Genomic DNA, 57,671 nt, shown 5'->3' on the forward strand with positions numbered 1-57,671 from the left:
TAAGAAATGGAAGCGCCTGGCGCCAGACGGTGGCGCTTTTTTTAGAAGAGGGTTTCGTAAAAAAAAGCTTTTAGAAACCAATATCTTATATTTACACCAATTTGTATTAGAAACAAGGAGAGGTGAGCTTGCCCATTGGCTTTCCATTATTCCTGCTTGTTTGTTTTTTATGTGGAATAGCCCTTCAGCAGGGGTGATTATGTTTGCTTATGCCATTTTGTTTAATGTTCCTTTTATTCTGATTCAACGTTATAATCGTGTTCGTTTGATGAGAGTTGTGAACCGAAAAAATCTGAAAAATGAGATGGTACAATTAGTATCAATGAAATAGAAATATTGGTAAAAAATTCAAATAAATGCATTTTTATGAAAAAAATTAAATATTTTAAAATTATAAAATATTTTAAAATAAAAATTTTCAAAAGTAGTAAAAAATATAAAATTATCCTCTGATTTTTGAATTTTGCTCTAGGAGAAAATTCAAAAATTGCCCTGTTTATTTTACCTTTTACGTAATTGAATTATTGTCACCACTGGTAGATAATGCTATTGAGGAGGCAAAAATATGAAAATTTTGGAAGAAAACCAATTGAAAACACAAGCAGAAAATGAATGGGGGATACATATGGAAAGTATGGAAACTGCACGCGCAAAACATATTATTCGATTATTATTAGGAGGACTTGATCCGCATACAGGAAAAGTATTCAGCCCTCCAGAGCCTTATAAGCATCCCGATACGGTACGCGCTTTAATGCGAGCAGAAGAAGGATTAGACCGTTTAATCCGAAGCGAAAAACGAGCAATTGTTCGGCCGAACAACTCTGGGAAAGAATGGACAAAAGAAGAAGATGAAGAGATTATCACAAAATATAAATCTGGAAAAACAATTGAAGAAATAGCGAGACTCCACGAAAGATCCGTACGAGCAATAGAAATCCGTTTGAATCGATACGGAACATATGTATTTGAGTAATAACTGCTAATCTGTATATAATACAATTTATCCTAGTTATAATGTAGGATATTCCAAATCAGTCTTTATCTAAAAAAGGTCGTCCAGCTAGGATGACCTTTTAATCGTATTGTATATATAGTATGAGGCAAAATCTTGTGAATTTTTTAACAGCTTAAGATATTGATTTAAAAAGCTTTTCTTTATAAAAATCTAATAACAGCTGTGTAGTTGGGTCACTTGCTTTGAAATCCTTAAACGTTTCATTAAAGAGCTTGGCCAATAATTGCTTTTTTGCATTTAGAGAGGGTTGCTTTGCTTGTCCATCAATTGGGGAAATAAAATTCGCCAAAGCTCTCAAAAATAATGCTATAAAGCTCATTATAACTGGGTTAAGAAGAAGATCCGCCGCAGCATGTATAAAAGAAGTAAGCAATTGTGCATTGCTCCTAATGCTTGAGAAAAGCTTAAATAAGATATTTACCTTATCAACATTCTTATCACTATTAATAAAAGCTTCTGCCATATCTACAACCTTGTTAATTGATAGACATGAAGTGAAGAAGGCATTAAGAATTGTATCGTATCTCCCTGTTAGTTTTAGACTACCTATCACTTCTGATAAAATGCTCTCTGTATTCACTTCTTTTAGTGTAGTGGTAAACAGTTCTACCATTTTTGCAGGGGAAACCTTACTAAGAATTGCAGAGAATGGCATGTGCGCAATTTTAGCAATATCGATATCTGTTAGGAGAGAATTTAAAACTTCTGATACCTTGCTAGCTAGAGCTTCATCTTTAAGAGAAGTAGTTAAAAGTGCTGCAGCTTCCGACAGGTTCGTGTTATGCAAGATGTGGGAAATACTAGCATCATCTTGCAACAGAGTATTTAAGGATTCTGATATAGGTTGGAAATCTTCAAGATTAATTGTAAGCTCACGAACTTTATCAACATCTAAATAATCAGAAAAATCCTGTGCTGCTTGAAGGAATTTTTCATCTTGGAGTATATCAGCCAATAGCTTTTTTAAATCTACATTCATTCGTTGTTTGCTCCTTTCATTGTTTGTAGCAAAAAGGGACAACCTTTTCTAGTAGATATGGTATGTGCATAAAAGTAAATATGCTTAGACAAGAAAGACAATAAACAAAAATGTATATATACCTAGCTATATGAACTAATATTTGAAAGAATAAAGCAGGACGATGAGAATTTCCGTATATGCTGCTGCTTATGCAAACATATTAAATAAAAAGAGGCAATGTATATTTTAAAGAAGGAGGAAGGGAAAGCATTGGAGAAATTTCCTATTATTCATACAAATTTTTGGGATGCTGTTCTGATAACGTTACGTTGTACCCAATTAATAAAACGTATTTTTTCTATCAGTCGTTCTTATGTTCCTACCGTCATTGGATTAGCTATTTCAGTGTTTTACAGTCATCCTCATAATATATGGGCAGGTTTTTCTATGGGAGTGCTGCAATAGGAACATATGCTTCAATAAAAACGTCGACTCAAGCATACAGAAGGAGCTCACATTAATAAAAATACATGTACATAAAATTTTATGACTTATACACCCTAACTGTAGGAGGTGTATGTCCTATGGAAGGAAAGCAACCGGGAAATAAAAATATGCCAGATTTTAAAGAATTAAATGATCGTATTATTGCAGAACCGTCAACTTCGCCTTCGTTAGTGATTAAAACGAATGCTGATCCAGAAAGTGCCGTGGAAGATAATCCGTATGCACAAGGGGTAGACCAAGCAAATTTGGAAAAGCTGAAGGGGTTTTTTGAAGGAAGGGAACATCATTAAGAAAAAACGAGGTGAAATATCCTCGTTTTTTCTTTCGAGAAAAGAAAGTATATAAATTTAAAAAATTGATGTGAACGAAAGAAGGAAGATAAACGTACTATAGGTGATTTTGAAATGAAAGGGGCATCTAAAGGAGAATGGAGCTGGAAGAAGAAATAGAACTTATTGCACAAGCTCAGCGCGGCGATAGCGATGCCTTAGCTAAATTGTTTCATTATCATTATTCCTTTCTTTTTAAATACTGTATAAAAATAACGTTGAATAAAGAGCTGACGGAGGATTTAGTGCAAGATACTTTCCTGAAGGGTATTGTATATATACGAAACTACGATGGAACATCAAAATTTTCTTCATGGTTAATTACGATCGCTTCTCGCTTATATACGGATCAGCTTCGAAAGAAAAAAAGGGAGCGATTCTGGCTGAAAAATCAGCGCGAGCAGCATCGAAGAAAATTAAAGTGGGATGCAGTAAAAGAAGGTCTCGATTGGTCGGATGTGATGGAAGCATTTAGCGAGCTGGAAGAAGAAATAAGAATGCCGGTTTTACTAAAGCATTATTACGGATTCCGTTACGAAGAGATAGCGGAAATGTTAAGCTTGCGTGAAGGAACAGTCAAATCTCGGGTTCATAATGGATTGAAAAAACTAAGAAAGGAGTTAGCAGAAAATGAAAGAGCAAAATGACGCGATTGAAGAGAAACCCTTCCTAGAGATAAAACGGCTCAATCAAGAGTTGGAAAGTATGGAAAAAATTTACAGTAATCATCCCCCAGATATACTGCTTTTCAAACAGCAAATTGAACAGCAAAAACTGCAAATTCGAAAGAAATTTCGAAGGGAGTTGAGTTTATTTTTGCTGACAGCTCTTTTTATAATCTCTATTGTCCTTTCGACATTAGTATATAGTCCTGTACTATTCGCAGCTTTGCAAGCGGTAGGGGTAATTTTGATTCCTGCTTATTTACTGATAGAAAGACGAAAGAGCTTGACGGAAGATGAGGAAATAAAATGATGACACAGACAGAAATCATTATGTTGCTTGCTCCTATCATGATATTGCAAAGCACAGTATTATTTGTGTCTGCAAAAAAAAGAGGGAGAAATGCTTGGTTTTGGGGGATTTGGGGGTTGATTCAATGTCCTATGCCCGCTGTGCTATATTGGTTAATTGTACTCAAGCCATTTAAAAAGAAAAAAAGGGGAGAGAATTAATGGAGAATATTCATTGGCAATTGGTGGCACCTTTAGTAGTTTTGCAGGTTATTTTAACAATAGCAGCTTTAGTAAGCTGTGTAAGACAAGAGCATACAAGAGGTCCAAAATGGATGTGGATTTTAATTATCCTGTTCATGAATACAATTGGACCAATCATCTACTTCATTTTTGGGCGAAAAAGCGAATAGGGTGGAATGATAATGAGTCTTGTAAAAATAGAGAACTTAACGAAAACATATGGAAGCTATAACGCGGTAAATAATATCACATTTACCATATCAGAAGGCCGGTGCATGTCGCTGCTAGGCCCTAACGGAGCAGGAAAAACAACGACATTGCAAATGTTGGCGGGATTGATTCAGCCGAATACAGGGAATATTGTTTTTCCCGGTCTGGAAGGTCAGGATATAAGAAAATTTATCGGATATCTTCCACAATATCCTTCGTTCTATTCATGGATGACTGCCGAGGAATTTTTAACATATATCGGAAGGCTGTCAGGATTAAATAAAGCAACAATCAAACAACGTATTCCGGAGCTGTTAGAAATGGTTGGGCTGGGGAACGTCAATAAAAAAAGAATAGGGGGATTCTCAGGGGGGATGAAGCAGCGCCTTGGATTGGCGCAGGCGCTCATTCATAATCCAAAATTATTGATTTTAGATGAACCAGTATCTGCATTAGATCCAATTGGACGGCGTGATGTATTGGAAATGATGAAAACAATAAAAAAGGAAACAACGATTTTCTTTTCTACTCATGTATTGCATGATGCGGAAGAGATTAGTGATGATATTCTCATAATTCAATCCGGAGAAATTAAAGCAGCAGGGAGCATAGAGGAGATAAAAGCAACATACCAGAAACCAATGCTGTACATTCAAACGAAAGAGCCACTTGGAGATTGGCTTTCTTCTATTCCACATATATATCGCGTGCATCGTCAAAAGGAGAATGAAGCCACTCTAGCTGTTTCAAATATAGAAGAAGCCAAGCTTGCTATTTTAGAAACGATTTTATCTCGCAATCTCTCTTTGCAAAAATTTGAGGAGATGCAAGATTCACTCGAAGATTTATTTATGAAGGTGGTGGGAAAATGAAGCAATGGGGGATTCTGTACAGGAAAGAAATACTAGAACAATGGCGTTCCGCAAAATGGATGTGGCTTCCAATAGTCTTTATTCTTCTTAGTATTTCGCAGCCATTGACAATGTATTATATGCCTCAAATATTAAACATGGCAGGAGATTTGCCAAAGGGAACGATAATCGATATCCCTACTCCTTCAGGTAAAGAAGTAATGGCATCCGTCCTAGGGCAGTATGCAACAGTTGGAATAGCCATCATTGTATTATCTGGTATGAGTTCTATAGCAGGTGAACGGCAAAGCGGAGTTATACATCTTATTTTAGTAAAACCCGTTTCGGCTCTTCAATATATCATCAGTAAGTGGGCAGCTCAAGCTACTCTGATCATTCTATCTTTTTTTATCAGCTTTCTATCCGCATGGTATTATTCGAACGTATTATTCAGTGATGTTTCATTTATGCGCGTGTTTCAAAGCTTTTTAGTGTACAGTGTTTGGCTTATATTTATTATTACAGTAACCATTCTATTTAGCTCTTTTATAAAAAGCAGCGGGGGCATTGCCGCGGTTTCTATTATGTTCGTAGCGGCACTCAGTGTTACTACCAGCTTAGCTGTTAAGTATATGAAATGGAGTCCTGCTTATTTGCAGAATCAAGCAAAGATGCTGCTCACTGAGGGAAAAGGCTTAGATTTTTTTACAGAGAATATATTGCTTTCCATTGGTTTCATTCTTGTACTGCTCGCTATAAGCACTGTATTATTTCGAAAGCAGTAAAAAACTGTCCGCATCGCAAGGACAGTTTTTTATTGTGTATAAAAATTCACAATTTACTGATTTCGTTGATAGAATAGAAATACCGATAATTGGAAAAACATGAGGGCTTATAAAAGAAAGGAGGTAGAACCTTGTATATAGGGAGATGGGTTCAAACTCGATGAGTGCATGGGGATATGGGATTTTGGACATTTATTTGCTCGGACTCATTACGATGGGCGGTATCGCACTTTTATTTCTTATTTTTGGTGATATTTTGGATGCGATTGCTAATATTGGTTTGGGAACGAGCCTAAGCTTAACCATGTTGTTCAGCTTTTTTGCAATCTTATGTGGAACCGGTTATATATTAGAATATTTACTTTCTTGGGGCAGCCTTTCGATTTTTATCATTGCATTTTTATCTGCATTTATAAGCGTACTGCTAATGAAAATTTTTATTTTTGTACCAATTTCGCGCTCAGAGCAAAATACGGCATTTACCCTGCAGGATTTAATCGGACAAAAAGGTGAAGTATTAATTACAATCCCAGTGAACGGTATGGGGGAAGTATTCATACAATCAAAATTCGGGAGCAATGGAATGTCTGCTAAAAGTGTCAGGCATAGAGAGATTCGGCAAGGAGCGATGGTATCAATTACGGCAATAGAAGACGGTGTTCTCATTGTAGAACAGCTCGAACAAGAATCTGATTTTTGAGAGGTATATTATAAACTGTATTAGTCCTTAATCCTGCTATTAAAAACATATATTTTTAATTTCAATTACCGAAATCGAAATTGTAAAGGGGAGTACATTCTATATAATAAAAGAGAAAGAAGGGAGTGAGTTTTATGAAAAAATGGGAGCAGTCTGTATCAGAGTGGCTGCAACAATATTCTAGATTTACATTTATGACAGGAGCGGGAATGAGTACGACAAGCGGAATACCTGATTACCGATCCAAAAACGGGATGTACGAAAAATATGAAAATGTGGAGTATTTGCTTTCTCAAACTTACTATAATCGAAAACCGAAAGAGTTTTGGAAAACCTTTAAGGAGTTATTTTCTTTGGCGGGACTTTGTAATATTCAGCCAAACGAAGGTCATTACTTTATTTCTTATTTGGCAGCTAAAGGAAAAGAAACAGCAGTTATTACGCAAAATATTGATGGACTTCATCAAAAAGCAGGCAATCCGAATGTGTTCGATATGCACGGTTCATATGATGAAGCGTTTTGTCTGAAATGCAAAAAGGAATATGATTTACCGTATATTTTGAAAGAAGACGTACCGCGCTGTGAAGAGTGTGCCTTAATCTTAAAACCAAATGTTGTGTTATATGGGGATGCGATTCGTCATACGAATCAAATCATTCCTGTTTTAGAAGCGACTGATGTTGTTATGGTAATGGGCTCAAGCTTATCTGTACGTCCGGCAAATGAGTTTCCTTTATTCGCGAAACAACATGGCGCAAAGCTGATGCTGATTAATTTGGAACCAACACCAATGGACCCCTATTTTGACATAGTCTTGCACGAGGATATAGTAACAGTTACATCGAATATGGAAAAAATGCTACAGGAAATGTAAGAGTGGCTGCATGCAGAATGATACATATAAAAGACAAGGTTTAGCGCCTTGTCTTTTATTAATGAGCAATCCGAACAAGATTAGCTTCGGATATAGAGGCAAGATCTGAGCCAGCAAGAAAAATTTGCAGCCCTCTTTTTCCAGCACTAATACTAATTGGATCTAATATGTGTGCTGTTTCATGTAGAAAAAAAGGAAAACGTTTCTTTACACCAAGCGGTGATACACCGCCGCGGATATAACCTGTTAATCCTTGTATTTCTTTTACGGGCACCATTTCCACCTTTTTATTTTTACTGACAGCAGCTAATGCTTTTAAATCTAATTCTTTATCGGCAGGTATACAAGCCATGATAACGCCGGTTTTGTCGCCTCGGAGTACTAATGTTTTAAACACTTGCTGCGGAGGTAAGCCAACTTGCTTTGCTACATGTACTGCATCTAGGTTATTCTCATCTACTTCATACTCGTGTAAGGAATATGTAATTTTTTGTGTATCCAGTATACGACATGCGATTGTTTTTACTGCCATTATATTATATCTCCTTTTTATTTTATCTCCTTAAGTATAGCGTGTTCTTTCGGATGGAAAAAGGGGAATTAAAATGTAGAAGCGAAGTAGTAAGCAGAACGTTAAGAGAGGAATGAGAGAATGACCGTAAAAACAACGGACTTGTGCGATGCGTATGGAGAATACATACAAGTATGTGAACCGATTTTTCGATCATTTGGAAAACGAGCTTCTTTTTATGGACCAATTGCAACTTTGAAAGTTTTAGATGATAATGTACTCGTTCGTAATGCGCTGGAAACATTACCAGCAGGAACGGTCTTAGTTGTTGATGGGCAGGCATCTATGCGATGTGCATTATTGGGAGATAATTTGGCTTCGATTGCTGAAAAGCGCAGCCTTGCAGGGATTATCATTCATGGATGCGTGCGTGATAGTGCAGAGTTAAAGAAAATTGAAATTGGAGTTTGTGCATTAGCAACAGTTCCAAAGAAAAGTAATAAAAAAGGGCTGGGCGAAGAAAATATTACACTGCAATTTGCTGGTGTAAAATGGCACCCTAATCATTATGTATATGTCGATGAAGATGGGATAATTGTTGCTGATAGATTGCTTGGAGAAAGTGAACTAGCCGTAAAAGAATAGAGAAGCAGTGCGAGTTATGTAAATTGTTGCACTGTTGCCACCTAGCCTTGGATTAGTAGAAATTATGTATTTCTAGGAGTGATAAAATGAATTATGAAGATAAGACAGTTTTAGTGACTGGAGCAGCAAATGGTATCGGCTTAGCGATTGCAAGGGCCTATATTGAAAAGGGTGCAACGGTCGTGCTGGCAGATAAAGATCAAGAGGAGGGACAGAAGGCTGCTACGGAACTGGGAGAAAAAGCATTTTTTTATTTAATAGATCTTAAGAATGTTAATGAAATCGTCCAAATGTTTCATCATTTGCAATATCATCATGGTAACATTGATATTTTAATTAACAATGCGGGAGTAAGTAAATTTTGCCCGCTGGAAGACTTAACTGTAGAAGAGTGGGATGGAATCTTACACGTGAATTTACGGAGCTTCGTATTTACTTCAAAAGAGTTTTACAAGCTGAATAAAGGAACCTCATATGGGAGAATCATAAACATCGCTTCTACACGTGCGTTTATGTCAGAACCTCACTCGGAAGCTTACGGGGCATCAAAAGGAGGGATTGTTGCGCTTACTCACGCATTGGCCTTATCGTTAGGTGAGGAAAATATAACAGTGAATTGTATTAGCCCGGGTTGGATTCAAACTTCTGCCTACGATGAACTGCGTATCAAGGATCACGTACAGCACCCATCGCTTCGAGTGGGTAAACCTGAAGATATAGCAAGAGCATGTTTGTTTTTAACAGATGATTACAATGATTTTATCAATGGAGAGAACATTACGATTGATGGAGGTATGATGAAAAAGATGATATACGAGGAATAAATAGTGTAAGATTGCATATCGATATAGAGTAGGTCGCGTCTACATAGTGTCTACCTCCATCGCACTTCATTTTGAGGTGCTTTTTTTAAGTATTTGAAACAGCATACGAAAAGGCAAGTTCTTTTGAACTCGCCTTTTCGTATGCTGTTCTTTTCTGCCTTTCGGAATCACGAGAGAATTGTAAGAAGAATCTCTTACAACATAATGTAATAGATGAATGGTTTTCATAAATGTTGTTACACGCTATCCAAAATAACAGATATAGTTTGTTCTGCTTCTTATCTGTGATATAACAAAGAGTGACCAATCATAATGCACTATCGCAAGAACAAAATATTATTTTATTCTTGTGATAGTATTTGTGCAGTGCTGTCGCATTGATGTAAAGCAGTTTCCACAGCCTGCAAGGATTGCTGTATACGCTGTGCATTATCTGATTTTTCCACTGTTTGCAGAGCGCTTTCAAGGCAGCTTTTTGCTTCATTTAAAGCGCTGCAGGAATCTTGTACATGTCCTCTCGCATTCTTTTGCATACTATCGCCTCCTTTTTAGTTCAGTTATAGTATGGATAAGAATGGGAAAAATATACCGATATAAGAGAAAGGAATACATAACAGAGTATACTTTCACAGCTGTAACAATAGTTGAAATTTTATGAAAAAAACTATTAACCTATTTTTAATTCTAGCGGAAGTAAAGTAATTCGAATTGTTTCTGCACAATTAAAATATTTTTATAATACGAAACAGTACTCTTCTTTAAAGCGCTCGCTGTTCTAGGAATGGCTTTCCACCATAATTGAGATTTATTAGAGAACAAGATCTTATTGCATCCAGTTTCTTTAAAAAAGCAAATTTCAATATAAATGTTGTTTCATGATAAGTATCTGTAGAAAGAGTTCGAATGCAATCTGGCACAAATAACTTATAAATGGACAAACCATTTGTAAGGTGTCACAACATGGATAACTGTTCAACCCGGTGCTGCTATAAACATCGCTTCTCATTCCATAATCAGAGTAGCACTTATGAATATATCAAGTTGAGATACAAGTGTAGATTTCATTTGTCTAATAAACCAAATTGGTAAATTAACAGCGCTGTTAGAGGAAGTAACAAAAATACGAAGGAATTTCATTTATAAATGAAATTCCTTCGTATTTTTAATTCGGTCATAGAACGTGCGTAAAGATAATTAGCAATGTTTATTGGATAGTTTAGCAATAAACAAATTATATTATATTGCCAATTGTATGCTTACTATATGAATGTGAAAATATAGACAGGTTTAAAAATGTACAGATGTTAATTGTGATGGACATCAAGTGCTCTTTATCTTTAAACCTACAACAAAATCCTACAAACATGCTACATTCAATTTTTCAGAGAATAAGACTTATATCCAGAAATATATTTATGACATAACCTGCTTTTTGGAAAAGGGGAGAAATGCTCATGAAACTTATTGCTCTTGATTTGGATGGTACTACATTAAATTCAACAAAAGAAATTAGTGATGAAAACATTGGAGCGATTAAAAAAGCTCAACAGCAGGGGCATATTGTTATGATCCTTTCTGGACGATCGCAAACTTCTATAAATGAACAGTTGGCTAAATACGGATTGGACTGCCCTGTTGGTGGGAATAATGGAACGGCTATATATGTAAACGGAAAATTGGTAGAACTAAATTCTTTAAGTCCAACTCAAAATCAAAAAGTTGCTGTAGAGATTGAAAAGGAATATGTACCGTATAATATATCTACCAACAAAGGAATTTTTGCTCCTAGAAATTGGAGTGAACGATTAGAAAGTGTTCTGCTATCAGGTCGTGTGCCAGAGGAGTATTATGAAAATAAACACTATAAAATGTTTACGACACCTCCACACGTATACGGTCATTCGTTTTTTGACCAAGTTGAGGAGATAATCAATAATAAAGATTTTACAGTGCAAAAGTTCCTTATTTTAGGGCTTGATCCTGAACAGAAAAAACGAATGCAGCAGAATTTGCAATCTATTGAAGAGACGTATGTAGCCGGCTCTTCTCCCTTTAATCTTGAAGTTACACACTTTAATGGAAATAAGGGATACGGTTTAAAAGTAATGGCTCGCTATTTTAATATCCCATTAGAAGATACGGTTGCTATTGGAGATGAAAATAATGATATTCCGATGTTTAATGCAGCAGGGTTATCAATTGCAATGGGAAATGCGGAGGAAGAAGTGAAGAAACATAGTGATATTGTGACTTTGTCGAATGATGAACATGGAGTTGCATACGCAATTGAAAGATATATACTAAACTAATCGTGTGTAAATGTAAGAGATTTAAGTACTTGAGTTTTAAGCTAATTATTATCGTTAATCAAATTTACAATAATAATTATTATGTAAACCAATTCTGTTGGACATAATTTTTCATTATACAACAAAACAAGCTCTTATTTCATATAGGTTGGATTTGAATCAATTAAACTGAAAATTTTTGCTTAATCTATTACAATAAACATAGTATATGTGCAATACCCAACATTTAATGTAATCAGATACATTCTAGGAGCGAGAGAAATGAAAAAAACTTTGCCCATTATGATTCAAGGGACGCACTCGGATGCAGGAAAAAGTTTACTTGTTACAGGACTATGCCGCATTTTTTATCAAGATGGATATAAGACAACACCATTTAAAGCGCAAAATATGTCGCTCAATTCTTATGTTACACCGGATGGAAAAGAAATCGGCCGTTCTCAAGGGGTGCAGGCAGAAGCAGCCGGGATTGTGGCGACGGCTGATATGAATCCTATTTTAATAAAACCGTCAGGACATTTAACATCACAAGTTATTATAAATGGAAAGCCGTTAGGAAATTATGAAGCAACGATGTACCGTAAAGATTTTTTTGAACATGGTTTGGAGATCATTCAAACTGCATACGATCGGTTGGCAAGCAATTACGACATTATAGTGATTGAAGGAGCAGGGAGTCCTGCGGAAATCAATTTAAATGATCGGGAGCTTGCTAATATGAGAATTGCCAGGTTAACAAATGCACCTGTCATTCTTGTTGGCGATATTGATAAAGGGGGAGTATTTGCAAGCTTAGTTGGCACATTGCAGCTGCTGGAACCAGAAGACCGTGATCGTATCATTGGGGTAGTCATTAATAAGTTTCGAGGAGAGTTATCATTATTAGAGCCGGGGTTAAAGTGGTTTGAAGAATATACTGGAAAACCAGTATTAGGAGTGATCCCGTATCTTCAAGATGTGTATATGGATGCAGAAGATTCAGTTGTACTCGAAACCATGTCTTCAGTTCACGAGAAAAAAGAAATAGACATAGCGGTGATCAAGTATCCATACATTTCAAATTTTACAGATATTGACCCGTTCTTCGTTGAGCCTGATTGCAGTGTACGGTACGTTACAAATAGAAAAGAGTTAGGAAGTCCCGATATTATTATTTTGCCAGGTACGAAAAATACGATAGAGGATGTACAGTTTTTAAAGCAAACCGGCTTATATGCTGATATATTGGAAAAACATCAAAAAGGAGAGAGCTTTATTTTCGGGATTTGCGGAGGCTATCAAATGCTAGGCACGGATATTGCTGATCCATTTCAGGTGGAAAGTAACATCGGCTCTATACAAGGATTTGGACTGCTTCCCATAAAAACCGAGTTATTAAAGGATAAAACAACAGTTTTATCTAAGGGAGAGTTAGCATTCAATAACAGATTATTTTCTGTTACTGGATACGAAATACATATGGGTGTGACAAGCTATACAGAGCTGGTAGATTCCTTCATTCGATTAGAAGATAAAACGGACGGAGCTAAAGCAAAAAGTGAACGGGTGATAGGAACCTATTTTCATGGTATTTTTCATAACGATGCATTTCGTGCTGCATATTTGAATTTTGTACGTGTAAGTAAAGGTCTTACAGCAAAAGAAGATAGAGAAAGCTATAATAGAATAAGAGAAGATAGTTTTGACAAGATAGGGGATGCTTTACGTAAGAACCTTTCACTTGATGTTATTTATAAGAAGATGAATGACTATACTGAACAAGGAAATAAATGTAGAGGTTGAAAAGGCATAAAGAATGAATATTCAACAATTGAAAAAAGAGATGAAGAGCTGCATTCCACCCCATATTATTGAGCGTGGTCTTGATTATTATGAAGAAGGATATGTGAGTGAGATTACTTTACAGAACAACATAGTGTACTCTTTAGTAGAGGGGAATTATGGAGATTATGAAGTGAAAATAGATTTGAAACAATTTATTTACAGCGAATGTGAGTGTCCATATGAAAATCATTGTAAGCATATGGCGGCTGTTGTATTCGCTATAGATAAGAAAGGGCTGCTTTCTGTTCCAACAGCGGCTATCTCGGACGTGTTAAATAGATTAGAAAAAGCAGAATTAGTGAGCATACTAGAGCAATTGGTGCATCGAAAAAGCGAATATAAGGATATAATTGCAGTAATGTTGGAAAAAATGAAAAAGATGGAGTAAAATCGAGGGAAAAGTAGAAACTTTATGTGGAGAATAGTATAAAATGGCGCGGATTCAACATCTCAGTGTGGGTATCGATAGCTACGATCATAGCATTATATGCTAGACCGAAGCGATTGCAAACTATGTTTTTCCCTAAAAGTAAAACTGTCATCAGTGAGAATCTTCTTGCGTCTTTATCTGCTCCAAAATGTATAATATATAATTTGTAATTTCATTTACCGTAAAGATGACATAACAAAATGGAGAGAGTTCACTTGAAAATAGTAGGAATTATTTTGGCAGGAGGACAGTCCAGAAGGTTTGGAGAACCCAAAGCCTTTGCTACATATAAGGGTCAATATTTATATGAACATGCACTTCAAGCGCTGGAAAATCAAGTGCAACATATTGTGCTGGTAAGCTTGCCATCCTTAACGAAGCAGTTTGAATACAAGTCTTCTATTACTATAATAGAAGATATACAGATTTACCAAGGGAAGGGACCGCTTGCTGGAGTATATTCTGCAATGGAAGCATACGAAGCAGATTGGTATATTGTTTTACCTTGCGATGCACCGCTAATTACTTCGTCAATCTTAAAAGTGATTATCAATTGTATAAAGCCGAATATAGATGCAGTCGTTCCTATAATAAAGGGAAAGTATCAGCCGCTAATTGCTGCGTATAAAAGAAGTGCTTCTAGCTCTATCAAGCGATTATTAGAAGAAGACAATCTTCGCATGATGTCATTATTGAAGGTATTGAATGTGAAATATTTACAGGAACAGGATTTTCATATTTCAGGGAATAAATTTATAAATATTAACAATAAATCCATTTTGCATAGCCTCTTGGATGAAGATGAACAACATAATTAGAGTTTAGTTCATTTGTACAAAAAAAACTTATTTACTTTCTAAGTATGATACAATTTACTGTACGGCTTGTTACAAGTTGAAAAAGCCAGTCATCTTTTACGAGAGTTATAGGAAGAATTATTGAATTTGGTGCTGAGTGTCAGTCTGATTTATAAATACAAAGGAGGGCGTATATGAAGGACACTGTTATTCTTGATCAATTGAATCGGCCGCTGCAGGATTTACGTATTTCAGTCATTGATCGCTGCAACTTCCGTTGTACATACTGTATGCCCGCGGAAATTTTCGGTCCTGATTATGCGTTCATGAAAGAAGAGCAACTGCTTTCGTTTGAAGAAATACACCGTTTAGCAGCATTATTTGTACGTATGGGAGTCAGAAAAATTCGTTTAACGGGTGGCGAACCGCTGTTACGGAAGGATTTACATATGTTGATACATATGTTAACAACAATTGAAGGACTAGATGATGTAGCTCTTACGACAAATGGTGTTCATTTAGCTAAGCAAGCGAGACAGCTAAAAAAAGCAGGGTTAAAACGAGTGAATATTAGCCTTGATGCAATTGAGGATGAAGCATTTAAAAAAATCAACGGCAGGAACGTCAGCACTCATCCTGTACTAAAGGGGATTCAGGCTGCACAAGAAGCCGGGCTTGAAATTAAAGTTAATATGGTTGTAAAAAAGGGAATGAACGATGACCAAGTACTTCCAATGGCAAAGTACTTTAAAGAAAAGGGAATTACGCTTCGCTACATTGAATTTATGGATGTTGGTTCTACGAATGGCTGGGATTTAAAGCAAGTTATAACAAAAAAGCAAATAATAGAAAAAATCGGCTCTATTTACCCCATTGAACCTGCTGATCCTAATTACTTTGGTGAAGTAGCCAAACGCTATCGGTATGTTGGAACTACTACTGAAGTAGGGGTTATTTCATCTGTTTCAGAATCATTTTGTTCTAGCTGCACGCGAGCACGTATTTCAGCAGACGGAAAATTATATACCTGTTTATTCGCCAGTGAAGGAACGGATTTACGAGCGCTGCTGCGGCAAGATATGTCTGATGAAACACTGTATGAGCATATGCGATCAGTATGGAAGCAACGAAACGACCGCTATTCAGACGAACGGACAGAAGAGAACAGAAAACGCCGTACTAAAATAGAAATGTCGTATATCGGGGGATGAAGCTTGATGGGGAAGGAGAGAAGCTATGCAAGATCGTTATTCACGCCAAATCCTATTTCACCCTATAGGAGAAGCTGGACAAAAAAGGATGGCGAATAAACATGTATTAATACTTGGTGCCGGTGCATTAGGAACTGCGAGTGCAGAGGCGCTTGTACGGGCTGGAGTTGGAAAAGTAACTATTGTAGATCGTGATTACGTTGAATGGAGCAACTTACAGCGCCAGCAGCTGTATACAGAAGAAGACGCGAGGGATCGCATGCCGAAAGCACTGGCAGCAAAAAAGTATTTATCCAACATTAATTCTGAGGTAGACGTAGTTGCATTTATAAAAGATGTTACGGTGCAAGAGCTTGAGGAGCTTATCAAAGGTGTTCATTTAATTATGGATGCGACTGATAACTTTGATACGCGCATGATCATTAATGATATGTGTCAAAAATACAAAGTTCCATGGATTTATGGAGCCTGTGTAGGAAGTTACGGTATTACCTTTACCATCATTCCGGATCAAACGCCTTGTCTCCATTGTTTGCTGAAGCATGTTCCAATGGGAAATACAACATGTGATACTGCAGGAATTATCAGCCCTGCAGTGAATATGGTTGTGTCGTACCAAACAGCGGAGGCATTGAAACTTTTGGTGGAAGATTATGAAGCGTTACGCGGTACGCTTGTATCTTTTGACCTTTGGAAAAATCAGCATGCTTCGGTCAAGGTGACTAAAGTAAAGAAAGACAGCTGTCCTTCTTGCGGAGAGCATCGAACATATCCCTACCTATCGTTTGAGAATCAGACGAAAACCGAAGTACTATGCGGCAGAAATACTGTTCAGATTCGGCCTTCAAAGCCGATGGAGCTTACTTTAGAAGAACTTGCCCTGCAGCTTGGCAGGAAAGGAATGATGGAACAAAATCCATATTTACTGTCACTGAAGATGGATGAGTATAGAATGGTGATCTTTCAAGACGGAAGAGTGTTTGTTCATGGTACAAATGATATACAAGAAGCGAAACGGCTGTATTATCAGATAGTAGGATAGACCAAAGGAATATACCTTTGGTCTATCTGCTAGCGTTTAAAATCGCCATTTTTTCCACCTGTTTTTTCTTTTAAATACGTTTCACCAATAATCATGCCTTTATCGATAGCCTTGCACATATCATAAACGGTAAGGGCGCATGCACTTGCAGCTGTGAGCGCTTCCATTTCAACACCGGTACTTCCTTCGGTTTTCACCTTTGCTTCAATAAGGAGACGGTATTCTAGTTCTTTAATGCTCCATTGAAAAGATATATCGACTCCTTTTAGTAATAAAGGATGGCACATCGGAATGATATCAGAAGTACGTTTAGCAGCCATGATACCGGCAATTTGAGCAACGGATAAAACATCACCTTTGCCAATTTTATGTTCGATAATGCTCGTATATATTTGTTCGTTTACGATAATGCTCGAGCAAGCAATAGCGGTACGAACTGTGACGACCTTATCACTAATATCGACCATTTTTGCACGACCTTGTTCATTAAAATGTGTAAAAGACGACATAAGCTTCACCCTTAATATGTATTTACTCTATTCAAGAATATATTGTACCACTCTATATAAAAAAGTGTACTATACATTTCTGCGATAGGAGTCAAATTCTATAATATTTACATACAACATCATTACGAAAGGACGGTGCTGAATCTTTTATGGTTGAAAAGAGAACCCCTATTTTAGTAGAAGAAGCAGTACGAAGAGTAATGAAATATAGAAAGGCTGGCAATTGGGAAGAGGTTTCCATTGAAAATTGCTATAATCGTTTTTTAGCAGAAGATATTGTAGCAGACCATGATGTACCTCATTTTGATCGTTCTCCCTATGATGGGTTTGCTATACGCGCAAAAGATTCCAAAGGTGCAAGTAATGAATCTCCTGTTACATTTGAAGTGGTAGGAGAAATTGGTGCAGGGTTTGTATTTTCTGAAGAAGTACAAGCATTCCAAGCAGTTCGCATCATGACAGGTGCTCAAATGCCTGAAGGCTGTGATGCGGTAGTTATGCTGGAAGTGACAACAGAAAGTGAAAAAAACGGTATTAAATATATGACCTTAAAGCGTTCCTTTCACCCTGGAGATAATGTGTCTTTTCAGGGAGAAGACGTAAAAAATGGTACTATGCTTGTTGAGAAAGGAATCTGCATTAATCCTGGTATCACAGCATTGTTAGCTACATTTGGATACGATACAGTCAAAGTTGCCAAACAACCGGTTGTTGGTATCTTAACAACTGGAAGTGAGCTGCTGGAAGTTGGCGAATCACTCGTACCTGGAAAAATCCGTAACAGCAATTCGTATATGGTATCCTCACAAATTCTGCGGTGCGGGGGAATACCAAAGTATTTCGGAAAGCTGGCGGATGATTTTGAATCCTGCTACAGGGCTGTGGAAGAAGCGATGAGCCAAGTGGATATCTTGCTTACAACCGGCGGTGTGTCAGTTGGAGATTACGATTATTTACCTGCTATTTATGAAAAATTAGGAGCCAATGTGTTATTTAATAAAATTGCTATGCGCCCAGGAAGTGTGACAACGGTAGCTGAATATAACGGTAAGCTATTATTCGGATTATCTGGGAATCCCTCTGCTTGTTATGTTGGATTTGAATTGTATGTGCGTCCGATTATACGCACGCTATTATTTTCAAAGAAACCTCATTTGCAGCGTGCAGAAGCTGTGCTAGAAAAAGATTTTCGCAAGGCAAATCCGTTTACGAGATTTATCCGTGGCCAAGTAACATTTAAAAATGGAAGCCTGGTAGCATCTCCAGTTGGACTTGATAAATCCAATGTCGTTTCATCTTTGGCAGAATCTAATGCATTTATTGTCCTTCCTGGAGGGACCCGTGGCTATGAAGCAGGAATGCCAGTTACCGTGCTGCTTCTGGACGATCAGATAGGAAGTGAATGGCCATGGGGACAGCCGTTAAAATCTTACAAATAGTAGGATATCAAAACAGCGGGAAAACGACTTTGGCAGAAAAAGTGATTAGATCACTTACAACGGAAGGGTGTAAGGTAGGATCAATTAAGCATCATGGTCATGGAGGAGAACCTGAGAAAGTACAGCAAAAAGACAGCTCTCGCCATAAGAATGCAGGTGCTATAGCAAGTGCGGTAGAAGGAGGAGGGACGCTCCATCTTCATGCAACTAACAACAAGTGGAAGTTAGACGATATTATATCGTTATATACATTGCTCGACCTAGATATTGTCATTATTGAAGGGTACAAAGCAGCGCAATATCCAAAAGTGGTCTTATTAAAATCAGAGAAAGACTTTAGATTGTTAGAGTCTAGTAATCATATTATTGGGGTGATTTCTTGGATACCCTTGCCATCACATATCCAAAACACCTATCAAACATTTCATATTACAGAAGAATCAGCGTATTTACCGTGGCTGATGAATATAGTGAGGGAAAAATATGTGTAATTCCTATTTTCAAGTAATAGATATACCAATCAATGTACAGGAAGTCACAAACAAAGTAATTCGGAGAGAGTGTGGTGCTGTTACTACATTTATTGGCACTGTCCGAGAATTTACAAAGGGAAAACGAACACTTTATTTAGAATATCAAGCGTATAAGAGCATGGCAGAAAAGAAACTTGCTCAAATCGGGAAGGAAATTCAAGAGAAATGGCCAGGCTCACAAGTGGCGATTACACATCGCATTGGTACATTGCAAATTTCAGATATCGCAGTTGTGATAGCTGTTTCCACACCTCACCGTAAAGAGGCGTATGAGGCAAATGAATATGCAATTGAACGAATTAAAGAAATTGTTCCGATTTGGAAAAAGGAACATTGGGAAGACGGCGAATTATGGATAGGCGATCAATTAGAGAAAACGCCTTATCCATCCGGTCAGCCGGGAAAGGAGAATTTAGAATGATTACAGTTTTGCTATTTGCCCATTTACAAGAAGCATTCGGAAAAGAGAGGGTTGTCGTAGAACAAGAAAACATAACGATTTCCGATTTGAAAGCTCTTTTAGAAGAGACATATAATGTGACTATTTCTCCATCAAATATGATTGCAGTGAACGAAGAATATGCTGAGGATGAAGAGGTAGTTCAGAGCGGAGATACAGTCGCTTTCATTCCTCCTGTAAGCGGCGGGTAAGCTTAGCTATAAATGGAGTTCTGAAGAAGCGTAATTGAACAGACCTTTTAAAAAGTATTAAAAAAACAGGTCATATTGAGGCGGAATGGATTTACTTAATCATTTAATTTATTATAAAACAAATAGAGGATGATACTTAAACCATTATGAGCAAAAACAATTAGGGGGGAACTAACATGACAAAAAGCAATACAACCAGCGATAAAAAAGAGTTGTCACAAGAACAAAGTGAAGGATTACTAAGAGTATTGAAAGCTCGTTTTGAGAAAAACATGAACCGCCATAAAGATCTTGAATGGGCTAAAGTTCAAGCAAAGCTGGATGAAAATACTGGAAAGCTATGGTCGCTTAACGAAATGGAAAAAACCGGCGGTGAACCGGATGTTGTTGGTTATGATAAAGAGAAGGACGAATATATGTTTTGTGATTGTTCAGCAGAAAGTCCGAAAGGCCGCAGAAGTGTTTGTTACGACCGTGAAGCGCTAGAGTCAAGAAAAAAACATAAACCTGAAAATAACGCTATTGATATGGCAGCTTCCATGGGCATAGAACTTTTGACTGAAGAACAATATCGAGCGTTGCAGCAACTTGAAAATTTCGATATGAAGACGTCAAGCTGGGTGCAAACACCTGCTGATATTAGAGAACTCGGCGGTGCACTTTTTTGCGATCGACGTTTCGGTCATGTTTTCATGTATCACAATGGAGCAGAATCCTACTATGCTGCCAGAGGGTTTCGCGGCTCGCTAACGGTCTAAATTTTGCACAGACAGCTAAATTTGAGAATGGATTACCTAGGGAAAGGTTTTCATTTCATTCTTAAACTATCGAAGGCGATTATGGAATAAAAATAGGACATTCCAAGGATTTTGGAATGTCCTATTTTGTATTAATAGTCTATGAATTTACAACTAAATTGGCAAAGTCTAATACGTCGATAAGAGAAGTGGATTTATATTCTTCAAAACGATGCTACATAACATAGTTAAGCAACTTAGTACAGTTTAGAGAAGAAATATCTTTGTTGTTAACATAAGTTAGGATTATCGGTAGTTGTTATTAATTATTAAAGAAAGATCTTCTTCTGGAGCATATTTTGATTTATTTTTCATTTTCATTAATTATACTATAGAGTTAATTTTTTATAAAATATTTTGATATTAAAAATGAAAAGAAAGTATATAAGGTCATTATTAGTGTTCCGATAATGATTACAGACAAAAACATGTTACCCCATAGGAGAGTTGTATTATTTTCCCATGGGTCTGATAGAACTATTTTGATTGGTAAATCTTCTATTAAGGGTGTATATGATAACTCCTGTTCAATGATCGGAATCGGCCATCCTAAACGTACATATTTTAGTTGATCGATACTTGTAATTTTGATCGGATATATAAAAGGTGTTATCCATACAAATATAATACTTACAATGCAAACTAAGGTAATAAACCTTATATTCATTCAACCTACCCCTTTTCAATCTAATAGGGGTCCCATCAGCAAAACGAGGATTTACAACGCTAAACATTCTAGCACGCCTTTCAAAAAGCGTGCTTTCTGACAGAATTTATTTGTCCAGAAGGTAGTATTTCATAAAGTTCTAATATCATCCCTTCAGAGGACTTTGTGATATAGAGAAATAAGTGCTTATTGTGTTTGAAGTGGCCATTTTCTTGCACTAAAATTTTTAACGTTGTAAATCTGCGTTTTGTTGGCGACACCCCGGTGATAAATTCACGGTTTTTATACTATATGATAAATTTTGCATAGTAATGAATTAACTCCGAATAATATGTTGAATTTTCTGAATATATATCTTGATATTAATTAATCATCAAGATATTCTGATTGTATAATTAAAATATATTTTAGGAAGGAAGAGAAATACATTGAAGAAAAAACAGCTATTCTTAGTGCCATTATTAAGTTTATCTCTGTTATTACCATCAAGCACATTTGCAGCTGGGGTAACTCCGTTTGTGGTAGGGGGTGAAGATGATTTAACGTTTGTTGAAGTTAATTTAGAAAATTCTTCTTACACGTATAAGGATTTAGAGACAATTTCGACTGGTTTGTATTTAACTGAATTTCAGACCGTTATTCCCAATAGTGATGAAGTAATAACCATTGGTTATCAAAAAGAAATAGGAGAAACTACATATGATGCAATGACTGCATTTGAACAAAGTACTATGGATTATATTTATGACCCTGAAAGTAATCTTACCGAAGAACAAAGAGGTTTTTTGTGGAATCAGTTAATGAGTGGTGATTTAAAGATAAATCATCTAACATTTTATGATGAACTTTCGGATGTGCAAGCAAGAATTACAGATTCATATGCAAGTATAGCAGAATATACTACATTACCTCAAGGAACGCTTATTACAGAACCACAAACAAGAGCAACTCCTCCTTCTATTACAAAAACTAAAACCACACCTTATACTGGACGCTATTCAATGATAACTAATTCAACGGGTGCCTACATAACTCAAATTTTCAAGTTTTCAAATACAGGTATTTCTGGATACTTAGAAGACAGTAAAGAAAATTCTTTTGAACTAGACACTGTTTTTTATAACTATGACGGAGAGGCATGGGTTACGAAGTATGGCGGAACTACACAAGGAACATGGTGGAGTACAAATCTTCCAAGCCCATATTTAGATACGCAATTTGGAGATGACTGGGCTGTTTATGGTGGGCAAAAAAATGCTTTTGGAGAACCTTGTGAAGTAAATTTAGGAGTAGGTTCTGCTGATGCTGAGGCATTAAAAAGTGAAAAGGAATACTATTATAATATTAAAGTTAATAAAAACTATAGATATGATAACTGGTTGGTAAAGTTAAATTCACAGCCTGGAAAAGCATACTTAGGAAATCAATGGGGAGTATTCTCATACGCAACATACAAGATGTCTCCTACTACAGGTTGGAACAGCTTTTCAGAAGATATCACATATTACTGGAATCGTTGATAGGAAATAGAACTGAAGTGAATTTAACTACAAAAGTTATTATCTAGGAGAGTAAGATTGAAAAGAAAAAACGAACTCATTAAAGAAAAGGTCGTTTTTTCTTTTTTATCAGTGTATACCGTATACATGTCATGTTTACATAACGTCTAATTATCGGAAGTGATTCTTATATAGTATAATTAATTGACTGAAGATAAAACCAAAGGGGTGTACTAAATGGGTGCCTGGGGAACTGGAATATTTGACAATGATACAACTTGCGATGTAAGAGATGATTTTTACGAGTTATTAGAAGAGGGTTTATCAGTTGAAGATGCAACCAAAGAAGTATTGGATAGAAATTTAGAAGAAGATGATTTAGAAGTAGTATCTTGGATATATACTGGACTTGCAGCTGCTCAATTAGAGAAAGGGATACTCCAAGAAGAAATTCGAGTAAAAACTATCGAATTGATCGAAAAAGGTGCAGACCTAGAGCTTTGGGCAGAAGGTGGAGAAGACGGGGATTATGAAGAAAGAAAAATGGTTCTAAATGAACTCAAAGTAAAATTGATAGGTGCTAGTAAATAATAGATACAGCAAAAAAAGGAGAAGATTCTCCTTTTTTTGTTTACATAACCTCCGTTATCGGCAGTTTCGATAGCCGGTACAGCTTTAAAATGAATGCTGCTGCATTGCTTCCATACTCAATTGAGTATACACTTTCTTATCCAACGCGTCATAACATTATTTAAAAGGAAGGGTGTACATAGCAGTCTGTATAAATTTTGCATATTCATAAAGTATTCTATACAGACTTAATGTCAGAACATTTTAAAACTAAAACAATTAATTTTGGATGTATAGCCATATAGTTATAAAAATATAAATTAGAAGAACAGTGAGAGGGATTCGAATGCAACATTCATGTATAGTACGTAGTTAGGGTAATTGTCAGTGATTGCATTCTATTAGATTAAAGAAGATATTAGTTGAGCAGAGCATAGGAACGTCATTTCTTGTATGTTAGATTCTCAAATACATTTAAACTTGTTGTTAAAAGAAAAGTTACACTGCAATTTTCAACGCATTGGGGGAGGGAGAATGAAAGCTGACAACAAAAGCAAGATATGGAAAAACTGGGCGGGAAATGTGCAGTTTTCACCTTTAGCGGTTGTGTATCCAAGTAATATTGATGAGGTGGTAGAAGCGGTTCAGAGTGCAGTTCATGCAAAGAAACGTATTCGTGTTATCGGGTCTGGTCATTCATTTACAGCTGTAACAGCTACCGATGAATTGTTAGTATCACTCGATCGGCTATCAGGTGTCGAAGCAGTAGATCACGGTACAGGAACAGTGGAAGTATGGGCGGGGACAAAACTTGATGAATTAGGAAAATCGTTATATAAACAGGGATACGCGCAAGAAAATCTCGGAGATAGTAATGTCCAGTCAGTTGGTGGAGCGATCAGCACAGGCACTCATGGAACCGGCGCCCATTTTGGAAGCATTTCAACGCAAGTTGTGGAAATAACAGCAGTTACTGCAGTTGGAGAAATTATTAAGTGCTCAAATAAGAAGAAACAGGATATTTTTAAAGCAATGCAGGTTTCACTTGGCCTGCTTGGCATTATTGTAAAAGTAAAAATAAAGGTCATCCCAAAAATAAATTATATTTATGAAAGCAATAAACAATCTCTAACAGAAGTGATGGAGAATCTTGATGTTTTTGTGAACACAAATCGTCACTTTGCGTTCTCTATTTTTCCATATAGTAATGATATACAAGTTAAAACTATGAATATAACTGATGACCTTGCATCTTCCTTGTATGTGCATAGGTGGAAAACAGCAATAAGAGAACGGGTTATATTGTATCTGTTATCAGAATGCTGCCGAATGTTCCCGTTCCTAACGAAGTGGATAAGCCGGCTTTCTGCAAAAATGATTCCGAGTACGAGGATTACAGGACCGGCACATCGTATATTTACAACACCAAGAAAAGTGAAATTTACTGAAATGGAATATACCATACCTGCACAGTGTATGCAGGACGCAATATTGGAAATCAATAAAGCTATTCGTAAACATAAATTTGCTGTTCATTTCCCTATTGAGTGCCGGTACGTTAAAAAAGATGATATTTGGCTTAGCCCCGCATATCAGCGGAATTCTGGTTATATTGCTGTTCGTATGTATAAAGGGATGAAAAGCGAGGAGTATTTCAAAGAAGTGGAATTGATTGTAAAGAAGTATGAAGGGCGTCCGCATTGGGGGAAAATGCATAATATGACTTTTGAGGATCTTAAGCTCCTATATCCTAAGCTGGAAGAGTTTCTTGCACTACGAAAGCAGCTCGACCCCAATGGAATATTTGTGAACCCTTATTTGGCTGGTATTTTAAACATATAGAGTATGTATTAATTACCATAAAATACCATGAATATGTAAATTTCTCTATGCTCACCTTATGAGTAAGGAGGTGGCAGAACATGGCACAAAATAAAGCAAATCAATTAGCGGTATCTGCTGCAAAAATGGCAATGGATCAAATGAAATTCGAAATTGCTCAAGAATTTGGTGTTACTCTTGGAGCAGAAACATCTTCTCGTTTGAATGGCTCTGTTGGAGGAGAAATTACTAAGCGCCTTGTGCAAATGGCAGAGCAGAGCCTTGGCGGTAGTGCAAATCGTCGATTTTAAGTTAAAAGAAGTGAAACACACTGTTTCACTTCTTTTTTTTATGTATTCTTTCACTTTGTTAATATTTACAATATATTAAATTATCAGTAAAATAAAATAGAAATAAAAATGCTGAAGGTGTTTAAGTTGGAGGAATAGATGATTATTAGAAGAATATTGTCGGAATGTTATAGTTCTCTTATTAAGCTAGTATTAGCTACTATTGGGATTTTAGCTGTTAGTGTATTGCCGAGTGGTTTTTCAGGATTATCATTTGATATAAAAAAATATGTACTTAGTTTGTATCAGTTACTTTCTAAAATACAATTTCTCGATACGCTTACCTATGAGAATATGAATATTCAAAGGCCGATATTTCCACAAGTATTTGTAGTTTACAAAGAGTTTCTTTTTATTTTTTGTTTGGCGATGGCTCTAGCTAGCATATCAGCTTTTTTACTGACATACACCATGCTATTTTTTAAACCGTCTGTCAAACAAAGAGTAAAAAATCTACTGCTTATAATAGAATCATTACCGGATATTCTTATTATTATGTTATTTCAATTGCTCGTAATTTGGTTTTTTAAGAAAACAGGAATTATGGATTATGGTATTTAATATTGCATCCACAGCAGAGCATAAAAGTGTAATTCTTCCAGCTGTTTGTTTAAGTATTCCAGTCATACCGATGCTGGTAAAAATTTTGTTATTTCGCTTTGAAGGAGAAATGGAAAAGGATTATGTTACATACGCGAAAGCGAAAGGAATGCAGCCATTATATATTTTAAATGTCCATGTCCTTCGCAATGTTATGTTCAGTATTATGCAGTTTATGAAAACGAGCATTTGGTTTATGCTATCTAACTTGTTCATCAACGAAATACTGTTTAATATTCCAGGAATCTTTAATTTTATTAAACAATATACCACTGTGCAAACTCCCGAATTGTTTGCGATTGCTTTATTCCTTATATATTTCCCTATATTTTTAATATTCGAACTATACGATGCGGTAATTCCGAAGGTGATGAAAGGGAAGGAGTAAGATGTGGTATTTTTTAAAGCGAGAAAAAGGTTTTGTACTTGGAGTTTCCTATTTTCTTTTTCTTATCATAGCAAGTATAGGGAATACACTGTTTAATAACAGTTAAATCTGCAAAGTATCTATTTTATTTGATAATAATCATGAATTGGTAGGAATCGCTCCTTTTCCACCTTCTCTTCAATTTTTGCTTGGAACAGATGCAAAAGGGTTTGATTTGCTTCATGTGATTATTGAAGGAGCAAAATGGACGATAGGAGCGGCCATTTGTATTGCTGCGCTTCGTGTAATATGCGGTATTGTATTGGGGGTAGTTTTGAGCCTGTATACGAAAAAACTTATGAAAAAGGCAGAGGCATTATTCGACAGTTTTACAATTATTCCTCTGGCTGTTTTTGCATACTTTATATTACATACAGTTCTTGTGTTTGATAACGGATTACCATTATATCCATTGTACCAGCGTGCATTATTTCAAATTGCAGTACTTGCCTTGCTGGCGGTGCCGACAGTTACATTTTACATGGCCAAAGAAATTCAAAAGCTAGGAGCGGAAGAGTTTATTGACTTTGCGATTATTTTAGGAGGCTCTAAATTTCATATTTGGAAAACGCACCTATTTCCGCATTTGCTTCCTATTTTTTTGCTTGTATTTGTACAGCAATTTGTACAAGTGCTGATTTTGTTGATGCATTTAGGGGTTTTAGGTTTATTTTTTGGAGACGAATTTGATTCCGTTTCTCATGAATGGTCAGGAATGATAGGTATGAATTTTCGTTCCTTATTCGTACATCCATGGATACCTTTAGTACCGATAGCCTTCTTTACACTAAGTATTATCGCTGCTAGTGTCATAGTAAAGGGGAGTGAACGCTCGTACTATGCTGCGAAAACACAATCTTTTGCAGTGGTGAAAAGTTACACCCATAAAAAACATATTCAGGTGAAGGAAGAATCCTTCATCTAGGGGAGAGGAAAAGATGATTAAACCAGTTCGTTTGCAGCAAGGCAATACGGTTATGATACTTGCGCCAGCCAGTCCTCCAAAAGTCGAACAAGTAGAAAAAATGAAACGTAAATTAGAAGATATGGGATTGCATGTGAAAATGGGGAAATCTGTTTATGAAAAGCATGCTTACCTTTCAGGTAGTGATTCCATACGTCTCCATGATTTTCATGAAGCATTTGCAGATAAGAACGTACAAGGCATTTTTTGTGCACGCGGAGGGTACGGAAGCGGCCGACTATTAGATTCCATCGATTTTCAGCTAATAAAGGATAACCCGAAAATCTTCTGGGGCTACAGCGATATAACAGCCCTTCATATTGCGATGCAAAAGCATGCGAATTTAGTTACATTTCATGGACCGATGATGGAAGAATGCGGAGCGGATACAATCAAACAAGAAACAATCGCATCTATAGCCCAGCTATTTGAGCCAAGAGAGCAAATATTTCAGGCAGCAGATACCTGTTATCCATCATTTTCAAACAGAGTGAAGGGTGAAATGGTCGGCGGGAATCTTACTGTTTTAACAAGCACGCTTGGAACGCCTTATGAAATTGATGTAAAAGGGAAGATCCTATTTATTGAAGATATTGGAGAAGAGCCGTATCGCATTGACCGAATGCTTAATCAATTACGGTTAGCTGGAAAGTTTGAAGAATGCAAAGGTGTGATTCTTGGAGATTTCAATGATTGCGGACCAAAAAAACGTACGGATTCATTGACGATACAAGAGGTTGTGTATGATCATATTGTTCCATATCAAGTTCCGATTTTAAGCGGATTTTTAATAGGGCATTGCAAACCGAATTATGGTGTACCATTCGGAGTTCTCGTTATGATGAACGGTGCAGACCGTACATTAATTTTCGAAGCAGGAGTCAGATAGAGAGATAAGAACACTGCACAGCTAAAAAACAAGATGGAAGTATTCTTATTGTAATGAAATGACTTTGGTGACAGCCGCTTTAAACATAGAAAGAGTGCTTGCAGAGTAACCAAGAGAATAAAGTTGCTGCATTGCTCCATAATAAAACCGATTGTCTTAATTGTAAGATTGGAGGTTAATATATGGGGTATTCTTTTGTTCCAAGCAGCAATGTAAGGGCTAAAGCACTTCAAATGTTGAATGATCGCGGAGTATATATTGAAGATATTGCAAAGCTGACGTATTTTTTACAAGAACAGTACATTCCTGAATTAAAGCTGGAAGATTGCATTGAAAGTGTGGAGCAGGTGCTAGAAAAAAGAGAGGTACAAAACGCAATACTAACAGGAATTGAGTTAGATATGCTTGCAGAAAAAGAAATGCTATCGCAGCCATTGCAGCAAATGCTGCAAATGGATGAGAGCTTATATGGAATTGATGAGATTCTTGCGCTATCTATCCTCAATTTATATGGGAGTATCAGCTTTACTAGTTATGGTCATATTGATAAATTAAAAGAAGGTATTCTAGCTGAGCTAAATGAAAAGTCTGATGGAAAGGTGAATGCATTTTTAGATGATTTGGTTGGAGCCATTGCAGCTGCTGCAACAAGCCGTATGGCACATCGATATCGTGCTGAGCTGGAGGGGGAAGCTGAATAGAATGTAAAAAACTTGGTATAGCGCCAAGTTTTTTTATTTACATACATTATACAGGAAATTGCTTCTGTAAAAGCAAATATAAATAATGAACGCACGAAAAGGAGGAAACCAAATGAATCAGGTGTCGCTTAAGAGTGTAACATTGTCTAATGGAGAAACATTAGCATATCGTGAAGCAGGAGAAGGGACAAATATTTTATTGCTGGTGCACGGAAATATGACTTCATCAAAGCATTGGGATGTGTTGATTGATAAACTGGAGAAAGACTATAAAATTTATGCGGTTGACTTACGCGGCTTTGGTGAATCTACATATTACAATGAAATTACCTCATTAAAAGATTTTTCAGAGGATTTGTTACTGTTTGCGGATGCATTGGGATTATGTAAGTTTTCTATTGCCGGTTGGTCTACAGGCGGAGGAATTTCCATGCAGTTTGCAGCAGATTATCCTGACTATGTACAAAATTTGATTTTAATAGAGTCGGTCGGAGTAAAGGGCTATCCTATGTTTAAAAAAGATGAAATGGGGCAGCCGATTCCAGGTCAATTCCTTACCACGAAAGAAGAGATTGCGGCAGATCCTGTTCAAGTCTTTCCTGTTTTGCAGGCTCTGAAAAATCGAGACCGAAATTTTTATCGAGCCCTTTGGAACTTGGTTATTTATACACATAAACAACCAGAACATCAAAAATATGAAGAGTATATTGATGATATGCTAACACAGAGAAATTTGGTAGATGTTGATTATGCACTTGTCCATTTTAATATAACAGATGAATATAATGGCGTAACACAAGGAAACGGGAGTGTAACAAAAATCCAATCGCCGACTCTTATCCTGCAGGGTGATCGAGATTATGTTGTTCCTCAAAAGATGGGGGAAGAAATTGCAAACTATATCCCACATGCAAAGCTTGTGATACTAGAAAACACGGGGCATTCCCCATTAGTCGATTGCTTAGATGAATTGACGGATCAGATGCGGAACTTTATAGGGAAATAAAAAAGACGACTTGGCAAGTCGTCTTTTTTTAATCATATTTATGTTTACCTTCTGTAATTCGAATATATTCAATATCCATTAAATCCCTTAGTAAAGCTCCTCGACTTAATTCGATGTGATGCTTTTCTTTGAAGTGAGATCGTATGCAGTCGAGCATTTCAATCTCTTGTTCATTTAAATCTAAGCTTACTCGTTCTGTATGCATAGCTATCCCTCATTTCTGTTTGTTATTTTTAGGTTCTCTAAATTGCATGCTTTTATTCCAAGAGAACATTCTCTTTTGTATTAGTTTTTCTTCCCCTTTATAAAAATTTGTATTACAGTGGATAGGGAATGTATTTACAACTAGGAGTGAAGGCGCTCATGGATAAAAAATCATATAATTTTTGGATTATGATAAGTGTAGTTGCAATTTCTGGATTATCGCAAGGGATGCTATTGCCGGCAATTGCCATGATTTTCGAAAAAGAAGGGGTTAGCTCAAGTATCAACGGCCTGCATGCCACTGCCATGTATATAGGGATCCTCGTAATTTCTCCTTTTTTAGAAAAACCGATGCATCGATTTGGACTGAAGCCAATTATTGTGTGTGGAGGGTTAATGGTAGTAGCATCGTTAGTGTTATTTACGCAAACCTTTTCATTTTGGATTTGGTTTGTATTACGTTTTTTAATCGGCGTAGGGGATCATATGCTTCATGTTGGTACACAAACATGGATTACGAGTACTTCGGATAATGAGCGTCTCGGTCGCAATGTATCTATTTACGGGGCTTTTTTTGGCGCGGGCTTTGCATTAGGTCCATACCTAGCTAGTACAGTGCAATATGGGCAATCAATGCCATTTATCATATCTTCTTTTCTTTGCTTTGCGGGCTGGCTGTTATTGCTACCGACGAAAAATACGTTTCCGCAGCAGGCCACGAAAAAACAGGAAAAGGAAAATATGGTATCGAGATACAAAAAGGTGCTGCGAATCGGTTGGATAGCTTTGCTGGCTCCGTTTGTATACGGCTTGTTAGAAGCGATGCTTCACAGCAACTTTCCTGTATATGCAATGAGACAAGGGTTTACCATTCAACAAATATCTTTTATCGTCCCTGCTTTTGCAATTGGGGGGATTATTACTCAAGTTCCATTAGGGGCGCTTAGTGATCGATACGGCAGAGGGAAACTGCTGACAACGATATTTTTATGCAGCGCATGTGTATATATCGTTGGAGCATTCCTGGATGGATATTACTGGTCACTATTGGCTGTAATGTTAGTGTCTGGTATGGTTGTAGGTTCTTGTTTTTCCTTAGGATTAGGATATATGACGGATTTGGTTCCGAAATATTTATTACCTGCCGGAAATATATTATGCGGAATTGCCTTTAGTTTAGGAAGTATTGTTGGCCCAATCATTGGTGGTATTTTTATTCAAACTATAAAAGGCATTAGTTTTTTTGCTATTATAAGTATTCTGTTGTTTTTTGTATATGGCATTTACGTGGTGTATGCAAAGAAATATGAACAGGTGTTCACCGAAGCGAAAGCTGAAAATATGTAAAAGCCAGTCATGCGACTGGCTTTTACTATTCAATTGTAGCCCACATATCCTTTGGATTTAGCTCATAGTTGCCGTTCTCACGATACATAATTCTGTTCATAATAAATTCACGGCGAATCGTGGCAAAGTCTTCATGAAATTTTTTAATATGTTCATTCACTTCGTTTTCCGGATATTTGCGTCCGGTCTCAAACCCTTTAGCAATATGATATAACACAATCAATTTTTTCTTTCGCTGTGCTGGAATCGTCTTTAACCGACCATCTTTAGTCAGAAAGTTTTCTAAAATAGTCTGTTGGTCTATGGATTTCTTTGTCTTCATATCTGTGTTTTCCTTTCCAATAACGAGATTGACTAATGCTTCTGAATAATGTTCAAGTGTGGATTGATGTAAATGAAAATACACTGTATTTTTATCTCTTCGCTCTTTTACAATATTAATTTCTTTTAACTTTGTCAGGTGATGCGAAATAGTAGGAGGAGTTAAACCTAACATGCCAGCAAGGGCTTGCCCGTGTTTTGGACCGTTTGAAAGTAGCACAAGGATACGAATACGCGTCGGATCGCCCATTATTTTATGAAATTGAACGAGTTTATCTAGCTGCAAAATAGCACCTCCTTTCAGACATTAGACTATTATCTAATTAGATAATAGTCTAATGTCTGAAAATAAGCAATACAAAAAAACAAGTTGTTTAATTTCACATACCGAATTGAATGATATTTATAAAACAGATGAAACTAGACTAGAATGGAGGGCAAAGCATGAGTACTCAAAAAAAGAAAAAAAGGTTTGAAGTGCTGCACAATGAGAGCATTGAACAATGCTTAGAACGCATGAAAAAAGAAGGTTATATGCCTGTTAGAAGGACAGAAGAACCGATTTTTCATGAAGTTGAAAAAGAAGGAAAAACGATTATAGAACCATGCGGCAGAACTATTGTATTTGAAGGAAAGCTGTTCGATGCATGACAAAGCGGATAGGTGATAAGCCTATCCGCTTTGTTGAGAGTATTAGAATCGTCCATAGCCTAAGAAATGCTCAGTATTGTAGCTGCTGTATACACTGCTAATAGCAATTCCTTTACTAGAAGCGTGAATAAATTGACCCTTGCCTAAATAGATTCCGATATGAGAGGGGCCAGATTTATAGGTATTTTAAAAAAATACAAGATCTACTGGAACAGGATGGCGTACTTGTTGTACTGAATTCCAGTAGCCTTCGGTTGTTTGACGCTCACCGTCTACTCCGTTATGACTGTATACCCAATATATGAAACCACTGCAATCAAAGCCGCCATTTGTGGGAGTTGAAGAGCCCCAAATATAGGGTAAGCCTATATATTGTTTAGCATAATCGATAAGCTCTTTTTCTGTTTCTGGGGAATACTGCCCGTCTTCTGGAAAACTATTATCTTTAAACAATTCATTATGGGAAGCTTCCGCATCTGTAATAGCAGTTTGTAATTCCAATGCCTTTTGTTCCAACACTCGTAATCGTTCCTCTTTTTCTGTTCGTTGCAAGGTTAATGATGCTTGCAGCTGTTGCAGCTGTGTTTGTGCTTCAAGCAAAGAAGTTTTGTTTTCCTGCAAATGTATTTGCTGCTATTTTAATTTGAACTGATCGTGTTTTTGTACCTTTAACATATCATTGTCTGATTTAAAAAGAGCAGTCACAGCGTGCATACGTTCTAATAAATTTGTAATACTGGTGGAATGTAATAGTACTTCGGCTACAAGTGTTCGTTTAGGCTGTTCTTGCATCGCAATAATTCGATTTTTTATAATTTCCTGTCGCTTTTCTATTTTTTCTTCTAAGAGTGCAATGGAGCTTTGTTTGGCAACAATTCCATTTTGAATTTCTTGTATGTTTAGTTTCGTTTCCTCTAATTCTTTTTCATTACTAGCAATGGATGCATTTAATTCCTCCATTGCTCTTTGCATATTTTCAATTTCTTTTTCTAAAGCAGTAAATTGTGATTTTGCATCATGTAGAGTATTTGAAGAAGTAATCGCATCTCGTTCTGCGAAAACAGGTGTAGTCAGCGGTGAGAATATCATCATGCCTAAAAGAAAAGAGCCGGTAATAATAGTTGCCGTTCGTATTTGTTTCAATTTCTTCATGCCTCCGTCTAAAGTATTTCTGTCCTTGTTGTATCATAAAACCGAGACGGGATTAAATAGATACACACAATTTGTAAGGACCTTGTAATGAAACTGCAATGAGATATTGACAATTTCTACACATCACAACAATTACCTTTACGTTAATTTGGCATCTCGATATAAAAAGGAAAATAAGAATAAAGGATTTGTAGGCATATGAAATAATTCATACTCACAATAAAAATCTACTAATCAAAAAACGCGAAACTTGAAGAATAGTTTATCCCTTACACAAGAATGAATCGAATTTTTGTACATATAATGATGATGAAAGTATCTTCACCAATTCTCCATCAAGGGGGTAGCATCATGAAATTCTTGTCGTACCTCACATTTGTTTTATTGGTTATTGGAGGATTAAATTGGTTGTTTGTGGCTTTGGATTACAATGTTGTTGAAGAACTGTTTGGAGAGTCTTCCGGTCTTACTGATACAGTGTATTGGCTTGTTGGGCTTTCCGCGTTGTATCAAATTTATGAGCGTTTTTTCACAAGTAAATAGCCATTATATTTATAATTTCTAACTTTAAGTGTTAAGCGCATAGCTTGACACTTTTTTATTATGATAAAAAGGAAACAAGCTGCACTATTCTTCATGAAAACAAGAGCTAGTGTACAATGAGTAAAAATTTTCAGAAAATTGATTGTAAAATTAGTATAGATGGAGTATAGTAAAAATTAAAATTTGGTCTATATGTAACTGGCGCAGCATAGAAAATCACGGGGGAGCATATGGGCAATCCGCCGCGCGCTTGGGCAAGCACTTGGTCACTCTTTATCAAGTGCTTTTTGTCTTATATGAGGGTGTTAAAAATATGTAAGGGAAGGAAGATGTACAAATTATCTGGAAGTATACTACATGTAATTTCTTTAGAAAGACTGTTGACCATTTATTATGAAGTGAATTATAATTCGAAAAATCTAAATGTTGAGTAAAATTAGGATGGGGGATTATTATGGAACGAGTATACAATTTTTCAGCCGGCCCTTCTGTACTGCCGATTCCTGTATTAGAAACAGCACAAAAAGAAATGATTGTATATAAAAATAGCGGTATGTCGGTGATGGAGATGAGCCATCGCTCTAGTGATTACCACACTATTATCTCAGAAGCACAGTCGTTGCTTCGTGAGTTAATGAACATTCCTCATAATTATAAAGTATTATTTTTACAAGGCGGAGCCTCCTTGCAATTTTCAATGATCCCGCTTAATTTGCTCCGCAATAGCAAAAAGGCTGATTATATTCATACTGGTTCATGGTCAAAGAAAGCGATTTCCGAAGCCAAGAAATTTGGTGAAATTCGCATTGCTGCTTCTTCTGAAGATAAACAATTTACATACATTCCTGATATTTCTCCTGACATGATTGACCCTCAAGCTGATTACATTCATATCACCACGAATAACACCATTGAAGGAACTGTGTATTCAAATATACCAAACACGGGTACTGTCCCTCTTGTGGCAGACATGTCGTCCAACATTCTATCCGAAGTCATTGACGTTTCTCAATTTGGAGTAATTTATGCAGGAGCGCAGAAAAATATTGGTCCTGCTGGCGTAACGGTTGTGATCATTCGAAACGACTTAATAGGCCATGCACCGGCTTTTTGTCCAGCCATGCTTGATTATCGCATTCACGATGAAAACGATTCCTTATATAATACACCACCCACATATGGAATTTATATGGCGAAGCTCGTTTTTGAATGGCTGAAGGATTTCGGAGGAGTTTCAGCCATTGAAGCCTTGAATCGTAAAAAAGCAGCATTGCTTTACGATTTCTTGGATGAATCTAAATTATTCAGCTCTCCGGTAGAAAGAAAGCATCGTTCTCTTATGAATATTCCGTTTAGTGCAGCAACAGATGCATTAAATATGATCTTTTTAAAAGAAGCTGCTGCAGCCGGACTCGTTAATTTAAAAGGACACCGTACAGTAGGGGGAATGAGAGCAAGTATTTATAATGCAATGCCTATTGAAGGTGTGCAGGCATTAGTGCAATTTATGAAGGCATTTGAGCAAAATCACATCTATAAGGGGGCACTTAGCAATGTATAAGATTCAAACGTTGAACCATATAGCAAAATGTGGCTTAGCTGTATTTCCAGAAGAGAGATATGAAATCACAGAAAATGAAACAGATCCGGACGGTATGTTATTACGCAGTTATGCCATGCACAATATAGATTTTTCTTCAAATTTAAAAGCAATCGCAAGAGCTGGTGCCGGTGTCAACAACATCCCAGTTGACAAATGTACAGAAAGAGGAATTGTTGTATTTAATACTCCTGGTGCTAACGCAAATGCAGTCAAAGAACTCGTGCTCGCAAGTCTAATGTTATCCTCACGTAATTTGTTGGAAGGGATTCAATGGGCTAAAACGTTGCAAGGACAAGGAGAAGCGGTTCCTAAGCTTGTGGAAACAGGAAAAAAAGAATATGTCGGAACAGAGATTAAATATAAAAAGCTTGGAATTATTGGATTAGGGGCTATCGGTGCGTTAGTGGCCAATGATGCATTGGCGCTGGAAATGGAAGTAGTAGGGTATGACCCTTATGTATCAGTTGAAACGGCTTGGCGTTTATCTCGTCAAGTACAGCGTGCCATGAGCGTGGAGCAAATTTATGCAACCTGTGACTATATTACAATTCATGTCCCATTAACACAGCAAACAAAGGGTATGCTGAATGGGGATGCGTTTCGTTTAATGAAAAAAGGTGTACGTATTTTTAACTTTTCAAGGGGAGAGCTTGTAAATGAACATGATTTAGCACAAGCAATTGAACAGGGCATTGTCGCAAATTATGTGACAGATTTTCCAAATGATAATGTCTTACATATGAAGCGTGTCATTTCGATTCCGCATCTCGGAGCGTCTACGTATGAATCGGAAGAAAACTGCGCGATTATGGCAGCAAAACAGTTAAAGGATTATCTTGAAACAGGGAACATTAAAAATTCTGTTAACTATCCTAATGTCGAACTTCCTTATGCAGGGCAGCGCCGCATTACAGTAGCGCACGAAAACGTTCCGAACATGGTTGGACAAATTACATCTCTATTGGCAGAGGTGAAAATTAATATTGCAGATATGATTAATCGAAGCCGCGGGAATTGGGCATATACGCTGATTGATATTGATAACCATCTAAATAAAGATTTAAGAGAATTAGAACGAAAGCTGCAAGCGATCAAAGGAACAGTCGCTGTTCGAATCATTTAAGGAAAGAAGGGGAGTCCAATGGCAATTATCAAACCGTTCCGAGCCATTCGTCCAGTTCCGCATCTAGCGCAGCAAGTCGCGGCTTTGCCTTACGATGTGATGAACAGTGAGGAGGCTCGGGAGCTGGCAAAATATAATCCATATTCGTTTTTGCATGTTGATAAGGCAGAAATCGATTTAGATTCGTCCATTTCTGTGTATGATGAACGCGTGTATGAAAAAGCGAAGGAAAACCTTGAGCAAATGATTCGTGATGAGGTTTTCATTCAAGAGGAAAACCCTTGTTTATATATTTACCAGCTTAGTATGAACAATAGCTCTCAAACAGGAATCGCTTGCTGTACTTCTATTGATGACTACCTCAATAACACCATAAAAAAACACGAACATACAAGGCCAGAAAAAGAGCTCGATCGCATTCGACATGTAGATGCATGCAACGCTAATACAGGTCCCATCTTTATGACTTATCGTTATAATCAACGTATCCAAGACATAGTAGCAAACTGGATACAGAATCATTCTCCGTTGTTCCAGTTTACTGCTGAAGATGGTGTCACTCATGCTTTATGGACGATTGACGAAGCGACAACTATCAGGAACGTAACTGAACTATTTCTGCAAGTAGATGCATTGTATATCGCTGATGGACATCACCGCTCTGCATCTGCTGTAAAGGTAGGACTCAAGCGCAGGGAACAATATCCTACTTATACGGGAGAAGAAGAGTTCAATTTCTTTTTGTCTGTAATATTTCCTGCCAATGAGTTGCACATTTTGGATTACAATCGGATTGCTAAAGACTTAAATGGATTAAGCGTAGATGAGCTACTACAAGAGGTAGCAAAAGAATTTTTTGTCACAACAGCAGCAACCTCGCCATTTCGGCCAACGGAAAAGCATTCATTTGGTATGTATATTGACGGTACATGGTACCACTTGCGTGCGAAAGAAGGAATATTCAATCCTACTGATCCGGTGGGACGATTAGATGTAAGTATTTTACAAACACGGCTGCTTTCACCTATATTAGGGATTACAGATCCACGCATAGATAAAAGGATTGATTTTATAGGAGGCATACGAGGATTACATGCATTAGAAGCAGCAGTGGATTCCAAAGAATGGGCAGTTGCTTTTTCCATGCACCCGACAACTATGGATGATTTGCTTACAATTGCGGATGCAGCAGAAGTTATGCCTCCAAAATCTACATGGTTTGAACCAAAGCTTCGCAGTGGCATTATTATTCACTCTTTATCGTAGTAAAAAAATGAGGGCCTCCGTAAAGGAAGCTCTCATTTTTTATTCGCTTGGCAAAATGTTTGGTGCATCGCGATTGATAATTTGCTGTTCTGTTAACCATTTTTTCTCCTTTACAGTCGCTTCGTTCAATCCTTTAAAGCGGTACCCGCGTTTTTTTAACTCTTGAATGACAGCTGGTAATGCTTCAGAAGCAGTGCGGGAGGTATCCTCCATAACAATTACAGCGATCGGCTGAGATGCAATTTGTGTAAGAATAGTGTTTACGATACGTTCTTTTGACAGTGATTCTGTTTGAACGCATGCTACATTCCAATCTAAATACGAAACACCTTCTTTACGCAAATAATGCTTAACCATCATCCGGTTGCTTTCAGAGGAATGCTTTGTTTCGGAACCATCAGGAAATCGGTATAGCTCTGTATTAACCTTAGATGATAACTCCTGTAACTCATATCGGTTTTTCTCAAAATCAGAAATAAAGGTATGAATACTTCCATACATATCATAATCATGCTTCCAGGAATGCAACCCTACAGTATGTCCATCAGCAAGTATTTGTTTCACTATCTCGGGTTTGGCAGCAGCCACGCTTCCAATCGGAAAAAACGTTGCTTTTACTCCTTCTTTTTTTAAGGTTTGCAATATAAACGAAGTGTTCGCAGATGGGCCATCATCAAACGTTAAAAATACAGTAGGAGAGATTTCTTCAGCTTTCGAAACAGTAATGGAAGAGAAGAAATAACATATGCTAAGCAATATTACATGAATAAGCCGTATTTTTTTCATACGCAGCACCTTTCCTCATTTTTTATTATCGTTTGATGAAAGCGTATATAATAAACATCCTTTCATGCATTTATAAACAAAATCAGCTGCGGGGCAGCTGATTTTGTTTATAACGCAACATCTTTTTTTGAATGTTTACGAATTGTCCAAATAGCAGAACCAATAGTAATGACAAGAATAATACCATACGTAAAGAACAAGATGCTATTATTTACATGCAATGCGTTTAACAAGGTGCGTGCATTGCTTAAAATAATAAGGCTTCCAACAATAATACCAAGCAGATAGGAGGGGATGATACGTACGAACCAAGCCGCGATCGGGGCAGCGATTACACCTCCAATCATTAAAGAAAACACCCAAAACCAATTCATTTGCTCCCAACCAAGCGAAATAAGAAATCCGGCAGTAGCGGAAAGTGCTACAGGAAACTCGCTTGTGTCGACTGAGCCGATAACCTTTCGTGCTTCGCTTCCTTTTCGGGCTAATAAAACTGGAGTTGTAATCGGTCCCCATCCACCTCCGCCTGTAGAATCAACAAATCCTGCAAGAAATCCAAGGGGAATCAATTGTTTTGCTGTCAATGGCTTTCCTTTTCCATGACTTGCTTGTGATTGGAATAAAAAACGAAACAAAATATACACACCAAGAATAAGCAAAAAGATCGAAATATATGGCTTTACGAGTTCACCAGGCAGGTTACTTAGGAAACATGCCCCTAGAAAAGCTCCTATAGATCCTGGAATAATCAGACGATATACGGTGTGTTTATCCACGTTACCGAATCGAATATGAGCTGCACCAGATGCAGCAGTTGTGACCACCTCCGCAAAATGGACGGAAGCAGAAGCAACTGCAGGAGCAATTCCGAACATCAGCAAAAGAGAAGACGAAGTTAAACCGTATGCCATCCCGAGAGCCCCATCAATTAACTGAGCTAAAAATCCAATAAACGCAAATACGAGCAGTCGTTGCATATGTCACCCTCATTTCCATGAAGTAGATAAGCATACAATATGCTTTTTTAATGCAGAAAAAGAAAAGGCTCCAAACCTCTTATAACGGGGAATAAGAGAATGGGAGCCTTCGGTTTTCCAATCAGCTGTGTATTGTTTGAAAATTATAATTATATGATATGTATTATAATGCCTATTAATCCTATATTTCAACTATGTTTTATTTTTTTTTTTTTTATATTTTTCATCCGAAAGTGAACCATACTATTGTTAAAAGAAAGGAGCAATCATCATGTATAGATTGTATACACATAATGATTTAGATGGAGTGGGATGTGCGATTCTTGCTACGCTTGCTTTTAAAGATAAAGCTGATATCCGGTATAACTCGGTTAACTCTCTAGACGATCAAATCGAGAAGTTTTTAGAAAAGAAAGAACCAACAGAATGTCTATATATTACAGATTTATCTGTACATAAAGACAATGAGGAGAAACTACAGCGGTATTTTTCAAAAAAGAAAAACGTTCAACTTATCGATCATCATAAGAGTGCCCTTCATTTAGACAAATATGACTGGGCGAACGTACAAGTACAATACGAGGACGGACGCTTGGCATCTGCAACTTCTCTGTTTTATGACTACTTACTTGAACATAACATGCTTGAGGATCAATCTTCTATAGCTGAATTTGTAGAGTTGGTCCGTCAATATGATACGTGGGAATGGGATAAAAATGATAACTATAAAGCCAAACAGTTGAATGATTTATTTTTTCTTCTTTCTATTGAAGAATTTCATAAAAAAATGACAGCCCGTCTTCAAATGAATGACCATTTTTCTTTCGATGAGTTTGAAGAAAAAATTTTAGAAATGGAAAGTGAAAAAATTGAACGATACATGTATAGAAAAAAACGAGAAATGAAGCAAACATTTATTGGCGATTATTGCGTAGGGGTAGTGTATGCTGAATCGTACCATTCTGAGCTGGGAAACGAATTAGGAAAGCTTAATCCGCATCTTGATTATATCGCTATTGTAAACATGGGGAGTAAAAAGCTAGGATTTCGAACGATTCATGATACTGTGGATGTATCAGAAGTTGCAGCACAATTGGGAGGAGGAGGGCATGCAAAAGCAAGCGGGTGCTCCTTAACAGAAGAAGCTTATCGTGATTATGTTTCAAAACCGTTTCACCTTGAACCTGTAAAACAAGATGCAGAGAAAAATGTATATAATATAAAAGCATCTGCACATGGAGCACTATATGAAAATAGACAAGAGGACAAAACTTTTATCTATCCAACTAAAGAAAATACATGGAAGATTGAACACAATGGGAATGTACTGAAAGAGACGTTTTCTTCATTTCAAGAAGCAGAGCGGCATGTCAAACGTTTTCATGCTTCTTGGCTTGTTCATGACGAAATCTTTGTTGCATTTTTACTTCATCACGTGTCGAAATCAAGAGTACACTCGAACCTAAGTGAAAAGTGATAGAAAAATAAGAATTGACTGAATATAAATTTATGTGCTATATTAAATGTTGGAAAATGGTAATAATTTGCAAGAGGTCTTTACAATAATAGGCCCCGTTTGAAAAACATTAGCACTTGAACGTAACAGTATGCACACGTCACCAATTCTCGGAGGCATGTGCTTTTTCTATTAATAAACCTACAACACATACATAGGGGGCTCCCATGAAAAAAGCTATCGCATTCCCAAGCGTAACGATTATTTTTTTATTAGCATTATTATTCTATCAAAATATGAACATGCAAACATCTCTACCAAGTAAAGGATGGAGCCGTTCTGTAACGATGGACATACAATCGGAATATTTGGCAAAGCCCATATTAAAGAAAGCTGGAAATGTGTATGAGATATATGTTCCGCGAGGACAAGGCATTGCACATGCTACATATGATTCCAAACTTCATATACAAACGAAAGAAAGCATACCGGTTCAAGTACCATCTTTCTCTAATTTGTTCATTCATAATAAACAATTTGTATATTTGAAAGACGGGAATTTAATTTTACATGATGCTGTAAAAGAAACCATACTGGATAAAGAAGTAACAAGCTTCGGTTTTAATAAAGAACAACTTATCTATTGGAAAGAGAATCGAGCATTCGAACTGGATACAATAAAATGGGAAAGTCGGCTGCTAGCTGAATTTTCATCACCAATAAGAAATATAGTATTTGATGTGTCCTCACCCTCATTTCTTATTGTACTGCAAGAAACAGATCTAACCACTAAATTTGTAGTATTTGAACATGAGGCAGAGGGAGGCTACAAACAAACGCAATTGTCTCCTCTTCAACAAATTGGCTCTGAAAAAATGCAAGAAGTACTGTTTACACAGGAGGGAAGCAGAGCAACTATTATTTATGGAACCTACAGTTCTGCACAAGGCGTCCGTACATATAGAGCTTACGAATGGCAAGTGGATATGAACGAGCCTCTACAAGCGCCAACTACCAAATTGATTAAATTTCGAGATGAAAATAACGGATCTGCTTTTGAAAACCCAAGATATTTACAGGTGAAAAAGAAACAAAACAATTTAGTGATTTTGTTTGCGGCAGACGGGCAAACCGTAGGTAAATTTTACGGCACTAACATATATGAGGCAAAAAAAGAGGGGGATACGTGGAATGCCGGCAGACGAAGCACAACAAATGATGTGGCACTGGAACCATTTTTTATGGGTGATAATGCTATAGGCTGGTATACATTTTCCGGTAAAACCTACTCCTTACACGCTGCTTCCACTGATGCTGGAGTCATTAGTAAAAGTGAAGAGATAACATCGTCTGATTGGAAAAGTACGTTCTACAATACCCTCATGGCATTGTCTGGGAGCTTTATGATTACATTACTTGCCCTTATTTGGGTAATAGCACCGATTGTATTATATATCATTACCTATATTGTCAAAACGAATGAATTTGAAGATAATCGTTTAAAGTGGCTTCCGTATGCATGGATAGGATTATACATAGGATCACAGCTTCTCTTTTTTTATCTTTCGTTCGATAAAAAAAGATTAGTGTTTGCTCCGGAGTATTTAACTTTTACCGGCAGCTTTATTCTCATTCCTATTATTCTTACAGTTCTGTCATGGGGCATGTTAAGGTTTTCTCAACAAGAAGAATGGGGTACGATAAAAAGTGCGTCTTATTTTACAATCGTCAATATTTTACTTTACATGTTTCTACTCGGTCCGTATTTGCTATAGAAAAAAGGCTGGTCGCAGACTAGCCTTTTTTTTGAATAGACATTCCATAGCCTAAGGTTTCATTTGGTGAAATAAGTCTAAAACCGTTATTATAATCAATTTTTAATTTGTTTCCTATGTATTCTTTTGCAAATGCATTCATTTGGATAAATAAGCCGTCTTTTTCATATACAACATCCTCGTGCTTTAATTCATCCACAATCAACGCAAACTCTACAAATAAGCTGCAAGTACCGCTGCTTTGCTCTGCGTGTATCCGAATAATGAGAGGATTGGCATGTATTCTTCTCATTTCCTGTTCCGCGTGTTCAGTCACTGACAATTCCATTGAGAATCCCCTTTCTCGTACTCATATAGTCACAGTATAACGGAAGACTGTACAAACGTACAAAAGGAGATAGGGATATTCAATACAAAAAACGAATTTTTCAATAATTTTCCCAACCTCATAAAAACCTAAACCCCTTGTATTTCCTTGTTTCTGCTCCTATTCATGCTCGTTATTCGAGTATATATTCAGAAATATAACAAAATAAGACTAGAAATAACGATAATTACCCCAATTTACAGACTGTTCTTTATTTCTTATAATTAAGAGTGAAAACAAGTTATCTACAATGTAGAGTAGCTGCATTATATTTGCAGGGGAATTGAGTTTTTCTTATAAGCTATTAGCTCATTATAGTTTTGGTTTCCTCTAATTTGAAGGTGTCCTATCAAAGTGTTCCAAAAATGTGAGGTGAGACTGTGTTACCCAGCCAGCTTTGAGCGGGTGAATATGGGGGGCATGTCAACAGGAATAATAAAATATTTGGCTCCTCTTTTGTTTGAAAATCTGGTGCCAAAGTAATGGTGTGACCCCAAAGCTTCGATGTTCGTTCACAGCTATACAATAAAGAATAGCAATTATTCTTCGCATTTTTTTTCCGGGTGTTCAGTCACTAGTCTGTCTATTGAGTATTTTTCTTCCTCATACTGACATAGTGATATGAGGAAGAATGTGCGTAAAAAAAGAGGTTGTATCGAGAAGAGTGAAGAGGGGACCTTCATGGTAATTACAATAATAAATGTTCGTAAAATTATATATTAGTATGTTACGTTGCGGATTTTAAATTAAAAGCCCAAATTGTAAGGAAATTGAGCTTTTCTTTTTGAATGATTACGTCATTACGGCTTCTGGTTTCTTCAAGCTTGAAATGGTCTTATTAAGTTGCTCCAAAAACAATATGGAACTCTGCGAAAGCTTTTTGGATGTTACCCAGCCAGCCTTGAGAGATTTAACGTGAGGGTCGAGAAGATCTATAGCAATTATGTCACCATTAAGAACATTTAAGTCATGTTTTATTTGAAAATCTGGTGCCAAAGTAATGGCATGACCGGAAGCTACAGTGTTAGTTAAGGTTTGAAAATTAGTAGACGCAAACAAAATTTCTACACGTTGCGTAAATAGACTGCTGAATATCTGCTTATAAATAGGTCCATTAAATATAACAAACCGTTCATTTTGCAAGTCGTTCACCCTAAACGTATCGTAATTCGCTAAATAAGAGTGCTTATTAACGAGTGCTTGTCCTTTTCCCTCTATCAATGGTTCAAATTCTAACTTGCCTCCATATCCTTCTAAACTTTTTTCATTTGCAAGTCCAAAATCAACTGCTTCTTGCTGGATATCCATCATCACTTCTGGTCCCGTCTTTTCAGATATTTCAATCTGAATATCTGGATATGAATTTTTAAATTGTAGTATGGCCTTCATTGCAAGTGGTAGCAGGTCCGGTGCAGAAGAAATTTTTATCTTCTCTTGTGTTGAAGAATTGAAATCTTGAACCTGATTGTGAAACTCTCCTAATTTTAAGAGTATCTCATTTGCCTTTTGTATTAGTTTATTTCCCTGTACTGTTGGGGTTACACCTTGACGTGAACGAGTGAATATTTGAATACCCAATTCTTTTTCTAAGTTTTTGATAGATTGACTAAGAGCGGGTTGTGTAAGATACAAGTTATCTGAAGCTAAGCTCATAGAATTTACTTTTGCAACCTCCACAATATATTTCAGTTGTTCAATATGCATGATGTCATCTCCCTTCTATAAATCTCAATTGTGTATACTATAAATCTCGCTTATGTAAGAGGGGTATAGCAGTTGTTTTTAGTCAAGTATACACTAAAATGAAACTTTTTGAAATATGTCGAATTATAAAAAAATTAGTAAACAGAAATTCAGATAGTGAGTAGTAATTTCCCTTCGTATTTTCTCTTATGTTTGTTCAGTCACTAGTAATTCCATTGCATCCCCCTTCTCCATATGGATATAGTTACATTATGAAAAAAGGTGAAAACGTAAAAAGTGATATTGTATCGAGAAGTTTAAAAAATAATAATCATGATCATAGTAACAAACAACGAAGGCTAAAAATATGTAAAACTATATACCTGGTTACTAACGTTACAAACTTTTATTAAACAGCTCAATTTTTAGAGAAATTGAGCTTTTTTTTTGAAAGATTAAGTCATTATAGTTTTATTTATGCCTTCGAATTTGGTGGTGTCTTTTCAAGGTGTGCCAAAAATAGCATGGAATTCTGCATCAGTTCCTAGCCAACGTTAATCAGTTAAGCTTGGGAGTTAATCAAGTTGATAGGAACAATGGTGTCACATGAACAAAGATACAGTGTTCGCAAATATTTGAAAATTAGTAGCGGTAAACAAGATTTGTACATGTCGCGTAAACAGACTACCGCATGTCTGCATATACATCGCTATATAAAACTAACCGCTCATTTTATAAGTCGTGTACCGTAACTCGTTAAAAAAGAATGTTTATTAACAAGCGCTTTTACTTTTCTATTCTATAAATCTTACATATGTAAGCAGAGTGTACATAAAATACGTTTGATTTTTCGACAGGAACCTCCGTTTAATTAACATTTACGTAGGAGTGTAGGGGTAATTTATATGTCGAGAATGCAACGCGTACATATATAGGATTTGTTTATACTCAAGTATAAAATGATTTTTTATATTTCTGAATATATTGAATTTAAAGGTGATAACAGTCATAACAGATTAGGATAGGAGAGATGATGCACTTTCTTATATAAGTGCAGATTATAGAACTATAAGCAACCCCTATTATTCGCATTTCAGCATCAATTGTATACTAAATTCAATCCTTTCAAAATTTAGCGAATATTGTATAAATCAGTCATCCTTTATCGGATTTTTGAAGAAATTAGTTGAACTACTAGAAAGGAACATCTAAGGTCATGTTGGGGCAGGATATTTATCCTAGATATGGAAAATCTCTTTGCCTATGTACAACACAACTAGCAAACTAGGTGACTCGCAACTACTTATAGCTGCTTGGACATATAACAGAGGGGGATTAGCATGCAAAAGAAAACATTGAATCGCGTTCTTGCTGGTACATTGACAGCTGGTATGCTGGCATCAGGTTCTGTACCATTTAACGTGTTGGCAAAATCAGATCAGAAATCATCTGCTGATAACGTTGAACAAGTACTTATGAAATTGACGGATGAACAACGAAAAGCATTAGAACAAGTAGAGGCAAAGCCAGGCCTTGTGATTGCACCTACTATTGATACAAGTAGTCCAGAACTGGTAAATGTTATTGTCGAGTTCAATCAAGCTCCGGCAAAAGTGGAAGTGATGAAGCAAGCGGCAAAAGGGTTGCGTATGACTACGAAAGCTGCGGCTGCTAAAGTAGAAGAAGCGCATAGTGAGTTTAAACAAAGCTTCCAATCTTTAAAAAATAAGCGAGATGCAAGCAAACAGTTACAAGAGTCTAAGATTACAAGAGAATATCGTTCCGCTTTCAACGGTGTAGCGATGGCGATTCCAGGAACGGAAATTGAAAATTTATTGGAATCAGGTGTAGTGAAACGTGTATGGAAGGACGATATAATTCAACTTGACCTTCCGGCAGCAACACAATCCGCTTCTGCATCCAAAATGATGGACAGCATCCCTCAAATCGGAGTGGACAAGCTTCATGCAGAAAAGGTAACAGGAAAAGGCATTAAAGTCGGCGTATTAGATACAGGAATTGACTACAACCATCCTGATTTAAAATATGCGTATCAAGGATTCCGCGCTAGCTTCGGCGACCCGAAAGCAGTAGAGCCTGATATGGTAAAGGGCTGGGACTTTATCGATAACGATGCAGATCCAATGGAAACGACATACAAAGACTGGCAAGCTTCTGGAAAGCCTGAAGTTTCATCCTCGGGTTCTGCATATTACACAGAGCATGGTACACACGTATCCGGTACGATTGCGGGAGAACAAAAAAATACTGTGGACTACGCGGTAAAAGGAGTAGCCCCTGATGTAGACCTATACGGCTATCGCGTCCTTGGTCCATATGGTTCTGGTGCTACCTCAGGTGTTCTTGCAGGTATCGATAAGGCCGTTTCAGACGGAATGGATGTTATTAACCTGTCATTAGGTGGTGGTGAAAATGACCCGCTAGATCCGACATCTGTAGCGATTAACAACGCAATGCTCTCTGGTGTAGTAGCAGTTGTGGCGGCAGGAAACAACGGTCCAAACGAACAAACACTTCATTCTCCAGGCACAGCTGCCCTTGGTATTACGGTTGGCGCAAGTGATTTTGCGATGGACATTCCAACCTTTACTTCCATGACGGCAGGAGACCAAACCTTTGAAAATGTGAAGCTGTTAGGCAAAAGCTTTTCCGATAAATTGGAAAATTTACAAAACCAATCTCTCCCTGTTGAATTTGTAGGACTTGGAAAACCAGAGGACGTTACAGGTAAAGACTTGACTGGCAAAATCGCTTTAATACAACGTGGTGAAATCACATTTGTTGATAAAATCAAAAATGCAGCAAAAGCCGGTGCCAAAGCTGTCATCGTCTATAACAATGTAGATGGGGAAATTCCTTCTTATTTAGGAGAAGCAGTAGGGCTGATTCCTTCGTTCCGCTTAACAAAAGCAGATGGCGAACGCTTAAAAGCATTAGGCAATAATGCATCTCTTACATTCGGAACATTAGCAAGCACAAAAACAGAAGGCGATACGCTGGCAAGCTTCAGCTCTCGCGGTCCTGTAGGCACCACGTATGATATTAAACCGGATGTCGTAGCACCAGGGGTAGCGATTTTCTCTACGATTCCTGAATATATTAACAGCCCGCAAGAGGGAGTAGATTACACGAATGCGTACGCGCGTCTGCAAGGAACGTCGATGGCGACTCCTCACGTGGCAGGGGTAGCGGCATTGATTTTGCAATCACATCCAGGCTATACTCCATTTGATGTAAAAGCAGCTTTAATGAATACGTCAGTAGACCTAAAAGGCAATAACTCCGTATTTGAACAAGGTGCAGGACGTATCGATGCGTACAATGCGGTGCATACAGATATCGCTATTAAAGTGATGGATACGACAGAAAATGTAGAAAACAACCAAATCGTAGAAATTCCAAATGAAACCGGTTCGATTTCTTTTGGAAGTTATTACAAGCCGGTAACTGGTTCAATTGAAGACAGCCGCAAGATGGTCATCAAAAACCGCGGAGAAGAAGATAAAACATTCAACGTAGAAGTAGAGTACCACGGTGAACGTACAGGCATTAAAGATGCAGTAGCGAATGGTATCAAGTTGGACGTACCAAGCAGCATCACAGTTGCAGGCGGCAAAACGGGAAGCATGCAGCCAAAGATTACCGTTCCTCAAAGTGCGGCAGAAGGTCGCTATGAAGGGTATATCCATGTGACAAATGCAAGTAATCCAAACGAAACATACCAAATTCCATTTGCTATCCGTGTAACTGAACGAGGAATTCAGTCACTCAAAACAAATAGATTGACAATGGCAACTTACACAGCAAATTGGCAGTACTATACTCCAGTGCTGAAGGCATTATTCACATTAAAAAGCCCAATGAAAACATTGGATCTCATCGTGAGGGACAATAAAACAGGAAAAGCGATTGGATTCGTGCAAAGCTTTAATGTAGAGAATGCGAAACCTGGTATAGAGTATGGTGTCTTAAGTGCCTTTACTGGGAATGTTTTTCCATTCACCAATGACCCAGCACATCCAATTTCAGATACTTCGATGGTAGTTCCTGAAGGTGAGTACACGCTGGAAGCGATTGGACATGATGCAGAAGGAAAATCATATTCTGCTGGCTCTCTTTTGTTTATTGACAACACAAAACCAGAAATGGATACGGAAGTAAAGCCGGGTGTATACGAACTAAACGATTCTATGTACACAGAAAAATTTGGCCATAAAGCGTTTTGGTCACACGCTAAAGTAACAGACGATTTAATTCCTGTATTGCAATCAAAAGGGTTGGATTATAATCAAGGCAAAAACGAGTTATATTTTGCCGAGGGTTCTCGTCCTTACTATGGAAGCTCTTTGGCATTAGATTCCAATGGAGAAACAGACTTCGGTGTAGAACCATCTGATATCGCAAACGGACCATATTATTTAAGCTTTGCTGCTTCTGACGTAGCGCTGAATGTAAATTACAAAAAGTATATTTATGTGAAAGAAGGAACGGAGTACCTTACTTCTAACTACGACAAGAAAGAGGTGAAATTAGGAGATACCGTTAAGGTAACACTAAGCCTCAACAATGTGAAAAATCTTGTGTCAGGAGCATATGGTATACAGTATAATTCTGATCTATTTACGTTTAAAAATGTAAAATTAAATAAAGCTGCGGCACAATATGCGAAGCAAAATGGATTAGAAACAGTGGTGAACGAACCTGTGTTCAAAGGAGCTGGTGCTACTGCCTCTGTAACATTAGGAGCTTCGTTACAAGCAGAGGGATTTGCAGGTTTGAACGGAGATATGCCGTTCCTAGATGTTACGTTTAAGGTAACAGGAGATGAGTGGTATTTAGGAACTGCTGACGTAAAAGTGACAACATCGACTTATACGAAAGCAGGCGCATCGAAGGCAACAACTCTTCCATATTACAGTACAGCTACCTTTGATCTTGTAACTAAGCATACGAAAATACAGGGAGCGATTTTACCGGAAGCATTTACAAAAAAATATCTAGCAGGCTTGGGATTAAATTTATCAGCATATGATTTTACTAAAATCGGTGCAAAGGTATACGCGTTATCTCCAAGCGGCGAGAAATATAAAGGAACTATCGATAACAAAGGAACATTTATAATTTTAGGCGTGCCGGCAACTGGAGAACAATATACAGTTGTTGTAGATGTACCGGGACATTTAAAAACGCATTTCAACGTTATTCCTGGTGTGGCTCATAAAGGTTCATATTACGGTCGATTCATGAACATAGGGACTCAGAACCTCGGTCTTGCTGGTGATGTGAATGGAGATAGATTAATTGATATCCGAGATGTGAAAAATGTTGTTGAGGCATATGGTACGCAAGATGCAACTATTGTTAAGCAAGACATTAATCAAGACGGTGTAGTGAATGAGACAGATGTTCGCTATATCGAGAAAAACTTCTTAGCAAAAGGTCCTGATGCGTTAAGCATACAAGAACCGCAAGAAACAATCAGTAAAAAAGGATTAGCATACTTCTTAAACTTAATTGGTCTTACGCCAAAGAATTAATAGAAAAGAGATGTCCTACGGGGCATCTCTTTTTTTATTTTCGGTATTCCGAAGATCATAAAGTATTATCGTCTTTTATATAAGTTTCGCTTATACAATAATAAGCAACGCCTATTATTCGTATTGCATTATCAATTGTATAATGAATTCAATCCTTTCGAAATTTAGCGAATTTTGTATAAACAAGTCATCATTTATCAAATTCCAAAGAAATTAGTTGAACTACTAGAAAGGAACATCTAAGGTCATGTTGGGGCAGGATATTTATCCTAGATATGGAAAATCTCTTTGCCTATGTACAACACAACTAGCAAACTAGGTGACTCGCAACTACTTATAGCTGCTTGGACATATAACAGAGGGGGATTAGCATGCAAAAGAAAACATTGAATCGCGTTCTTGCTGGTACATTGACAGCTGGTATGCTGGCATCAGGTTCTGTACCATTTAACGTGTTGGCAAAATCAGATCAGAAATCATCTGCTGATAACGTTGAACAAGTACTTATGAAATTGACGGATGAACAACGAAAAGCATTAGAACAAGTAGAGGCAAAGCCAGGCCTTGTGATTGCACCTACTATTGATACAAGTAGTCCAGAACTGGTAAATGTTATTGTCGAGTTCAATCAAGCTCCGGCAAAAGTGGAAGTGATGAAGCAAGCGGCAAAAGGGTTGCGTATGACTACGAAAGCTGCGGCTGCTAAAGTAGAGGAAGCGCATAGTGAGTTTAAACAAAGCTTCCAATCTTTAAAAAATAAGCGAGATGCAAGCAAGCAGTTACAAGAGTCTAAGATTACGAGAGAATATCGTTCCGCTTTCAACGGTGTAGCAATGGCGATTCCAGGAACGGAAATTGAAAGTTTATTGGAAACTGGCGTAGTGAAACGTGTATGGAAGGACGATGTGATCCAACTTGACCTTCCGGCAGCAACACAATCCGCTTCCGAATCCAAAATGATGGACAGCATCCCGCAAATCGGAGTGGACAAGCTTCATGCAGAAAAGGTAACAGGAAAAGGCATTAAAGTCGGCGTGTTAGATACAGGGATTGACTACAACCATCCTGATTTAAAATATGCGTATCAAGGATTCCGCGCTAGCTTCGGCGACCCGAAAGCAGTAGAGCCTGACATGGTAAAGGGCTGGGACTTTATCGATAACGATGCAGATCCAATGGAAACGACATACAAAGACTGGCAAGCTTCTGGAAAGCTTGAAGTTTCATCCTCGGGTTCTGCATATTACACAGAGCATGGTACACACGTATCCGGTACCATCGCGGGAGAACAAAAAAATACTGTAGACTATGCGGTAAAAGGGGTAGCCCCTGATGTAGACTTGTACGGCTATCGTGTCCTTGGCCCTTACGGATCTGGAGCGGACTCAGGAGTTCTTGCTGGTATCGATAAAGCAGTGGCAGACGGTATGGATGTAATCAACCTGTCATTAGGTAGTTCCGTAAATGATCCGCTAGACGTAACATCTGTAGCGATTAACAACGCAATGCTCTCTGGTGTAGTAGCAGTTGTAGCGGCAGGAAACAGCGGACCAAACGAACAAACACTGGGTTCACCTGGAGCATCTGCCCTTGCTATTACGGTTGGCGCAAGTGATTTTGCGATGGACATTCCGACCTTTACTTCCATGACGGTAGGAGACCAAACCTTTGAAAACGTGAAGCTGTTAGGCAAAAGTTTTTCCGATAAATTGGAAAATTTACAAAACCAATCTCTTCCTGTTGAATTTGTAGGACTTGGAAAACCAGAAGACGTTACAGGTAAAGACTTGACTGGCAAAATCGCTTTAATCCAACGCGGAGAAATTCCATTTGTTGATAAAGTCAAAAGTGCAGCAAAAGCAGGTGCCAAAGCTGTCATCGTTTATAACAATGTAGATGGGGAAATTCCTTCTTATCTAGGAGAAGCAGTAGGGTTGGTCCCTTCGTTCCGCTTAACAAAAGCAGACGGAGAGCGCTTAAAAGCATTAGGCGATCATGCATCTCTTACATTTGGAACTCTAGCAAGCACAAAAACAGAAGGCGATACGCTGGCAAGCTTCAGCTCTCGCGGACCTGTAGGCAACTCTTATGATATTAAACCGGATGTAGTGGCACCAGGGGTAGCAATCTTCTCTACGATTCCTGAATTTATTAATAGCCCGCAAGAGGGAGTGGATTACACGAATGCGTACGCGCGTCTGCAAGGAACGTCAATGGCGACTCCTCACGTGGCAGGGGTAGCAGCGTTGATTCTGCAATCACATCCAGGCTATACTCCGTTTGATGTCAAAGCAGCTTTAATGAATACGTCAGTAGACTTAAAAGGCAATAACTCCGTATTCGAGCAAGGTGCAGGACGTATTGATGCGTATAATGCGGTGCATACAGATATCGCGATTAAAGTGATGGATACGACAGAAAACATAGAAAACAACAAAATTGTAGAAATTCCAAATGAAACAGGCTCGATTTCTTTTGGTAGTCATTACAAGCTAGAAACTGGTTCAATTGAAGACAGCCGCAAGATGGTGATCAAAAACCGCGGGGAAGAAGATAAAACATTCAACGTAGAAGTAGAGTACCACGGCGAACGTACAGGCATTAAAGATGCAGTAGCAAACGGGATCAAGTTGGACGTGCCAAGCAGCATCACAGTTGCAGGCGGCAAAACGGCAAGCATGCAGCCAAAGATTACCGTTCCTCAAAGTGCGGCAGAAGGTCGTTATGAAGGGTACATTCATGTGACAAATGCAAGTAATCCAAGCGAAACGTACCAAATTCCATTTGCCATCCGTGTAACTGAACGAGGAATCGAGTATATCAAAGCAGTAAGATCAGCAGTGTCAAATAACACACCATATTGGCAGTACTATACTCCAATAGTACCGTTTACACTCAAACTAAAAAGCCCAATGAAAACATTGGATCTCATCTTGAGAGACAATGAAACAGGAAAAGCGATTGGGTTAATAACAACCTACAATGCGGAGAACATGAAACCTGATCAGGAACTCGCAGCTGGGTTTACTGGGAGTGTTCTTCCGTTCACCAATGACCCTGCCCATCCAATCGGAAATGAATATATTCAAGTTCCTGAAGGAGAGTATCAGGTGGAAATGATTGGGCATGATGCAGAAGGAAAATCATATTCTGCTGGCATGTTCCTGCTTGTAGACAACACAAAACCGGAATTGGATTTCGAGTTAGAGTCTGGTGTATACGAACTGAACGATTCCATGTATACAGAAAAATTTGGCCATAAAGCGTTTTGGTCACACGCTAAAGTAACAGATAGCTCAATCAATATACTGCAATCAAAAGGGTTGGATTATAATCAAGGTAAAAACGAGTTATATTATAGCGAGGGTTTTCGTGCATACTACGGAAGCGCTTTCGGGTTAGATTCCAATGGAGAAGCAGACTTCGGTGTAGAACCATCTGATATCGCAAACGGACCATATTATTTAGACTTTGCTGCTTCTGACGTAGCGAAGAATGCAGATTACAGACACTATATTTTCTTGAAAGAAGGAACGGAGTATCTTACTTCTAACTATGACAAGCAAGAGGTAGGGTTAGGAGATACCGTTACGATGACACTAAGCCTTAACAATGTGAAAAATCTTGTATCAGGAGCATATGATGTACAATATGATGCTGGGATATTCACTTTCAAAAATGTAAAATTAAATAAAGCGGCGGCACAATATGCGAAGCAAAGTGGATTAGAAACAGTAGTGAATGAACCTGTATTCAAAGGATCTGGTTTTTCGTCTTATGTAACTGTGGGAGCTTCGTTACAAGCAGAGGGATTTGCAGGTCTGAACGGAGATATGCCATTTCTAGATGTTACGTTTAAAGTGACAGGGGATGAGTGGTATTCCTTCTTTAACAACTTTAAAGTAACAACATCGACTTATACGAAAGCAGGCGCATCGACGAAGACGACTCTTCCATATTACGGCCCAGCTACCTTTGATTTTGTATCAAAGCATACAAAAATAGATGGAAAGATTTTGCCAGAAGCATTTGCAAAACAATCTGGATCAAGCATGACGTTAATATTACCACGTGATTATTCTAAAATTGGAGCAAAGGTATACGCGTTATCCCCAAGCGGCGACAAATATAAAGGAACTATTGCTAGCAACGGAACATTCACGATTTTGGGTGTGCCGGCAACTGGTGAACAATATACAGTTGTTGTAGATGTACCGGGACATTTAAAAACGTATCGTAAAGTGTATACTGGTGTGTTGCGTCAAGGCTCTTATTATGGTCTATACAAACCTTTGGGAACTCAGAGCCTTGGTCTTGCTGGTGATGTGAATGAAGATAGATTAATCGATATTCGAGATGTGAAAAGTGTTGTTGAGGCATATGGTACTCAAGATGCATCCATTGTTAAGCAAGACATTAATCAAGACGGTGTAGTGAATGAGGCAGATGTTCGCTATATCGAGAAAAACTTCTTAGCAAAAGGTCCTGATGCGTTAAGCATACAAGAGCCACAAGAAACAATCGGTAAAAAAGGATTAGCATACTTCTTAAACTTAATTGGTCTAGCACCGAAGAAATAATAGAAATGAGATGTCCTACGGGGCATCTCATTTTTATTTTGGATATCCCATATATGAAGACGTGAGATAGAAGGCTAGGTAGGGAGAAACTTTTCATTGGAACAGGAATGGCAAGAGTTGATAAAATTTTCTTTTTAAATGGAACCTAAGACCGGACATAGCTAGCTCTTACTCTATATGAGTTGCTTATATATATATAAACAGAACCTATTTCTCTTTTTAATATAATTAACTATATAATATTGTTTGTATCTCTATTCTGAATATATAGAAATTTTAGAATAGGGAATATTTTTAGTTTAATTTTAGGAGGGAGAGTAACTATTTTATGAGGCAACATGGAACAAACAAACGGAAAGTAGCTGTTAATGCCGCATTGAGTCTAGGCGTATTTTTAGGGGCAGTTGCGCCGTTGCATTACCAATCTATCGCAAAAGCAGAAACGAAGGTACAGTCACAAGATATTTTATCTAAGCTGACACAGGAACAACGATCGGCTTTGAAGAATATGCAGCTAAATGAAAGCTCAGGTCTGAAACTGGATCCAGGTGTGAACTTAGAAGGCGATGAAGAGATTTCTGTCATTGTCGAATTCAAACAGAAACCTGAGAAAGTAGCTCAGTTAGAAGCTGCGCTTGAAGGTAAGGACTTATCTGCAGCAAAAGCAAGAAGTTTACGAGACGGCGACCAAGCAACCTTTCAGCAAGACTTGAAAACGATTTTTAAAAAGGAAATCCAAGAAAAGAAAGCATCTTATAAAATTACACATACATATAAGAATGCCTTTAATGGGGTATCCATGACGCTCCCGGCAAACAAAGTAAAGAGTCTGCTATCTTCTGATGCAGTTAAAGCTGTTTGGAGCAACAGCGAAGTACAATTGGATTTGCCGGTACAGGAAACGGAAACAAAACAAACTACATCTGCAACGAGAATGACAAGCAGTAATTCATATCTTGGTGTTGATAAATTACACCAAGAAGGGGTTACAGGAAAAGGGATAAAAGTAGGCGTTATCGATACGGGAATCGACTACAAGCATCCTGATTTAAAGGATGCTTATAAAGGCGGGTATGATTTTGTAGATAACGATGCGGATCCGATGGAAACGACGTATACGGATTGGAAAAACTCTAAAAAACCAGAATTTTCATCGAATGGTTCGGCATATTATACAGAACACGGAACGCATGTAGCGGGTATTATTGCAGGACAAGGTGTAAGTGATAGTGAGTATACGACGACTGGAGTAGCGCCTGATGCGGACCTGTATGCCTATCGCGTTCTTGGTCCCTACGGCTCAGGAACGACAGAAGCGATCATGGCTGCAATTGATAGAGCTGTTGCCGATGGGATGGATGTTATCAACCTATCATTAGGAGCTAGTATCAATGATCCGCTTTATCCAACAAGTATGGCGGTTAACTATGCTGTATTAAACGGCGTCACTATGGTTATAGCGGCTGGTAACTCTGGAAACGGTATGTATACGTTAGGTTCACCTGGTGCAGCCGCGTTACCATTGACAGTTGGGGCAAGTGATGTGCCAATTGAGATGGAAACATTTACAGTATCGATGCAAGCAAGTGGACAATCAGTACCTGCCCATGTACGTTTAATGGCAAAAGCATATTCAGACAACATACCAGGATTAACCGGACAAACGTTTTCTATCGTGGATGTAGGAATTGGAAAGTCGACTAATTATTCTGGGAAAGATGTAAAAGGGAAATTTGTGCTTGTTGCTCGAGGTGAGATTACACTACAGGATAAGGTGAAATATGCGCAGCAAAAAGGGGCTGCTGGTATCCTGATGTATAACAACAATGTG

At 37.5% G+C, this 57,671-nt stretch carries 56 protein-coding genes and 2 pseudogenes (2 of these 58 cut by a window edge); 46 read left to right on the top strand and 12 right to left on the bottom strand.

Features of this window, described 5'->3' with window-relative positions; genetic code table 11:
- Both J7Q84_RS05510 and J7Q84_RS05515 read left to right on the top strand, forming a co-directional pair.
- Positions 1-331, top strand: the 3' portion of a protein-coding gene (locus J7Q84_RS05510) for a glycosyl-4,4'-diaponeurosporenoate acyltransferase CrtO family protein (RefSeq protein WP_247739108.1). It extends 77 nt beyond the left edge of the window; the window shows 331 of its 408 coding nt (coding positions 78-408); its start codon lies off the left edge, out of view; the stop codon is at positions 329-331.
- Positions 332-565: 234 nt separating this feature from the next.
- On the top strand, positions 566-976 hold the full coding sequence (locus tag J7Q84_RS05515; protein WP_209093446.1) for a hypothetical protein: 411 nt from the start codon (positions 566-568) through the stop codon (positions 974-976).
- A gap of 154 nt (positions 977-1,130) precedes the next feature.
- Here J7Q84_RS05515 and J7Q84_RS05520 read toward each other — a convergent pair whose 3' ends face one another.
- Positions 1,131-1,997: a hypothetical protein gene (locus J7Q84_RS05520; RefSeq protein WP_209093447.1), complete on the bottom strand. Its 867-nt coding sequence runs from the start codon at positions 1,995-1,997 to the stop codon at positions 1,131-1,133.
- 219 nt (positions 1,998-2,216) lie between these two features.
- Between J7Q84_RS05520 and J7Q84_RS05525 the strand changes: the two are divergent.
- From J7Q84_RS05525 to J7Q84_RS05570, 10 genes and pseudogenes are all read left to right on the top strand, one after another.
- A pseudogene (locus J7Q84_RS05525) lies at positions 2,217-2,500 on the top strand (hypothetical protein).
- Between the two features lie 63 nt (positions 2,501-2,563).
- Positions 2,564-2,776 (top strand): hypothetical protein, encoded by a 213-nt coding sequence (locus tag J7Q84_RS05530; RefSeq protein ID WP_209093448.1) that lies wholly within the window; start codon positions 2,564-2,566, stop codon positions 2,774-2,776.
- A gap of 137 nt (positions 2,777-2,913) precedes the next feature.
- Positions 2,914-3,462, top strand: coding sequence for an RNA polymerase sigma factor SigY (gene sigY, locus J7Q84_RS05535; RefSeq protein ID WP_209093449.1), 549 nt, complete (start codon positions 2,914-2,916; stop codon positions 3,460-3,462).
- A complete protein-coding gene (locus J7Q84_RS05540) occupies positions 3,446-3,790 on the top strand; it encodes a YxlC family protein (protein WP_209093450.1) in 345 nt (114 codons plus the stop codon). The genes sigY and J7Q84_RS05540 overlap by 17 nt, the downstream gene beginning before the upstream one ends.
- On the top strand, positions 3,787-3,990 hold the full coding sequence (locus J7Q84_RS05545) for a transcriptional regulator (RefSeq protein ID WP_348519826.1): 204 nt from the start codon (positions 3,787-3,789) through the stop codon (positions 3,988-3,990). Before J7Q84_RS05540 ends, J7Q84_RS05545 begins: the two co-directional genes overlap by 4 nt.
- Positions 3,990-4,181: a PLD nuclease N-terminal domain-containing protein gene (locus tag J7Q84_RS05550; RefSeq protein WP_209093451.1), complete on the top strand. Its 192-nt coding sequence runs from the start codon at positions 3,990-3,992 to the stop codon at positions 4,179-4,181. The genes J7Q84_RS05545 and J7Q84_RS05550 overlap by 1 nt, the downstream gene beginning before the upstream one ends.
- A 12-nt stretch (positions 4,182-4,193) precedes the next feature.
- Positions 4,194-5,093, top strand: coding sequence for an ABC transporter ATP-binding protein (locus J7Q84_RS05555; protein ID WP_209093452.1), 900 nt, complete (start codon positions 4,194-4,196; stop codon positions 5,091-5,093).
- Complete coding sequence (locus J7Q84_RS05560) at positions 5,090-5,857, top strand: ABC transporter permease (RefSeq protein ID WP_209093453.1); 768 nt, start codon at positions 5,090-5,092, stop codon at positions 5,855-5,857. Before J7Q84_RS05555 ends, J7Q84_RS05560 begins: the two co-directional genes overlap by 4 nt.
- A gap of 160 nt (positions 5,858-6,017) precedes the next feature.
- Positions 6,018-6,557: an NfeD family protein gene (locus J7Q84_RS05565; protein ID WP_209093454.1), complete on the top strand. Its 540-nt coding sequence runs from the start codon at positions 6,018-6,020 to the stop codon at positions 6,555-6,557.
- A 134-nt stretch (positions 6,558-6,691) separates the two neighbouring features.
- Complete coding sequence (locus tag J7Q84_RS05570) at positions 6,692-7,432, top strand: NAD-dependent protein deacylase (protein WP_209093455.1); 741 nt, start codon at positions 6,692-6,694, stop codon at positions 7,430-7,432.
- Between the two features lie 58 nt (positions 7,433-7,490).
- Here the strand turns inward: J7Q84_RS05570 and ybaK are convergent, their stop codons facing one another.
- The gene (gene ybaK / locus J7Q84_RS05575) at positions 7,491-7,964 is read right to left on the bottom strand and encodes a Cys-tRNA(Pro) deacylase (RefSeq protein ID WP_209093456.1); all 474 of its coding nucleotides are present in this window, start codon (positions 7,962-7,964) and stop codon (positions 7,491-7,493) included.
- A 120-nt stretch (positions 7,965-8,084) separates the two neighbouring features.
- Between ybaK and rraA the strand changes: the two genes are divergently transcribed.
- Both rraA and J7Q84_RS05585 read left to right on the top strand, forming a co-directional pair.
- Positions 8,085-8,588: a ribonuclease E activity regulator RraA gene (rraA, locus tag J7Q84_RS05580; protein WP_209093457.1), complete on the top strand. Its 504-nt coding sequence runs from the start codon at positions 8,085-8,087 to the stop codon at positions 8,586-8,588.
- 86 nt (positions 8,589-8,674) lie between these two features.
- Positions 8,675-9,412, top strand: a complete 738-nt coding sequence (locus J7Q84_RS05585; RefSeq protein ID WP_209093458.1) for an SDR family NAD(P)-dependent oxidoreductase — start codon at positions 8,675-8,677, stop codon at positions 9,410-9,412.
- Positions 9,413-9,753: 341 nt separating this feature from the next.
- Here J7Q84_RS05585 and J7Q84_RS05590 read toward each other — a convergent pair whose 3' ends face one another.
- Entirely contained in the window at positions 9,754-9,945 is a 192-nt protein-coding gene (locus J7Q84_RS05590; protein WP_209093459.1) for a hypothetical protein, read from the bottom strand.
- 921 nt (positions 9,946-10,866) lie between these two features.
- Between J7Q84_RS05590 and J7Q84_RS05595 the strand changes: the two genes are divergently transcribed.
- The 6 genes from J7Q84_RS05595 to J7Q84_RS05620 all read left to right on the top strand — a co-directional run bounded on the left by J7Q84_RS05595 (position 10,867) and on the right by J7Q84_RS05620 (position 17,025).
- Positions 10,867-11,721 carry a Cof-type HAD-IIB family hydrolase gene (locus J7Q84_RS05595; protein WP_209093460.1) on the top strand — a complete coding sequence of 285 codons (855 nt, stop codon included), beginning with the start codon at positions 10,867-10,869 and terminating at the stop codon, positions 11,719-11,721.
- 261 nt (positions 11,722-11,982) lie between these two features.
- Complete coding sequence (locus J7Q84_RS05600) at positions 11,983-13,503, top strand: cobyric acid synthase (protein WP_209093461.1); 1,521 nt, start codon at positions 11,983-11,985, stop codon at positions 13,501-13,503.
- 13 nt (positions 13,504-13,516) lie between these two features.
- Positions 13,517-13,933 carry an SWIM zinc finger family protein gene (locus J7Q84_RS05605; protein WP_209093462.1) on the top strand — a complete coding sequence of 139 codons (417 nt, stop codon included), beginning with the start codon at positions 13,517-13,519 and terminating at the stop codon, positions 13,931-13,933.
- Between the two features lie 257 nt (positions 13,934-14,190).
- Positions 14,191-14,793 (top strand): molybdenum cofactor guanylyltransferase, encoded by a 603-nt coding sequence (locus tag J7Q84_RS05610; protein WP_209093463.1) that lies wholly within the window; start codon positions 14,191-14,193, stop codon positions 14,791-14,793.
- Between the two features lie 173 nt (positions 14,794-14,966).
- The gene (gene moaA, locus J7Q84_RS05615) at positions 14,967-15,983 is read left to right on the top strand and encodes a GTP 3',8-cyclase MoaA (protein WP_209093464.1); all 1,017 of its coding nucleotides are present in this window, start codon (positions 14,967-14,969) and stop codon (positions 15,981-15,983) included.
- Positions 15,984-16,008: 25 nt separating this feature from the next.
- Positions 16,009-17,025, top strand: a complete 1,017-nt coding sequence (locus tag J7Q84_RS05620) for a thiazole biosynthesis adenylyltransferase ThiF (protein ID WP_209093465.1) — start codon at positions 16,009-16,011, stop codon at positions 17,023-17,025.
- 29 nt (positions 17,026-17,054) lie between these two features.
- On the opposite strand, the gene moaC is transcribed toward J7Q84_RS05620, so the two are convergent.
- Positions 17,055-17,534 (bottom strand): cyclic pyranopterin monophosphate synthase MoaC, encoded by a 480-nt coding sequence (moaC, locus tag J7Q84_RS05625; protein WP_209093466.1) that lies wholly within the window; start codon positions 17,532-17,534, stop codon positions 17,055-17,057.
- A 149-nt stretch (positions 17,535-17,683) separates the two neighbouring features.
- On the opposite strand from moaC, the gene J7Q84_RS05630 reads away from it, so the two are divergent.
- The 15 genes from J7Q84_RS05630 (at position 17,684) to phaZ (ending at position 30,448) form a co-directional block, all read left to right on the top strand.
- The gene (locus J7Q84_RS05630) at positions 17,684-18,973 is read left to right on the top strand and encodes a molybdopterin molybdotransferase MoeA (protein ID WP_209093467.1); all 1,290 of its coding nucleotides are present in this window, start codon (positions 17,684-17,686) and stop codon (positions 18,971-18,973) included.
- Positions 18,937-19,464 (top strand): molybdopterin-guanine dinucleotide biosynthesis protein B, encoded by a 528-nt coding sequence (gene mobB, locus J7Q84_RS05635; RefSeq protein ID WP_209093468.1) that lies wholly within the window; start codon positions 18,937-18,939, stop codon positions 19,462-19,464. The genes J7Q84_RS05630 and mobB overlap by 37 nt, the downstream gene beginning before the upstream one ends.
- Positions 19,457-19,927 (top strand): molybdenum cofactor biosynthesis protein MoaE, encoded by a 471-nt coding sequence (locus tag J7Q84_RS05640; protein ID WP_209093469.1) that lies wholly within the window; start codon positions 19,457-19,459, stop codon positions 19,925-19,927. Before mobB ends, J7Q84_RS05640 begins: the two co-directional genes overlap by 8 nt.
- Entirely contained in the window at positions 19,924-20,157 is a 234-nt protein-coding gene (moaD, locus tag J7Q84_RS05645; RefSeq protein ID WP_209093470.1) for a molybdopterin converting factor subunit 1, read from the top strand. Before J7Q84_RS05640 ends, moaD begins: the two co-directional genes overlap by 4 nt.
- 176 nt (positions 20,158-20,333) lie before the next feature.
- On the top strand, positions 20,334-20,915 hold the full coding sequence (locus J7Q84_RS05650; protein WP_209093471.1) for a DUF4256 domain-containing protein: 582 nt from the start codon (positions 20,334-20,336) through the stop codon (positions 20,913-20,915).
- A gap of 1,134 nt (positions 20,916-22,049) precedes the next feature.
- A complete protein-coding gene (locus J7Q84_RS05655; RefSeq protein WP_209093480.1) occupies positions 22,050-23,141 on the top strand; it encodes a hypothetical protein in 1,092 nt (363 codons plus the stop codon).
- 216 nt (positions 23,142-23,357) lie between these two features.
- Complete coding sequence (locus J7Q84_RS05660; protein ID WP_209093482.1) at positions 23,358-23,711, top strand: DUF4259 domain-containing protein; 354 nt, start codon at positions 23,358-23,360, stop codon at positions 23,709-23,711.
- Between the two features lie 513 nt (positions 23,712-24,224).
- Positions 24,225-25,532, top strand: coding sequence for a D-arabinono-1,4-lactone oxidase (locus J7Q84_RS05665; protein WP_209093484.1), 1,308 nt, complete (start codon positions 24,225-24,227; stop codon positions 25,530-25,532).
- 80 nt (positions 25,533-25,612) lie between these two features.
- Entirely contained in the window at positions 25,613-25,822 is a 210-nt protein-coding gene (locus tag J7Q84_RS05670; protein ID WP_209093485.1) for an alpha/beta-type small acid-soluble spore protein, read from the top strand.
- 138 nt (positions 25,823-25,960) lie between these two features.
- A complete protein-coding gene (locus J7Q84_RS05675) occupies positions 25,961-26,422 on the top strand; it encodes a hypothetical protein (RefSeq protein ID WP_209093487.1) in 462 nt (153 codons plus the stop codon).
- A complete protein-coding gene (locus tag J7Q84_RS05680) occupies positions 26,412-26,849 on the top strand; it encodes an ABC transporter permease subunit (RefSeq protein WP_209093489.1) in 438 nt (145 codons plus the stop codon). The genes J7Q84_RS05675 and J7Q84_RS05680 overlap by 11 nt, the downstream gene beginning before the upstream one ends.
- A 145-nt stretch (positions 26,850-26,994) precedes the next feature.
- Positions 26,995-27,813: an ABC transporter permease subunit gene (locus tag J7Q84_RS05685; RefSeq protein WP_247739109.1), complete on the top strand. Its 819-nt coding sequence runs from the start codon at positions 26,995-26,997 to the stop codon at positions 27,811-27,813.
- Positions 27,814-27,826: 13 nt separating this feature from the next.
- Positions 27,827-28,741: a S66 peptidase family protein gene (locus J7Q84_RS05690; protein WP_209093491.1), complete on the top strand. Its 915-nt coding sequence runs from the start codon at positions 27,827-27,829 to the stop codon at positions 28,739-28,741.
- 182 nt (positions 28,742-28,923) lie between these two features.
- The gene (locus J7Q84_RS05695; RefSeq protein ID WP_209093492.1) at positions 28,924-29,442 is read left to right on the top strand and encodes a phosphatidylglycerophosphatase A family protein; all 519 of its coding nucleotides are present in this window, start codon (positions 28,924-28,926) and stop codon (positions 29,440-29,442) included.
- A 112-nt stretch (positions 29,443-29,554) separates the two neighbouring features.
- The gene (gene phaZ, locus J7Q84_RS05700) at positions 29,555-30,448 is read left to right on the top strand and encodes an intracellular short-chain-length polyhydroxyalkanoate depolymerase (protein WP_209093494.1); all 894 of its coding nucleotides are present in this window, start codon (positions 29,555-29,557) and stop codon (positions 30,446-30,448) included.
- Positions 30,449-30,476: 28 nt separating this feature from the next.
- Here phaZ and J7Q84_RS05705 read toward each other — a convergent pair whose 3' ends face one another.
- Positions 30,477-30,653 carry a ProA domain protein gene (locus J7Q84_RS05705; protein ID WP_209093496.1) on the bottom strand — a complete coding sequence of 59 codons (177 nt, stop codon included), beginning with the start codon at positions 30,651-30,653 and terminating at the stop codon, positions 30,477-30,479.
- A 158-nt stretch (positions 30,654-30,811) separates the two neighbouring features.
- Between J7Q84_RS05705 and J7Q84_RS05710 the strand changes: the two genes are divergently transcribed.
- Complete coding sequence (locus J7Q84_RS05710) at positions 30,812-31,999, top strand: MFS transporter (protein WP_209093498.1); 1,188 nt, start codon at positions 30,812-30,814, stop codon at positions 31,997-31,999.
- 25 nt (positions 32,000-32,024) lie between these two features.
- Here J7Q84_RS05710 and J7Q84_RS05715 read toward each other — a convergent pair whose 3' ends face one another.
- On the bottom strand, positions 32,025-32,606 hold the full coding sequence (locus tag J7Q84_RS05715; RefSeq protein ID WP_209093500.1) for a DUF2087 domain-containing protein: 582 nt from the start codon (positions 32,604-32,606) through the stop codon (positions 32,025-32,027).
- Between the two features lie 158 nt (positions 32,607-32,764).
- Between J7Q84_RS05715 and J7Q84_RS05720 the strand changes: the two genes are divergently transcribed.
- The gene (locus J7Q84_RS05720; protein ID WP_209093502.1) at positions 32,765-32,971 is read left to right on the top strand and encodes an NETI motif-containing protein; all 207 of its coding nucleotides are present in this window, start codon (positions 32,765-32,767) and stop codon (positions 32,969-32,971) included.
- Positions 32,972-33,013: 42 nt separating this feature from the next.
- Here the strand turns inward: J7Q84_RS05720 and J7Q84_RS18290 are convergent.
- Positions 33,014-33,418, bottom strand: a pseudogene (locus J7Q84_RS18290) (C40 family peptidase); the annotation flags it as partial.
- A 186-nt stretch (positions 33,419-33,604) separates the two neighbouring features.
- Positions 33,605-34,114: a coiled-coil domain-containing protein gene (locus J7Q84_RS05735; RefSeq protein WP_209093506.1), complete on the bottom strand. Its 510-nt coding sequence runs from the start codon at positions 34,112-34,114 to the stop codon at positions 33,605-33,607.
- Positions 34,115-34,474: 360 nt separating this feature from the next.
- On the opposite strand from J7Q84_RS05735, the gene J7Q84_RS05740 reads away from it, so the two are divergent.
- The 4 genes from J7Q84_RS05740 to J7Q84_RS05755 all read left to right on the top strand — a co-directional run bounded on the left by J7Q84_RS05740 (position 34,475) and on the right by J7Q84_RS05755 (position 38,658).
- Complete coding sequence (locus tag J7Q84_RS05740; protein WP_209093507.1) at positions 34,475-34,666, top strand: DUF378 domain-containing protein; 192 nt, start codon at positions 34,475-34,477, stop codon at positions 34,664-34,666.
- 454 nt (positions 34,667-35,120) lie between these two features.
- On the top strand, positions 35,121-36,227 hold the full coding sequence (gene serC / locus J7Q84_RS05745) for a 3-phosphoserine/phosphohydroxythreonine transaminase (RefSeq protein WP_209093509.1): 1,107 nt from the start codon (positions 35,121-35,123) through the stop codon (positions 36,225-36,227).
- Positions 36,220-37,392, top strand: a complete 1,173-nt coding sequence (locus J7Q84_RS05750) for a phosphoglycerate dehydrogenase (protein WP_209093511.1) — start codon at positions 36,220-36,222, stop codon at positions 37,390-37,392. Before serC ends, J7Q84_RS05750 begins: the two co-directional genes overlap by 8 nt.
- 18 nt (positions 37,393-37,410) lie before the next feature.
- A complete protein-coding gene (locus tag J7Q84_RS05755; protein ID WP_209093513.1) occupies positions 37,411-38,658 on the top strand; it encodes a DUF1015 domain-containing protein in 1,248 nt (415 codons plus the stop codon).
- 39 nt (positions 38,659-38,697) lie between these two features.
- On the opposite strand, the gene J7Q84_RS05760 is transcribed toward J7Q84_RS05755, so the two are convergent.
- Together J7Q84_RS05760 and J7Q84_RS05765 are read right to left on the bottom strand one after the other, a co-directional pair.
- Positions 38,698-39,444: a polysaccharide deacetylase family protein gene (locus J7Q84_RS05760; RefSeq protein WP_209093521.1), complete on the bottom strand. Its 747-nt coding sequence runs from the start codon at positions 39,442-39,444 to the stop codon at positions 38,698-38,700.
- Positions 39,445-39,551: 107 nt separating this feature from the next.
- Positions 39,552-40,421: a sulfite exporter TauE/SafE family protein gene (locus tag J7Q84_RS05765; RefSeq protein WP_209093522.1), complete on the bottom strand. Its 870-nt coding sequence runs from the start codon at positions 40,419-40,421 to the stop codon at positions 39,552-39,554.
- 271 nt (positions 40,422-40,692) lie between these two features.
- On the opposite strand from J7Q84_RS05765, the gene J7Q84_RS05770 reads away from it, so the two are divergent.
- Both J7Q84_RS05770 and J7Q84_RS05775 read left to right on the top strand, forming a co-directional pair.
- The gene (locus J7Q84_RS05770; protein WP_209093524.1) at positions 40,693-41,898 is read left to right on the top strand and encodes a DHH family phosphoesterase; all 1,206 of its coding nucleotides are present in this window, start codon (positions 40,693-40,695) and stop codon (positions 41,896-41,898) included.
- Positions 41,899-42,104: 206 nt separating this feature from the next.
- Positions 42,105-43,652 carry a hypothetical protein gene (locus J7Q84_RS05775; RefSeq protein ID WP_209093525.1) on the top strand — a complete coding sequence of 516 codons (1,548 nt, stop codon included), beginning with the start codon at positions 42,105-42,107 and terminating at the stop codon, positions 43,650-43,652.
- A gap of 19 nt (positions 43,653-43,671) precedes the next feature.
- Here the strand turns inward: J7Q84_RS05775 and J7Q84_RS05780 are convergent, their stop codons facing one another.
- Both J7Q84_RS05780 and J7Q84_RS05785 read right to left on the bottom strand, forming a co-directional pair.
- On the bottom strand, positions 43,672-43,980 hold the full coding sequence (locus J7Q84_RS05780) for an iron-sulfur cluster biosynthesis family protein (protein WP_209093527.1): 309 nt from the start codon (positions 43,978-43,980) through the stop codon (positions 43,672-43,674).
- A gap of 831 nt (positions 43,981-44,811) precedes the next feature.
- Complete coding sequence (locus tag J7Q84_RS05785) at positions 44,812-45,723, bottom strand: LysR family transcriptional regulator (RefSeq protein WP_209093529.1); 912 nt, start codon at positions 45,721-45,723, stop codon at positions 44,812-44,814.
- A gap of 1,319 nt (positions 45,724-47,042) precedes the next feature.
- Here J7Q84_RS05785 and J7Q84_RS05790 point away from each other — a divergent pair.
- The 3 genes from J7Q84_RS05790 to J7Q84_RS05800 all read left to right on the top strand — a co-directional run.
- Entirely contained in the window at positions 47,043-51,260 is a 4,218-nt protein-coding gene (locus J7Q84_RS05790) for a S8 family serine peptidase (RefSeq protein ID WP_209093531.1), read from the top strand.
- A 371-nt stretch (positions 51,261-51,631) separates the two neighbouring features.
- Entirely contained in the window at positions 51,632-55,840 is a 4,209-nt protein-coding gene (locus J7Q84_RS05795; RefSeq protein WP_209093532.1) for a S8 family serine peptidase, read from the top strand.
- A gap of 328 nt (positions 55,841-56,168) precedes the next feature.
- A protein-coding gene (locus J7Q84_RS05800) for a S8 family serine peptidase (RefSeq protein ID WP_209093534.1) crosses the window boundary here: on the top strand, positions 56,169-57,671 show its beginning. Its footprint extends 2,634 nt past the window's final position; the window shows 1,503 of its 4,137 coding nt (coding positions 1-1,503); the start codon lies at positions 56,169-56,171; its stop codon lies off the right edge, out of view.

Origin of the sequence: Bacillus sp. 165 (assembly GCF_017742235.1) — a bacterium.
Classification (GTDB): domain Bacteria; phylum Bacillota; class Bacilli; order Bacillales; family Bacillaceae_G; genus JAGHKQ01.

Excerpts from the sequence above, each read along its gene's own strand:
- J7Q84_RS05540 (WP_209093450.1), top strand. The coding sequence starts at position 3,446 with ATGAAAGAGCAAAATGACGCGATTGAAGAGAAACCCTTCCTAGAGATA.
- J7Q84_RS05790 (WP_209093531.1), top strand. The coding sequence starts at position 47,043 with ATGCAAAAGAAAACATTGAATCGCGTTCTTGCTGGTACATTGACAGCT.
- J7Q84_RS05570 (WP_209093455.1), top strand. The coding sequence starts at position 6,692 with ATGAAAAAATGGGAGCAGTCTGTATCAGAGTGGCTGCAACAATATTCT.
- moaD (WP_209093470.1), top strand. The coding sequence starts at position 19,924 with ATGATTACAGTTTTGCTATTTGCCCATTTACAAGAAGCATTCGGAAAA.
- J7Q84_RS05755 (WP_209093513.1), top strand. The coding sequence starts at position 37,411 with ATGGCAATTATCAAACCGTTCCGAGCCATTCGTCCAGTTCCGCATCTA.
- J7Q84_RS05780 (WP_209093527.1), bottom strand. The coding sequence starts at position 43,980 with ATGGAATTGTCAGTGACTGAACACGCGGAACAGGAAATGAGAAGAATA.
- J7Q84_RS05660 (WP_209093482.1), top strand. The coding sequence starts at position 23,358 with ATGGGTGCCTGGGGAACTGGAATATTTGACAATGATACAACTTGCGAT.
- J7Q84_RS05545 (WP_348519826.1), top strand. The coding sequence starts at position 3,787 with ATGATGACACAGACAGAAATCATTATGTTGCTTGCTCCTATCATGATA.
- J7Q84_RS05530 (WP_209093448.1), top strand. The coding sequence starts at position 2,564 with ATGGAAGGAAAGCAACCGGGAAATAAAAATATGCCAGATTTTAAAGAA.
- J7Q84_RS05720 (WP_209093502.1), top strand. The coding sequence starts at position 32,765 with ATGAGTACTCAAAAAAAGAAAAAAAGGTTTGAAGTGCTGCACAATGAG.
- moaC (WP_209093466.1), bottom strand. The coding sequence starts at position 17,534 with ATGTCGTCTTTTACACATTTTAATGAACAAGGTCGTGCAAAAATGGTC.
- J7Q84_RS05710 (WP_209093498.1), top strand. The coding sequence starts at position 30,812 with ATGGATAAAAAATCATATAATTTTTGGATTATGATAAGTGTAGTTGCA.
- J7Q84_RS05765 (WP_209093522.1), bottom strand. The coding sequence starts at position 40,421 with ATGCAACGACTGCTCGTATTTGCGTTTATTGGATTTTTAGCTCAGTTA.
- J7Q84_RS05620 (WP_209093465.1), top strand. The coding sequence starts at position 16,009 with ATGCAAGATCGTTATTCACGCCAAATCCTATTTCACCCTATAGGAGAA.
- J7Q84_RS05585 (WP_209093458.1), top strand. The coding sequence starts at position 8,675 with ATGAATTATGAAGATAAGACAGTTTTAGTGACTGGAGCAGCAAATGGT.
- J7Q84_RS05675 (WP_209093487.1), top strand. The coding sequence starts at position 25,961 with ATGATTATTAGAAGAATATTGTCGGAATGTTATAGTTCTCTTATTAAG.
- J7Q84_RS05515 (WP_209093446.1), top strand. The coding sequence starts at position 566 with ATGAAAATTTTGGAAGAAAACCAATTGAAAACACAAGCAGAAAATGAA.
- J7Q84_RS05565 (WP_209093454.1), top strand. The coding sequence starts at position 6,018 with ATGAGTGCATGGGGATATGGGATTTTGGACATTTATTTGCTCGGACTC.
- J7Q84_RS05590 (WP_209093459.1), bottom strand. The coding sequence starts at position 9,945 with ATGCAAAAGAATGCGAGAGGACATGTACAAGATTCCTGCAGCGCTTTA.
- J7Q84_RS05550 (WP_209093451.1), top strand. The coding sequence starts at position 3,990 with ATGGAGAATATTCATTGGCAATTGGTGGCACCTTTAGTAGTTTTGCAG.
- rraA (WP_209093457.1), top strand. The coding sequence starts at position 8,085 with ATGACCGTAAAAACAACGGACTTGTGCGATGCGTATGGAGAATACATA.
- J7Q84_RS05705 (WP_209093496.1), bottom strand. The coding sequence starts at position 30,653 with ATGCATACAGAACGAGTAAGCTTAGATTTAAATGAACAAGAGATTGAA.
- J7Q84_RS05665 (WP_209093484.1), top strand. The coding sequence starts at position 24,225 with ATGAAAGCTGACAACAAAAGCAAGATATGGAAAAACTGGGCGGGAAAT.
- J7Q84_RS05775 (WP_209093525.1), top strand. The coding sequence starts at position 42,105 with ATGAAAAAAGCTATCGCATTCCCAAGCGTAACGATTATTTTTTTATTA.
- J7Q84_RS05795 (WP_209093532.1), top strand. The coding sequence starts at position 51,632 with ATGCAAAAGAAAACATTGAATCGCGTTCTTGCTGGTACATTGACAGCT.
- phaZ (WP_209093494.1), top strand. The coding sequence starts at position 29,555 with ATGAATCAGGTGTCGCTTAAGAGTGTAACATTGTCTAATGGAGAAACA.
- J7Q84_RS05695 (WP_209093492.1), top strand. The coding sequence starts at position 28,924 with ATGGGGTATTCTTTTGTTCCAAGCAGCAATGTAAGGGCTAAAGCACTT.
- J7Q84_RS05770 (WP_209093524.1), top strand. The coding sequence starts at position 40,693 with ATGTATAGATTGTATACACATAATGATTTAGATGGAGTGGGATGTGCG.
- J7Q84_RS05760 (WP_209093521.1), bottom strand. The coding sequence starts at position 39,444 with ATGAAAAAAATACGGCTTATTCATGTAATATTGCTTAGCATATGTTAT.
- J7Q84_RS05690 (WP_209093491.1), top strand. The coding sequence starts at position 27,827 with ATGATTAAACCAGTTCGTTTGCAGCAAGGCAATACGGTTATGATACTT.
- J7Q84_RS05520 (WP_209093447.1), bottom strand. The coding sequence starts at position 1,997 with ATGAATGTAGATTTAAAAAAGCTATTGGCTGATATACTCCAAGATGAA.
- J7Q84_RS05560 (WP_209093453.1), top strand. The coding sequence starts at position 5,090 with ATGAAGCAATGGGGGATTCTGTACAGGAAAGAAATACTAGAACAATGG.
- mobB (WP_209093468.1), top strand. The coding sequence starts at position 18,937 with ATGGCCATGGGGACAGCCGTTAAAATCTTACAAATAGTAGGATATCAA.
- J7Q84_RS05680 (WP_209093489.1), top strand. The coding sequence starts at position 26,412 with ATGGTATTTAATATTGCATCCACAGCAGAGCATAAAAGTGTAATTCTT.
- J7Q84_RS05650 (WP_209093471.1), top strand. The coding sequence starts at position 20,334 with ATGACAAAAAGCAATACAACCAGCGATAAAAAAGAGTTGTCACAAGAA.
- moaA (WP_209093464.1), top strand. The coding sequence starts at position 14,967 with ATGAAGGACACTGTTATTCTTGATCAATTGAATCGGCCGCTGCAGGAT.
- J7Q84_RS05640 (WP_209093469.1), top strand. The coding sequence starts at position 19,457 with ATGTGTAATTCCTATTTTCAAGTAATAGATATACCAATCAATGTACAG.
- J7Q84_RS05630 (WP_209093467.1), top strand. The coding sequence starts at position 17,684 with ATGGTTGAAAAGAGAACCCCTATTTTAGTAGAAGAAGCAGTACGAAGA.
- ybaK (WP_209093456.1), bottom strand. The coding sequence starts at position 7,964 with ATGGCAGTAAAAACAATCGCATGTCGTATACTGGATACACAAAAAATT.
- J7Q84_RS05785 (WP_209093529.1), bottom strand. The coding sequence starts at position 45,723 with ATGCATATTGAACAACTGAAATATATTGTGGAGGTTGCAAAAGTAAAT.
- J7Q84_RS05670 (WP_209093485.1), top strand. The coding sequence starts at position 25,613 with ATGGCACAAAATAAAGCAAATCAATTAGCGGTATCTGCTGCAAAAATG.
- J7Q84_RS05600 (WP_209093461.1), top strand. The coding sequence starts at position 11,983 with ATGAAAAAAACTTTGCCCATTATGATTCAAGGGACGCACTCGGATGCA.
- serC (WP_209093509.1), top strand. The coding sequence starts at position 35,121 with ATGGAACGAGTATACAATTTTTCAGCCGGCCCTTCTGTACTGCCGATT.
- J7Q84_RS05595 (WP_209093460.1), top strand. The coding sequence starts at position 10,867 with ATGAAACTTATTGCTCTTGATTTGGATGGTACTACATTAAATTCAACA.
- J7Q84_RS05555 (WP_209093452.1), top strand. The coding sequence starts at position 4,194 with ATGAGTCTTGTAAAAATAGAGAACTTAACGAAAACATATGGAAGCTAT.
- J7Q84_RS05750 (WP_209093511.1), top strand. The coding sequence starts at position 36,220 with ATGTATAAGATTCAAACGTTGAACCATATAGCAAAATGTGGCTTAGCT.
- J7Q84_RS05605 (WP_209093462.1), top strand. The coding sequence starts at position 13,517 with ATGAATATTCAACAATTGAAAAAAGAGATGAAGAGCTGCATTCCACCC.
- J7Q84_RS05740 (WP_209093507.1), top strand. The coding sequence starts at position 34,475 with ATGAAATTCTTGTCGTACCTCACATTTGTTTTATTGGTTATTGGAGGA.
- sigY (WP_209093449.1), top strand. The coding sequence starts at position 2,914 with ATGGAGCTGGAAGAAGAAATAGAACTTATTGCACAAGCTCAGCGCGGC.